Raw genomic sequence first — 55337 nt, forward strand, 5'->3', positions numbered from 1 at the left:
CTCGGGATAGGTTGGACGACGTGTCGATGAGTAAAGGCGCCAATGTTGCCGTGCCTCCTGCCGCTGTCCGGGTCGAATTGGGTTGGCAGGCTGGGCCCGGGGTGCCTGATGCTGATGCTTCCGCGTTGTTGCTAGCGGGGGCGAAGGTGCGGTCTGATGACGACTTCGTGTTCTACAACCAGGCCGTGCATCCTTCGGGGGCGGTTCGGTATGAAGGTAAGCAGCAGGGGCAGGTCGTTGTCGATGTGCTGTCGGTGAATCTCGGGCAGGTCGAGGCGCAGATCGAGACGATCGTGTTGGCGGCTTCTGCTGACGGTGGGACGTTCGGGCAGTTTCGTGGGCTCTATGTTCGGGTGATCGATGCGGCGAACGGTGCCGAGGTCGCGCGGTTCGACAGCAGTGGGGCGACGACCGAGACCGCGTTCGTGCTCGGCGAGCTGTACCGCCGCCAGGGAGCGTGGAAGTTCCGTGCGGTCGGGCAGGGGTATGACAGCGGATTGGCCGGGCTCGCTACCGATTTCGGTATTTCCGTCGACGATGCGGCCCCACAGCAGCCTGCGCCGCCGCCTCCGAGCCAGCCGGTTGCCCCGCCGAATCAGCAGCAGTCGTTTTCGACCCCGCCGACCCCGCCGTTCATCCCCGCGCCGCCGCCGAATCGTCCGCAGCAGCCCACACCTCAACCGCCCCAGCCGTTCAACCCCGCGGCCCAGCAGAGCGCACCGCCGGTCAACCTCGCCAAGGTGTCGCTCACCAAGGAAGCCCCGTCCGTCTCCCTGACGAAACACGGCGCCACCGGCGGCGTCATGCGGGTGAACCTCAACTGGACCTCGATGGCCGCCACCGGTCGCCTCTTCGGCAAACTCCGCGGCAAGAACATCGACCTCGACCTGTGCTGCTTCTTCGAATTGGTCAATGGCGCAATCGGTTCCGTGCGGGCCCTGGATCGCCGCTTCGGCGCCCTGTACGAACCGCCGTTCATCCATCTCGACCAGGATGACCGCACCGGCGCCAGCATCACCGGCGAGAACCTGTCGGTCAACCTCGACTGCACCCAGTTCATCCGCCGCATCCTCGTGTTCGCCTCGATCTACGACGGCGCCAGCGATTTCCGCAATGTGCACGCCACCGTCACCCTGCAAACGGCCAACTCCGCGCCGATCGAGATGACCCTGGACGGCTGCACCGACAACTCCCGCGACGCGGTGCTGTTCGCGTTGGAGAACGTCAACGGCGAGTTCGTGGTGCGCCGCGAGGGCACGTTCGTCCGTCCGCCCGCGGGTCAACCGGGTGGTGGCGTGGTGGAGATCGCCCGCCTCTACAACTGGGACTTCGGTTTCCAGGCGGGCCGCGGCAAGTGATCCGCCACCCCGCCACGCGCGTGCTCAACGCGCTGGTCTACCACCCCGACAAACACCTCGCGCAAAACCCGGCGGCGCTGGGCATGGACTACCGCGATCCGACGATGCGGTCGCGACTGTGCGCAAGAGCATTGGCTAAATTACCTTTGCGTCGGTAACCTTGGAGCCCTGCCAATAGTGTAACGAAATCATTACGCTATTGACGAGGCGGTATCGCCGTGACTGCCAGGTCCTTGCGTCCGAGTGATGCTGTTGGACGAACAGCCTCACTCGGGCGTCGTGCGAATTCGATGGTTGCTCGCCCATCGCTATCCTGCACTGGCCTACATTTTCTACTGATCGCGGTGTGTGCGGAAGATGTTGCTAGGTAAGAGATTTGGTAAGTCTTTGGCTGGTGCTGCGGTGCGGATCGCGTCTGCTACCAGACCGACGAGGTAAGTACAACAGCTCGAGTGGGGCAACCGAGGTTGGGCAAGCGTTCGGTCGGGGTCGGTTGAGGTGGGTGGGTTGACACCCGAGTCGGCGGTCTCCAGGATGGGACTGCGCCCGCAAGAGTGCGGGTGGTTACGGAGGGGGACCGGATGCTAGCTGTCGTGGACACAACGATGCCCGGGCCGACTTCTATGCGGCGTTTCGAGGTGTGCTGATGGCAAGCGGCGGGTGGTACAACCACTACGACGACCCTGACGAGTTCTGGGATGAAGAGCCGCTCGTGAAGCCGCAGTCCAACACACACACACACACCGCTGCTCCACAGCCCCCGAATAAACCTGACAGTGGCTCTGGCAATCTAAACCCTGGTCCGGCTGTACCGGACTGGCAGTCGGAGCTAGCCAAGCCGACCCCAAGCCTTCGGCCGGTGAGTCCTGTTGTGCCACAGCAGGGAACCGCGGGACATCAACGCGACACTTCTCAGCGTCGGCCTGATTCGGCGCCGATCTCAGCCCAATTAGGTCTTGACGGATTTCTCGACAGTATGGCACAGCTGCAGCGTGAGCTGGAAGCTGATGCTGCTGAGTGCATGTGGATCGATCAAGTCAGCCGGGGTTTGGAACGGCCTGGGCGTGATCTGACTGGTGCCGTACACACTATTCTTGACGAGAACAACCTTCCTCTTAGGATCACCGTTTCATCGGACTGGCAGTTGCGACTGTCTGTCGGGCGGCTTGATGCCGCGATCATGGAGGCGGCTGGTGTCGCATTCGCCGATGGGTGGCAAAGGGCAACCGAGGAGGTGCGCCGGGCCATGGAGCGCGGCGAGAAACCACCCACTCCAGCGTTGATTTCGACCGCCGAACCAGCAGACGAGCGTTCTTTGGACGAGGTCATAGAAGACGTCTTGGCGATGGTTTCGAAGAAGGATTCTTCTGCACCCACCGCAAGCATGGATGGTGGCGACCTGGGGGTCCCGCAGGCGTCCGGTCGCAATGAGAATATAAGCTTCGAATTTTCCGAATATGGCATCACTTCATGTCGAATTGATGAATCCTGGGCCAGGCGACGTGCGGCAAGCCGAGTCGCGACAGACATAAACTCTACACTTATCGAACAAAAGGATCTGTTCGCATTCCGCGCTCAGCAGGGAGATTCGCGAAGCTCTATTGTCGCTGCGGCTGAGCAGCTGGTCGGTCGACTGCAGCGCGGCGAATTGACATAGGAGGGGCAATGGCACCAACATCGGATCGGATCTCCGTCGCGCTGAGCGCGCTTCGTACTCAGGCAACCGGCTGGGCGGAGAGATCTACTACATTGGATGGTCTGTCTTCACGTATCACCGAGTATACCTACAATGATTATGAAGCCGGGGTCATTTTCTCGGGGTTCATAGACGAATACAACGAAATCATTGCAAAATTGGAGACCCGGCTTAAAGAAGGTGGGTTGGCGATGAAAGAGATCGCAAGGACGTTGAACACGGTCGCGAGCACCTATGAGCAAGAAGATCTCGCCCGGGAACACGAATTGCGCAACCTGTACTAACTTCAGAGGGGGATCAGATGGCGCCATCTACCGCACAAATGGAACAGATCGCTCAAGATCTTATAGATAAGGTTGAGGAGCTATCCGATCTTCCATCGACTATACGTTCAGCCTTCAATGACGCTGCCGAGAGTACGGTAGTTCGCCTCGTTCTGCGTAATGGCGACGATATTATCAGGTATGGAAACAATTTCGCGGACGCGGTCGGTAAGTTGTGGCAACAATTCGTTGATTCATTGAAGGGCCTTGCCGCGCCGGGATTCTTCCTGTCCACCTCATATGACTGGGTCGGCATTGCCAAGGAGGCAAACACGCTGGCCGGCGATCTCGAGGCTACGGCGGTGAAGGTTGACAGCTTTTGGCAAGGAACCGCGGCAACGGCGTATGGCACTGCAATCACACCTCAGCGAGCTGCTGCGACGCGGGTGGGAACGATTGCTAATGCTGCACGAACTGCAATGAATACAGTCGGCATTGCAGGTGTTACGTTCTATGCGTCTTTGCTCCTCGTCGCTGTCGGTGTCATCGTCGAGGCGCTAATCGAAGTTGGTGCTGCGGGGAGTGGTGTTGCCGCTCTTCCTGCCGCAATCGCCGGTCTCATTACGGCTGCAAAGTTCGCGGCCCTTGTTGTCGCAGCGATTTCCGGAGTCACAGCGGTCGTCAACTCGTCGATTTCGCAAGCTCAGGCATTGCAGGTAGAACTGGACAACCCCCAAGGTTTCCCTGAGGGGCACTGGCCGACAACGGGTGCCGAAAATTACAGTGACGCAACTGTGAAAGATGGGGATGCAGATTGGTCGGTGAAAGCGACATGATTGCGGTACCAGGCAGTAATAGTGAAATAGATGTTGTCCGTCGAGTATCGCGGATCAGGACTGTCGTCGCGGTACTGATCGTCGTTGGGGCTTTCGCGGTATCGGATATTCTTTTCCTTCTTGTGCGATACCCCGATCTAGCTCTTAGTGATATTTCTATCGCTGACACCATTTTCGTATCGATTTCGTTGATATCTATTGTAGTTTTCGTCTGCGTTGGACTGTTGCTGTATTGGGGTCGAACGGGAATGGCCGCATTGCGTGCATTGGAATCCATTATGTGGATCGACTTAGGTGCCACTCTTGTGGCAGCTGTCGGACTAATCGTAATTGGATCGATTCCGGCGACTGTATGGTTGATTTCGATCGCTGTCGGGTTTGAATATGTAAGGAAGTTGAGAGACTTTTGGCCATTCCGAGGGTGATGCGTTGGATTCCCGTCTTCGCGGTGGGACTATTGGTTAGTGGCTGCGGCTCCGACGGTGGGACCGGCGGGTCTGCAACGCCGGTTGCGACATTGACCCCCGATGGGCTGCAGCTCTCAGCGCCGACGAGCTATAACCCCTGTGTGGGCGTGAGCCAGCAGATTCTCGATCGGTTCCAGCTACGTAAGGCGACCGACCCGAACTCCGCGGATAGGGATGGGCCAGGCGGGGTGCGTTGGCGTGGGTGCGATTGGGTTCGGTCGAAGGGTTACGCGATCGGTGTCACGACCACGAATATAACGTTGGATTATGTGCGGGCGAACTGGAGCCGGGACCTTCGTGAATTCGACATCGATGGACGCAAAGCCGTTTCGGTACGCAAGAGCGACGATCACCCCGACGAAGTGTGCTCGATCAACGTTGAAATGCAGGGCGGCAGTCTGGAATTCCACCTCGTCAACCCGCCATCTGCTCGGGAGACCGGCCACATGGACACGTGTCAGCTAGGCCTCGAAGTGGCTGACGCTGTTGTGCCGACGCTACCGCCGAGAGCCTGAGTGTGAAAACTTCGCAGACGCAATGAATCTGAAACACGGGATGAGTGAATGACCGGAGATAGTGAGGTACCGCGCCCATTCGCGAACTTGATCACCGAGGCGCGTGAGGGCCGGATGACAGTGCGGATGGAACCCGAGGAGTTCGTCAATATCGACCGTGATTGCCAACGTTTCCTCGATCTCATCCGCGAGATGCAGCGCGGTGCCGAGGGCATTGCCAACACGCCGCCCAAAGATTGGGGTTTGGGAGCTGACAACCCCCTGCTGACCTCAGCGGCAACGATGGTGTCCTGGTTCCGTGACAAAGCCAAGTCCGCGGATGGTGGAAACAGCGTGTACGCCATCCTCGAGGAGCACTACCGGATCGTCGAAGACATCCAAACCGTGCACAAGGTGATCATGGAGCGCTACATCGCCGCTGACGCCGAATTCGCGGCGGAGGTGCGAAGTCTCGAAGCGAGCCTTGGCCCGCTGGCACCGATTGCTGGTGCTCCAGCCCAGGCGACTCCTGAGACGAACCCGAATTCCCGCCACGTCAGCCGCGGAGGCCGATTTTGACCGGTTACGAAATTCCCCGCATCACCGGCGGCGGAGAACGGCCGCGTAGCCTCATCCATGCGGACATCTATGCCGCGTTCCAAGCCACGCAGACCACCAACGCACACACGCTCGCCGCGAGCTATCTGCAGTTGGCCAACGATTGGCAGGCCGGTCTGCAGGTGTTCTCGACGAGCATCCAACGTTCGGTCGCGTCGTCGTGGGAGGGGCAGGCCGCGACCGCGTTCGTGAGCGCGGTCAACCGATACACCACCGCCGCAGCGGAACTCGAAACTGATCTGCGCGCGTTGCACGGCCGGATCGACCAGTCAGCTTCCTCGGTATCTTCCACGAAGTACGAGCTGCCCGAACCCGTCGAAGAGAAGCACCCGCTGCATCCGTCTTCGTGGCCTGTCGTCGGATCCAACCGTGATCCCGTGATCGAGCAGAAGCAGGAAGAAGCTCAGTCGATCATGGAGAACAAGTACGTGACGCCGTTCGTCACGAACTACGATCCTCAGATTCCGGTGCTGAGCTCACCCGTGAATCCGATCGTGCCATACGACATTGCCGAGCCGACAACCGGTGGGAAGGTCGGGCCGGACGGTCAGACGACCGATGACGGATCAGGGGGCGGCGGTGGTGGCGACAGCCCTGGCGAGAATCTGGATGGTCCCACCCCGGAGTCTGAAAACCCGGAAGGAGCAACAACTCCGGAGGACACCTCGGACACCGAAGATCCGGGCTCATCGAGCGAGCAGGACACGAGCGACGAGCCCGGCACGGAGCCGTCGACTTCGCCTCAGTCGACGGCTCCGGCATCGACGGCACCTGTCGGTACGGCAGGTAGTCCTGCGGCTCCGGGCGCGCCGGGTTCGGGCGCGCCGGGCTCTGGCAGTCCTTCGGGCGGGTCACCCGCGGCAGGCGTACCGGGTGTCGCCGGTCGCGCCGTTCCCGGCGTCCCTGGTGTCGTAGCACCAGCAGCTTCTGGCGCAGCCGGTGTATCAGGCGCGGGTGCGGGCCGAGGGATGCCGATGGGTGGTATGCCGATGGGTGGCGCACGCGGTGGGCAGCAGGACGAAGATGCCTCCCGAACCACCCCGGATTACCTGATAAACCAGGCCAATACCGACGAACTCATCGGTGACCAACCACCGACAGTCGCGAATGGCGGTGTCATCGGCGCCCACCTCGTGCCGAAGGATCGAACCTGATGGCGACATGGACTCTGGATCCGGAAACCTTTGCCGCGCACTGGTACAGCGACGCGAATGATAGGTTTCCGCGCCCCCTGAAGTACCTCAGTCGCTACCGAACCGAAGACGAGTTCACGCAGTTCCGCAGCCGCGTCCAGGCCGATCTACAACCAGACACTCGCGAGGAGATCGACCTCGCGATGCACACCTTGGCGACCTCGCCGACCCGGATCGAGATCCTCGGCTGCACGGTCCGGCATCGCGCCAGCACCGGCGCCGATGACAGCAAGGAGTACCGGATTATCGGTGCGCGCGACCACCACCGTGCCGTGCTGGCATTCCAGGGTGGTCGATCGGACGAGTACGGCGATATCAGATTGCGGTTGTTCGCACGGGACAGCCTGCCCGCTCAACTGGACAGCGCCATCCCTGCTCGCGGACCGGGAAGACAGGCACCAGCCACCTTCGATCCCGGGGATCTCGAACCGCGTGACGGTGGCTATTTCGATGACACAGCCCGGGATTCGCCTCGCGAGAAATACCAACGCCTGCTCGGTAATCGCGGCGATGGCTACGGCATCGCCCGCCTCTACGTCGGCACCGGTCAGCCTCCAGCGGACCACGCTGGAGTCCTTCGCTGGTTCGACGTCACCAACGACGGTCGCTACATCGAAACTCGCGGGCAGCATGTCAACGTCCGGCCCGCGACCGGAAATGACCTCACCACCCGTTTCGCTGCGTGGATCGACCGAGCGGACCGGCAATTGAACCAGAAGTCGACGCATTGGTAATCGTGCACTGTCGTCGGGCCGCTGGCGCGTCTGAGACGTGAGCTGTGGGTGCGATCGTCGCGGAGATGTTGCGTACGTGCGGCACAACCAAACACGTGACCTCGATGTCAGAGCGGCCCGCTCGAGCTGGCCACGCGGCATTCGCCCAAGGACGGGATCTACGAACGTAGTGCGCAGATCCGTCCTCCAGCACGGAGCTACCGCATCCGGACTGTGGCATGCTAGCCTGCTACTATGTCACGCAAGGGAGTGAAGCGGGCGTACAAGTACCGCTTCTACCCGACTCCCGCTCAGGCGCAGCAGCTTTCGCAAACGTTCGGTTGTGTCCGCTACGTATTCAATCGGGCGTTGGCCGAGCGCTCCCGCGCATGGACGCAGGAGCAGCGGCGCATCAATTACGCGGATACGTCCTTGATGCTGACGCAGTGGAAGCGCGACCCCGAGACCGTGTGGCTCGCCGAGCCATCAAAAGGTCCGCTCCAGCAAGCGTTGCGCAACCTTCAAGGTGCGTTCGACAAGTTCTGGCGCAAGCAAACGCGCTACCCGCAGTTCAAGAAGAAGGGGCGCTCGAAAGATTCGGCCACCTACTTTTCGAACTGCTTCACCTACCGCGACGGCCGGATCAAGCTGGCGAAGCACTCGGAGCCGCTGGATATCCGCTGGTCTCGTCCACTGCCTGAAGGAGTGCAGCCTTCGCAGGTGACAGTGTCGCGTGACAGGGCGGGCCGCTACCACATCTCGATCCTGGTCGAAGAAGCGATCAGCGAGCACGCACCGGTCGATGCCACGATCGGTGTGGATGCGGGTATCGCTTCGCTGTACACGCTCTCGACCGGCGAGAAGATCTGCAACCCTCGTCACGAGAAGCGGGATCGGGCGCGACTCGCGAAAGCGCAACGTGTGTTGTCCCACAAGCAGAAAGGGTCCGCAAACCAGGCCAAGGCTCGGTTGGCGCTCGCCCGCGTCCATGCCCGCATCGCAGACCGGCGGCGGGATCATCTGCACAAACTCTCCACTCGACTGGTGCGCGAAAACCAAGTGATCGCCATCGAGGACTTGAGTGTGCGGAATATGGTCCGGAATCATTCGCTGGCGCGGGCGATATCGGACGCGTCCTGGTCGCGGTTCCGATCTATGTTGGAGTACAAGGCAGACTGGTACGGGCGTACCGTTGTGGCGATCGACCGGTTCTATCCGTCGTCGAAGACATGCTCAGCATGTGGGCGTATCGCGGGTTCGCTGCCGCTGCATGTCCGAGAGTGGACTTGCGTGTGTGGCGCAGTCCATGACCGGGATGTGAACGCCGCCAAGAACATACAGGCCGTCGGGCTGGCGGTCTTGGCCTGTGGAGATGGTGTGAGACCTCCTCGCTCGTGAAGCGGGGAGGCAGTCGTCGATGAAGCAGGAAACCCGACCCGCGAGGGTCGGAATCCCGGTCCTTCAGGGTTGGGAGGATGTCAACCTCATGTCGACGTTCAGTGCGCGCGGTGCGCAATGGGCGAAGATCATCGCCGACTGGGCCTCCCGGTAGCGCGCGAATTCTGCGTAGCCTGGCGGTATGAGCGAAACGAGCGAACTCCTCGGCCGCATGGCTGCGCTGCCCGACGACGAGCTGGTTGCGCTGCTGCGCGCCGCGGTCGCCGCACGCCCCGGACTCGGCGCGGTCGCCGCCGCACTGGCCCAGGCCGAATTCGGTCATGCCGAGACGGGCGGCCCTGTGACTCTGGACACGAACATCATCGAGGCCGATGTGGTGCCCGTCGCATCCGGGCAGGTCGGAGGCTCGATCCCGGTACCGCCGGTACCGTCGGGGCTACCAGGGACCGGCGCACCCACTCCGACCGGCGGGTATTCCACATCTGGAGTGCCGACATTCGACGCGGTTCGGGATAAGGTCGAGCAGCGTTTCGGCACCGCGCGGGGTATGGACGAGCTAGACCGGCAGACTCCCGCGGGTCGCAACGTCGACGAACAATGGGAGGCGCGGGAAACGGCCGCGCGCGAGCGTCTGGATCGGATCCGGAAATCGATGCAGGGCAACGATTCCGGCGACTCCTAGCCACGCGTCCTCCCTTACGAGCAACGACCGTGATGGGTGGACACACAAATGACGCAGGCGCGCCAGATCGCCGACCGACTGCTCGACGCGCAGGTGGAATTCCTGCTCGCCGAGGTGACCGGTGAACGGTTCGCCGAGGTGATCGCCCGCGACGTGGCCGCCGTCCTTGCCGTCGGCGAAACGATCCGATTCGGTGATGTGGTGTCGCTCGAACAGGGCGAGCAGACGGTGGCGACGGTGCTCGACCGCATCGGCGGCAGCCCCGTGATCGCCGACACCGTCGGCGTCTTCTCCGACGCGATCTACGACCACATCGCGTCCAACACCGAATACACCCTCGGTGACGTCGTCGACCGTGAACCGGTGGAAGCGTTATTGGAGAAGATCTTCGGCATGCATCAGGCGCAGGAGCGAATCCTGGACCGGCTCACCGAGAGCCCGCTGGTCGCCACGGTCGCCTCGCGGTTCGTCGACAAGCTGATCGGTGACTTCGTGCAGGCCAATCGTGAACGCGCCGAGAAGATTCCGGGCGTGTCCTCGCTGATGTCGCTGGGGCAGTCGGCGGCCAACCGGGCCAAGAAGGTCGCGGCCGACAGCACCTTTGTCGGTGACCTCGCGGGCAAGGGTGCGCTGTTCGCGCTCAAGCGCACCAACAACGCGATCCGCGACATGCTGCGTGACGCCCCGGTGCACTCGGCGGCGATGGAATTCTGGGATCTGCACGCCGACGAACCCGTCGCGGGCCTGCGCGAATACCTCACCCAGAAGGACCTCAACGAACTGGTCCAGATCTGCTACGAGATCGCGGTGACGACCAGAGAGAAGGAGTACTTCGGCCTGCTCGTGCGCGAGTGCGTCGAGGTGTTCTACGCCCGATACAGCAACCACACGCTCTCGGCGATGCTGCCCGAACTCGGCCTCGACGCCGACGACATCAGCACCGAGATCCTGCGCTACGGACCGGCCGTGATCGAGTCGGCCAAGCGCAACGGTGTGCTGGCCGGGCTGATCCGGGAACGCCTCGAGCCGTTCTTCTACTCGGATCAGGTGCTGGAAATTCTGGGCGGCGAGGAAACGGACGCAGAACATTCGGTGGCGCGAATTGATTGACATGTTTTTGTTTCTCAATTTGCGCGACCTGATCCTCGCCGGTAGTGATGTCAACCATTCATGCTGATTGCTTGCGTTGAATGTGTTGCGCATCACTGTCTTCGACAGCCTGTATGTATCCGGCAGTGAGCCGCGTGCATAACTCGCGACCGGCGCGGCTGTGAGCATTCGGCTACACAAACCCCGCCGCATTTCCGGCATGTTTAGATCAGTGCACGAATTGCTGTTTTACACCGTTACGAATTGACCGCGCAGTGCGTGGAGTGCAAATTTGCACCTGACTTTCCGTGAGCCATCGCCGATGTTGTTGCGGTGGCATTGCAAAGGAGCAGGTGTGCGTGCACGTTCCCGGCCGAACCCGACCGGAACCCGATCGGACGAGGGCGCTCGAGGGCAGCTGGCCGGCGCCGGGCTGATCCGGCCGCGCACCATTTCCGGTCAGCTCGCTCGGATCTTGGCGGTCTCGCTGGTGCTGGTGCTCGCGCTGCTCGGGCTGACCATGTCGACGCAGGTCAGCGCCTACCGTCGCAGTGGTGAGACCGTGGACGCCGTAGCGGTCGCGCTCGCCGCGCAGGACCTCGTGCAGCAGGTGCAGCGTGAGCGCGGGCTGAGCAATGGGCTGCTCGGCGGTGATCAACGCCTGCGTCAACCTGTCACCGACCAGCGCGCGGGCACCGACTCGGCGTTGCGCGCCCTGGTCGACACGGTCGCGGGCGATCCGCCCGGGGCGGGGGAGGTGCGCTCGGCGCTCGGCCACCTGTCGGGGCTGCCCGCGATCCGCTCCCAGATCGACAACCGTAATGTCACCCGGCAGGCGGCGTTCCAGTTCTACACCGACGGCATCGACGCGCTGAACCGTCTCTCGCTCGGTCTCGACCAGGCGCGCGACCCGGCTGTCCGGCACGGCCTGCAGGCCCTCTACGCACTCGGTGACGCGAAGGAATTCGCCGCCCGCGAGCGCGGCTTCCTCAACGGCGTCTTCGCGGCCGGGGAGTTCGCGCCGGGGGAGTACGTGCAGTTCCTCGACATCCGCGCCGCCCGCAACGCCGCGCTCACCGCATTCGGCCACGACGCGACCCCGGCCCAGCAGGCGCGTCTCGACGCGGTGCTGGCGAGTGAGAACGCCACGCGGGCAACCGAATCGGAGAACATCGCGATCGCCTCGACGCTGGGACCGCTGGTGGAACCGGTCGACCCGGCCGTGTGGTGGGCACAGATGACCGCCGTGATCGACGAGCAGCGCATCGTCCAGCAGGTGATCGGCGATGACGTCGGTGCGCGTGCCGAGAAACTGCGTCGCGACGCCGCGCTGATCCTGGCCGGCTTCGCGCTGGCCGCGCTGCTGGCGATCGCCGCCGAGGTCGCCCTCGTCTTCGCCAGCATCAGGGCCATCGTCCGCCCGCTGGCCCGGCTGGCCACCGAGGCCGACGACGTCGCCTCCACGCGCCTGCCCGAGGTGATCGCCGCCTGGCACAGTGCCGCCGACGCCCAGCCCGACCCGCCAGCCCCGGTCCGCACGCCGCCCGGTGCGAGTGTCGAGATCGCCGCTGTCGCAGGCGCTTTGGACCGGGTGCAGACCACCGCGTTCGACCTCGCTTCCGAGCAGGCCCTGGTGCGACGCAACACCACGGAATCGATGGCGAACCTCGCGCGGCGCAATCAGAACCTGGTGCGTCGCCAGCTGGGCTTGATCAGCGAGTTCGAACGCGAGGAACTCGACCCGAAGGCGCTGTCGAATCTGTTCGAACTCGACCATCTGGCCACCCGCATGCGACGCAACGCCGAGAGCCTACTGGTGCTGGTCGGTGAGGCGAGTCCGCGCCGGTGGGCCGAACCGATCGCGCTCACCGATGTGATCCGGGCCGGGTTGTCCGAGGTCGACGACTACCGGCGGGTGGTGCTGCGCCGGGTCGACGACATCGCGGTGACCGGTGCCGTGGTGAGCGAACTGGCGCATATCCTGGCCGAACTCATCGAGAACGGGCTGGCTTTCTCGCCGCCGGATCTCGAAGTGGAGGTCTACGGGCGCAAGGTCGCGAGCGGGTATCTGCTCGCTGTTGTCGACCACGGGGTCGGGATGCCCACCGAACAGCTCGCCGAAGCCAATGCCCGGCTGCGCGGTGAGCAGGACTTCATCGTCGCTTCCACCCGGTACCTGGGGCATTACGTGGTCGGTCGGCTGGCTGGTCGTCTCGGGATCGACGTGGAGCTCAACACGTCGCCGGTCAGCGGGATCGTCGCTCGTCTGCTGCTTCCGCCTGCTCTGCTTGCCGATGAGAAGTCCGCGCAGACAGCTGATTCCAGGGGCGGTGGAGCTGTTCGATCCGGAAATGGCGCTAGTGCCGAGGTGGACGCGACGGTGTCGAACGTTGCCGACACCCACTCGGCAGAGCTCAGGCCGAACGGCAACGCGGTGCCCGGCAACAACGGCGCGGCGAATTCGGAGCGCGGTCGAGCTGCCCGGGTTGCGTCCCACTCCCACCCCGGCGCGGGACCGGCCTGGCCGACCGACACCAACGGTCGATCCCGGCACAGCCGACCCACGGAATCCGATGCGCGCAGGTTCGCCAACGCCAATGCCAATGGCCACGCGAACGGCAGCGCCAACGGCAATGCGAACGGCAGCGGCGGTGCCAATGGCCACGGGAACGCCAACGTGAACGGCAGCGGCGGCAGCGCCAATGGTTACGGCGGTGGCAGGGCCGACTCCAACGCCCACGCGCCGGAGAACCTTCGATCCGGCGATTCCGCCTATGCCCATTTCCTCAGCAGCACAGCAGATTCCGCGCAATTGCCGCCCGCGGAGTCCCGCAACGGCGCACCGACAGTCGATCACTACGTCATACCGACCCCCACGGAGCTGACCGGCGTCCACAACGGCTCATCAGCACCCCACCCCCGCGACCTACCCACCGTCGAATCCATCGGCATCCCCACCGTCGAACGCACCCGCAACGGCCTGGTCAAACGCAGCAAACGCGCCAAGATCACCGGCGCACCGGAACGCCCTCGCCGTGATCCCCACCAGGACCGCCCACCGGTCGTCGAACGCACCCCCGACCAGACCCGCAGCATGCTCTCCTCGTTCCGCACCGGCCACGAACGCGGGGGCGACAACGAATCCTGCTCCACCCCACTAGATCCCACCCGCTGACCGATCGGACCCGACCACAGGAGCCCCGGTGACCACCCACCTACCGACCGCCGATCCGCACACCTTCAACTGGCTGCTCGGCAACTTCGTCCGCAATACCGACGGCGTGCGCGACACTGTCGCCGTGTCCTCCGACGGCCTACTGATAGCCATGTCGGACGGCCTCGACCGCACCGGCGCCGACCGGCTCGCCGCGATGGTGTCGGGCCTGTCCAGCCTCGCCCGGAGTGCTTCGCGCAGTTACGATTTCGACGGTCTCAAGCTGATCATGATCGAGATGAAGCGCGGCTTCCTGCTGGTGTCGGCACTGGGTGACGGCAGCTGCCTGGGAGTGATCGCCGACGGCGGCTGCGATGTCGGCCTGGTCGGCTACGAGATGGCGATTCTCGCCGAACGCGCCGGTGCACTGCTCGACCCGCTGCTGATCAGCGAACTGCGAGAATCGTTGCGCAGATGAGAGATCCAGATCTCCCGCGGTTGCCCGACCCGCGCATGATCCCGATGAACCAGCCCGCGGGCTGGCGCGGGCCGGTCCCGTCGGTGCCGGTGGCTCCCACCGACCACCAGGACGTCGACGACCGTTTCGTTCGACCCTTCGTGATCACCGCGGGCCGCACCGTCCCGGTGCTGGACGGGCTGCGCATCGAAACCCTCGTCCAGGCGCCGCCCTCCGCGCTGTCGGCACCGCTGCGGTTCGAAGAGCGCACCGTGGTCCAGCTGTGTCTGACACCGCATTCCATCGCCGAAATCGGTGCCGCGCTGCGGGTTCCGGTCGGCATCGCCAAGGTGATCGTCAGCGATCTGGCGGCGGCGGGGCATGTGACCGTCCGTGACGCGCCGGAACTGTCGACCGCCGCCATCGAGAGGATCCGCGACCTTGTCCGCGCTCTTTAACGCACCAGCTATGCCGTCCTCGGTGAAGATCGTGGTCAGCGGCGGCTTCGGCGTCGGGAAGACCACCTTCATCGGGGCCATCTCCGAAATCGAACCGCTGGTCACCGAGGCCTCGATGACCGAGGTCTCCATCGGCATCGACGATCCCGGCCGCCGTGCCGAGAAGACCGCCACCACAGTGGCTTTGGACTTCGGCCGGATCACCCTCGACCAATCCCTGATCCTCTACCTCTTCGGCACCCCCGGCCAGGACCGCTTCGTTTTCCTCTGGGACGACCTGGTCGACGGGGCGCTGGGCGCGGTGATCGTCGTCGACACCGGCCGCGTCGAGGACTGCTACTCCGTCCTCGACTACTTCGAAGAGCACAACACCCCCTTCGTCGTCGTGGTCAACCGCTTCGACGACACCCAGCAATTCGACCTGAACGAAGTCCGCGAAGCCCTCGGCATCGACGACTGGATCCCCGTCCTCGACTGCGACGCCCGCTCCCGAGACTCCGTCCGCGACGTCCTCGTAGCCCTCCTCGAACAGGTCCTCCTACACCGCGTTCAACCCCGCCACCGGGAGGTGAGCTGACCCGCCCGCGCCGCAACGACTCGGAAAGGGTCGGCGGTGCTCAGCAGCGTCCGTTCGGGCACGCCGAGACGGCGGGCCAGGAGTCGACGTTCCCTGATCTGGGCCGCGGTGTGCGGCCTGAAGCCGGGGCCGCATCCCTGGCAGCAAGTGGGATGGAAACGTAGGCCCGATTCCAGGACGGCGGCCAATGCTGTCCACGCACTCTTGTTCCGCCGCGCGGGCACCTCGAGATAGCGACCGGCATTGATCATCGGTGCCCGGCAGAGTGGGCATGCTCGGCCGGATTCACTCGGTCGGAGTTTGAACGAAACCCGGCACGGCAGACACACGTGATGGCTGGAATAAGGCGCCCCCATGGGGGCAGCCTACGTCGGTCGCCACCTGTCCTCCAGTGGTTATCAGCGGCTGCCGAGGGGTGTGCCGAACAGGGAGGCGAACTTCGCGGCGAGGGTGTCGCCGAGGAAGTCGAGGGCGCCGGGGGTGGCGGCCATGGTGCCTGCGTCGGAGGTGATGCAGCCGGTGGGGGCGGGGATGCCGTCGAGGCGGTCGCGCAGCCAGATCAGGGCGGCCGGTCCGCCCACCAGTTCGGCGACGATGTGTTCGCTGGCGTGATCGCGGGTGTAGGTCAGGGATGTGCCGGGGTCGCGGCAGTAGGTGTCGACGAGGGTGTCGGTGGCGGCGAGGGGCAGGATCTCGTCCCAGGCGGAATGCCAGATGAACAGAGGCATGTCGGGGACGGATTTGCCCATACGGGTGTCGTCGAGCATCGCCGCGACCGGCGGGTCGTCGAGGGGGTTGCCGTCGGAGCCGATCATGCCGGTGAGATTCAGGAACGGCAGCAGCGCCGACTGATACTGCACGCACAGTGGCGATTTGATCGCGAACAGCCCCTTGCCGAGCGGGTCGAGCCGCTGGTCGAGGTAGGCGGCGAAGTCGGGGTATTCGCGGGTGAGGCCGAGAACGGCGGCGAAGACGAGGCCCGAGGTGGCCTGGTTGCTCGCCATGGTCAGCGCGGGACCGAGATCGGCGCCGACCCCGCCCTCGGCCGCGCCCACGATGTTCAGTTCGGGCGCGTAGGAACTGTGCAGTTCGGCAGCATGGCCGGTGGCGATGGAACCGCCGGAGTAGCCGTAGAGCCCCACCGGCGCGGTCGGTCCCGCCTCGAGCGGGGCGAAGCTGGTCGCCGCGCGAATGCCGTCGAGGGTGATCCGGCCGGCCAGCGGTCCGGCCGCGTAGGCCGAATTCGGACCCTGATGGTCCGGGACGACCACGGCCCAGCCCTGCGCCAGCGCCGCCTGCGCGAACAGGAACTCGGCGGGCACCACGATCTGCCCCGCCACCGCGGCGGCCGAAAGATGTTGCAGCGCATAGGACGGCGCGCAGTATCCCGCCGTCGAGTCCTCGGCCAACTGCACCGACAGCAGCTTGCGCGGCGACGGTGCCTGCCCACGTGGCTTGATCAGGGTGGCGACCGCGGGGATCGCCTCGTCGCGGCTGTCGTTGGAGCGATACGACACCTGCCACGCGTCGACATCGACCGGCAGCACGCCGAAATCGGCGATCCGCACCTGTCGGACCGCGATGATCGCGCCCGGCGCCGTCGCCGCCACCACATCGGCGGGCGGCAGGTAGAAGCCCGGATCCCATTCGGGCGGTAGCGGAATCACCGGCGGGGGCGCCGCCGACGGCTCGGCCGCTGCCGGCCCCGCCGCCAAAACTGTTGCGGCCGCGAACAAGCCGGTGGCAAGGGCGAGCCATCGCTGAACGAAGGGAGATCTCATCGCGCTCAGTCCTCACAGAAATTGAGACGCCTTCGTCTCAATAGTGGCAACTATGACACGGGTGTGGCGCGGATCGCAATCAATTGCCGGGAGACGCCGAGATGAGGCTGTTCAGGATGGTGGTGAAGACCTCGACCAGCTCGTCGACGGGCGGTCGCGGGTCGTCCAGGCTCCACTGGTGCACCGCGCCGTTCACCGCCCCGATGAACGCCGCCATCGGCACCCGCCAGCCACCGGCCGGCATCCGCGCCCCATCGCGCCCGGCTGCGATCGCGGTGACGACTTCCCCCCACCGATCCCTGACCTGCGCCCGATACTCCTCGATCTCCGGGCTCACCCCGACGATGTCGACGAAAGCGACTTTGGCGCAACGGATGTCGTCGGTGATCGCCGTCGTATAAGCCCGTATCGCCGCTTCGATGAGCGCACGCAGATCGTCGGATTCCACCGCCGCCAGCGCCGCGGCCACCGCCGCCCCGGCCTTGTCCTGCACGAAGTCGTACACCGCGACGAGCAGCTCCTCGCGCCCGGCGAACTGTTCATAGAACTGCCGACGCGACAACCCCGCGACCGCGCACACATCGGTCAGCGAACTGTTGGCGTACGACTTCTCCGCGAAAACGGTCAGCCCCGCGTCGATGAACAGCGCCCGCCGCTCGACCTGCCGCTCGGCGACCGAGGTGCCGGTGTAGTTGTGTCGGGTCCGCCCAGCGCTCACCCCATGACCCTACGAGGTCGTGGCGTCGACGGGTCCGATCGGGACCACCAGCGGGGTCGCGGTGACCGGGTCCTCGATCACCAACGCGTGCAGCCCGAACACCTGCGCCACAGTCTCCTCGGTGAGGACTTCGGCGGGCGTTCCGGCGGCGACCACGCGGCCCGCCCGCATCGCGACCAGCCGGTGGGCGTAGCGCGCGGCGAGATTCAGATCGTGCAGCACCATCACGACCGTGCGGCCGGCTTCGGTGTGCAGGCGCCGGACCAGGTCGAGGACCTCGATCTGGTGGGCGAGGTCGAGGAAGGTGGTGGGTTCGTCGAGCAGGAGCAGGTCGGTGTTCTGAGCCAGCGCCATCGAGATCCAGGCGCGCTGGCGTTGTCCGCCGGACAGTTCGTCGAGCGAGCGGTCGGCGAATTCGACCATGTCGGTCCAGGTCAGGGCCTCGGTGATGGCGGACTCGTCGTCCGGGGACCACTGGCGGTACCAGCGCTGGTGCGGGTGTCTGCCGCGGGCGACCAGGTCGGCGACAGTGAGACCCTCTGGGGCGAGCGGTGATTGGGGCAGGATGCCGAGTACCCGCGCCACGTCCTTGGTGGACATGCGGTCGATGCGTTTGCCGTCCAGGTGCACGTGGCCACCGGTGGGGCGCAGCAGCCGAGCCATCGCACGCAGGAGCGTGGATTTGCCGCACCCGTTGGGTCCGATCACCGCGGTGATGGTGCCGCCGGTGATCTCCAGGCTCAGGTTGTCGACCACGGTGGTCGCCCCGTAGCCGAGGGTCAGTTCGCTGGCACGCAACCGAACGGTCATGACACGCCCGCTTTCCCGGCGCGATTGCGCCGCATCAACAGATAGATCAGATAGGGCGCGCCGAGTACCGCGGTGATCACTCCGACGGGGAGTTCACCGGCGGGCAGCAGGGTGCGGGCGACGAGATCGGCGGTGACGGTGAACGCCGCGCCGAGCAGTGCCGAGGTCAGCAGCGGCGGTTGCGCCGAGCCGGTGAGCCGCAGCGCTACCTGCGGCACCGCGAGCGCGATGAAGATGATGGCGCCCGCCGACGCCGTGGCGACTCCGGCGAGCAGCACGGCCAGGACCAGCAGGAACAGGCGGGCGGCGTTGAGGCGCACGCCGAGTGAGCGGGCGGTGTCGTCGCCGAAGTGCAGTGCGCCGAGCAGGTGGGTGCTCGCCAGAACCACCGGCACCAGGACCACCAGGGCGATCGCGACCGGGGTCACCTGAGTCCAGCTGCTGCCGTTGAGGCTGCCGGTCAGCCAGGTCACCGCCCGCGTCGCGACATCGACCTCGCCGACGCTGAGCAGCCAGAACGTCACGCTGGACAGCAGCGAACCGGCGCCGAGACCGACGAGCACGAGTCGATACCCTTCGATGCCGCCACGCCAGGCCAGCAGGAAAACACCGAAAGCGGCGAGCAATCCGCCGAGCATGGACGCGACGGGCACCCCGATCTCGGCAGCGACACCGCTGAGCTGACCGCGGCTGCCGGTCAGCGCGATCACCGCGACAGCGGCGACGCTCGAACCCGCGGTGACGCCGAGAATATCGGGGCTGGACAACGGGTTTCGCGCGATCCCCTGGGTGATCGCACCCGACAACGCCAACGCCGCGCCGACCAGCGCACCGGTGAGAATCCGGGGCAGTCGCAGATCCCACACCACATAAGCGAGGCCGTCGTCACCACCACCGGTGAGCACCGCCACCACGTCCCACGGGGTGACCGGACCGCCATCGGGCATCGTGTAGGTGCCGAGCGCGAGGGCGACGCAGCTCGCGGCGACGAGGATCGCGAGGCCGACCAGTAGAACAGCGGTCGTGCGCAGTCGTAGTTGCCAGGACACCGGCCCCAGCCGGACCGCCCGGACGGTACTCATATGGTCACCAGCTTGCGGCGGCGGACCAGCACGATGAAGAACGGGGCGCCGACGAAGGCGAGCATGATGCCTGCCGGAAGTTCGCCCTTGTCCAGCACCAGCCGTCCCGCGATGTCGGCGGCCAGCACCATGACCACGCCGAGCAGTCCGGCCACGGGGACGAGCCAGCGGTAGTCGGGCCCGGTGATGCCACGGGCGAGGTGCGGAACGACGAGACCGACGAAACCGAGTGGTCCGGCGATCGCCACGACCGCACCGGTGAGCAGCACGATCGAGCCGATGCCGACGGTGCGGGCGAGGAAAACGCGATGGCCCAGTGCTTTTGCGGTGTCCTCGCCGAGGCCGAGCGCGTTGAGTGCGGAGGTGTTGGCCAGGGCGAGCACGATCCCGACGATGACGAAAGGTGTTGCCTTGCCCAACAAATCGAGGTTGGACCCGACGAGCGAGCCGGCCTTCCAGAAGCGGTAGATGTCGGTGACATCGGTGTCGAACAGCACCACCGCCGAGATCAAGCCCTGCAGCAGGTAGCTGACGGCGGCGCCCGCCAGGGCGAGCGTCACCGGGGTGGGTCCGCCGCGGCCCGTTGCGCCGATGACGAACACGGTGACGGTGGCGATCAGCGCCCCGGCGAAACCGAACCACACGTAACCGAACAGGCTCGTGATGCCGCCGACCATCACCGCCAGCACGATCCCGAGCGCCGCACCCTGGGTGATGCCGAGCAGCGCGGGGTCGGCCAGTGGGTTCCTGGTGTGGCCCTGGATCACGGCGCCCGCGACGCCGAGCGCGAGGCCGGCCAGGATCCCCAGCAGCGTGCGCGGCAGGCGGAGGCCGTTGACGATCGCGCCGGTCTCGGTATCGGTCGTGCCACCGAGGGCCTGCAGAACATCAAGGGGAGCAATGAATTTGGAGCCGATGGCCAGGCTCAGTAAGACGGCGGCGAGTACCGCGACCGCCAGTCCGGCGACGAGTAGCAACCGGCGAGCACGTGTGTTGGCGAACACGACTCCGGGCGGTGATGCAGGCACTGTTCCTACTTCATAGTTGGTAATTAGGTAAGGCTTCGCTACGTTAGCAACCCTGAGATCATCCGAACCACCCGGGAGCATTCGATGAACACCCCACCGATTCGCCGACTCGCCGCCGCCGCGGTAGTCGCCGCAGCCGTCTTGAGTCTGTCCGCGTGTGGCCAGGATCGGTCCGCCACCGATGCCGCAGGCAGCGATTGCGACACCGCGAGCAATCTCGACGGTGGCGCCTACCCGCGCACCATCGAGAAGGGCGCGGTCAGGGACAAGGCTGGCGTCGATGTCGGCACCACCGTCGACCCGGCCACCATCAGCACCCGGCCGGTCCGGGTCGCGGCCCTCGATCAGACGTTCGTCGACGCCGCCCTCGTGCTGAACACCGAACTGGTGGCGTACACGACCTACCAGTCCATGGGTGAGAAATTGCCCGCCTTCCTCGGCGCGGCCGCGCAGACCTGCGGCGGGCGCGCGGTCAACATCGGCAACCTGCAGACCCCCGATATCGAGAAGCTGGCCGGCGCCCGACCCGACCTGATCGTCTCGGCCAAGGTGCGCCACGAGAAGCAGTACGAGCAGTTCAAGGGCATCAAACTCGGTTCGGGCACCGTCCCGGTCGTGTTCAGCCAGACCACCGGCGCCACCTGGAAGGAAAACCTCCTGCTGCTCGCCAAGGCGGTCGACAAGGAGAACCTCGCCCAAGCCAAGCTCGCGGCCTACCAGGACCGCGCCGCCAAGATCGGCGCGGCGATCAAGGAGAAGAACGGCGGCACCGCCCCGACCGTGTCACTGCTGCGCTTCATGCCCAAGGAGGACCGGCTGATGCAGCGGGTCAGCTTCGTCGGCGACATCTTCGCCGACACCGGCCTGAACCAGCCCGACAAGTCCACCGACCCGAAAAACGACTTCTCGATCACCCTGAGCCCCGAGCGCCTCCTCGACGCCGACGCCGACTACATCTTCCTCACCAGCAACGGCGAGGACGCCGCCACCCAACGCAAGGCAGCCGCCGAAGCCAACCCACTGTGGAACCAGCTGCACGGCAAGGTAACCCCGGTCGACGACCTGGTCTGGCTCACCTCGGTAGGCCTCACCGGTGCACACTCCGTCCTCGACGACATCGCCGAGACCTTCCAGGTCGACCCGGCGAAGTAGCCGCCGACGGACACTGCGCCCGGATTCGCCTGCGCGAGAAGCGAGAACGCTGTTTGCTTCGAGCGCAGCGGGCGTCGATCATGACTGAATGAGCAAGCAGGTGGGGCCGCGCGGATGTCTGGTCGGACTGGGTTCGGTGGTTCTCATCTTCGTGGTCTTCGGTGTGGGCTTGCATCTCTTGGAGCGGTGGGAGAGGTCGGAACCGGCGGCCGCGGTCCCGCCGGACCTGTGCGCGGTGATCGGGCCGGAACTCTTCGAACGTGCGGTCCCGTTCGGGGAGCGGATGCCCGCAGCGAGCTATTCGGGTGACAGCGACGCGGCGTGTGAATTTCACACCGCGGACAACCATCCGATCGGCGTCGACGAATACGGGAACCTGAAGGTGCGGCTGTTGCGCTACGGACGGATCTGGTGGATCTCGGGAGCGGACCAAGCATCGAAGGCACTCGCCTCATGGTGCGACGGTTCGGCGATGATGGGCAGTTTCGTTCCCGGTGCCGGCTTGGGAGACGAGTCCTGTAACGCCGACGGTGACGACGGCGAGACCGCCGCGAGCTCCGTCGTGGTGCGCCGAGGCGCTGACCTGATCTGGGTCGACCACTATCGGCACCCCGCGTCGGCCTCGGACACCCGGCGCACAGTGCGCGAAGTGGTCGCGGCGACGCTCGCGGCCACTCGGTAGGCGAACGCCCTACACTCGGCGGGGTGGGTGAGCAGAAGCAGCGGATGCTGGCGGGGGAACTGTACAAAGACAACGATTCCGAACTGGTGGCCGAACGGCAACGGGCGCAACGGTTGTGCGACGAGTTCAATCGGACCGGGCCCGATGAAACCGGGCGGCGGACCGATTTGCTGGGTGATCTCCTTGGCAAGCTGGGGGAGGGGTCGTGGATCATGCCGCGGTTCCAGTGCGACTACGGGTATCTGATCGAGATCGGGGCGAACAGCTTCCTGAATTACGACGCGATCCTGCTGGATTGCGCGCCGATCACCATCGGCGACGACTGTTCGATCGGGCCCCGCGTGCAGTTGCTCACCGCGCTGCATCCGATGGAAGATCACGAAAAGCGCAGGCAGCGTTGGGAATCCGCGGCGCCGATCCGGATCGGGAACAACGCCTGGTTCGGTGGTGGGGTGATTGTGTGCCCCGGCGTGACGATCGGTGACGATGTGGTGGTCGGGGCGGGCAGTGTGGTGACGCGTGATCTGCCCGACCGGGTGTTCGCGGCGGGCAACCCGGCGCGGGTGATCAGGCAACTCTAGGTTTGCTGGTTACGCTGGTCGGCAGGCGCCGACCGGCGCACCACGACCAGAGGAGACCGCATGCGCCACGGCGAAGATCTGTCCCTCACCCACGTCATGCTGCTCGTGGGCGACCAGGACGAGGCTCTGACCTTCTATCGCGACCTGATCGGTTTGCAAGTCCGCACCGATATCCCGTTCGAAGGCAATCTGCGCTGGCTCACCGTCGGCCCGGTCGACCAGAAGCACCTGGAATTCGTGCTGGAAACCCCGGAAATGTCCCCCGACCCCGCGTACCGGGCAGCGGCGCAGGCCCGCATCGACAGCGGCGCCCAGTCCACGATCATCTTCGCGACCGACGACCTGGACGGCACCTTCACCCGCATCCGCGACGCGGGCGCCACCGTCGCCCAAGAGATCGTCAATCAGCAATACGGCCGCGACTGCGCGTTCCGCGACCCCTGGGGCAATCAGATCCGCTTCAACGCCCGCCAGAAGGGCTGACCCGGCGCAACACCGCGATCGGCAGGCGGCGCTCGGTCAGCTCACGGTAGGTGGCGAAGTCGGGATAGCCCGCGACGAGCACCGCCCACAGCCGCTCGTATTCGGCGTCGTCGGTGATCTCGCGCACGGCCACCGGCCAGGTGTCGCGCCCGAATTGCACCTCACCGGATTCGGCGGCGACCAGGTTCCGCCACCAGTTCGGCGCGCTCGGATTGCCGCCGTTGGATCCGCACACCACCAGGTCATCGCCGTCGCGGACAAGCATCAGGACAACCGATCGTGGCTGTCCTGATGTGCGCCCGACGACCGTGAGCCGGAAAATCGGCCTGCCCAGCCATTTTCCCGCGGGACCGCCGCCGAAACGCCGGTACATCCGTTCGTGCAGTCGTCCGGCACCGCGTGCCATGGCCGGTAATCGGGCGCTGATCAGGTTGGCGGCGCATCCGGTCGTGCTGAGCGCTGGTCGGGCACCTGACATCGGTAATCCCCCTTCATCGATGGTGAATCGACCGTATCGGTGTGCGCCGACAACCACATCCGCCCACGGTAGGAGCGCGTCGCCGGGTCGCGGCGGGGCGATTACCGCAATACTGTATTTCCATGGGTGAACCGATGGAGCAGGAAGCAACCCGGCCGCTGCGCGAGGACATCCGTTTCCTCGGCGGCATCCTGGGCGACACCATCCGCGACCACGAAGGTCCCGAGGTGTTCGACCTGATCGAGCGCGTACGCACCGAGGCATTCCGGGTGCGCCGCGAGGAGGTCGAGCGCAGTGCTGTCGCCGATATGCTCGACGGCACCCCCACCGAGGTCGCGATCCCGCTGATCCGCGCGTTCAGCTATTTCGTGCTGCTGGCCAACCTGGCCGAGGACATCCAGCGCGACCGTCGCCGCGCCGTGCACGTGGCCGCGGGGGAGCCGCCGCAGGATTCCTCCCTGGCCGCGACCTACGACAAGCTCGACGCGGCCGGACTCGATGGCACGACGGTGGCCGACCTGCTCACCGACGCGCTCGTCTCCCCGGTGATCACCGCGCATCCGACCGAAACCCGCAGGCGCACAGTCTTCGACGTGCAGTCCAAGATCACCGAACTCATGCGACTGCGTCGTCGGCTCGAACCCGGCGATCCCGGGCTGGCGGACTCGGAACTGCGGATCCGTCGCGAAGTACTCACCCTGTGGCGCACGGCGCTGATCCGGCTGGCGCGCTTGCGGATTCAGGACGAGATCTCGGTCGGCCTGCGCTACTACGACCTGACGCTCTACGACGTGATCCCCGCGATCAACGCCCAGGTGCGATCCGCGTTGCGTGAACGCTGGCCGACGGAAGACTTGCTTCCGCGCCCGATCCTGCGCCCCGGCTCCTGGATCGGCGGCGACCGTGACGGAAACCCGTTCGTCACAGCCGAAGTCGTGCACACCGCCGCCGAACAGGCCGCCGCCTACGCCTTCGGCCGCTACCTCGACGAGCTGGTCGAACTCGAGAAGACCCTGTCGCAATCGGCCCGGCTGGTGCAGGTGACGCCCCCGGTCGCCGAGCTCGCGGCCGCGGGCTATCCCGACCCCGGCCTGTTCGCCGACGAACCGTATCGCCGGGCGCTGCACGCGATTCGGGCCCGCCTCAGCGCCACCGCGGAGCTGGCACTCGGCGAACTGCCCGAACACGGATTCGCTTCCGATGTCGCCCCGTACCCGACCCCGCAGGCCGTCCTCGACGACCTCGACGCGATCGACGAATCCATGCGCGCCAGCGGCGACGGCCTGCTCGCCGACGACCGCCTCGCCGCCCTGCGCCACGCCATCGAAACCTTCGGCTTCCACCTGCAGGGCCTGGACATGCGCCAGAACTCCGAGGTGCACGAACAGGTCGTCACCGAACTGCTGGAGTGGTCGGGCGTGCACGCCGATTACCCGAGCCTGTCCGAAGACGAGCGTGTCGAGCTGCTGGCTACCGAATTGCGCACGCGCCGACCACTGCTGGGCCCCACCGCGCAGTTGAGCGAGCTCGCCACTAAAGAGCTCGGCGTGCTCGGCGCTGCCAAGGAGGTCATCGATACCTTCGGCGCGGCCGCGATCCCGAACTACATCATCAGCATGTGCACCTCGGTCAGCGACATGCTCGAAGCGGCCCTGCTGCTGAAGGAAGCGGGCATCCTCGATCCCGGCACCGCCGACGTCGCGCCGAGCTGCCCCGTCGGTATCGTCCCGCTGTTCGAAACCATCGAGGACCTGAGCGCCGGTGCGTCGACTCTCGCTGCGGTACTGGATGTTCCGGTGTATCGCGAGCTGGTCGAGGCCGCCGGCATGCGCCAGGAAGTGATGCTCGGCTACTCCGATTCGAACAAGGACGGCGGCTACCTCGCCGCGAACTGGGCGCTCTATCGCGCCGAACTCGACCTGGTGGAGGTCGCCAGGAAGTCGGGCATCCGGTTGCGGCTGTTCCACGGTCGCGGCGGCACCGTCGGTCGCGGTGGTGGTCGCAGCTACGACGCCATCCTGGCCCAGCCCGCCGGTGCGGTGCAGGGCTCGCTGCGCCTCACCGAACAGGGCGAGGTGATCGCCGCGAAGTACTCCGAATCCGGTGCGGCACACCGTAATCTGGAATCACTGATCGCAGGCACCCTGGAGTCGACACTCTTGGATGTGGAGGGTCTCGGCGATGACGCCGAACCCGCTTATGAACTCCTCGACGACCTCGCCGCCCGCGCCCGCGCCGCCTACGCGAACCTCGTGCACGACACCCCCGGCTTCGTCGAATACTTCCGCGAGTCCACCCCGGTCGCCGAGGTCGGCGACCTCAATATCGGCAGCCGCCCCGCCTCCCGCAAACCCACCAACTCGGTATCCGACCTACGCGCCATCCCCTGGGTGATGGCGTGGAGCCAGGCCAGGGTCATGCTGCCCGGCTGGTACGGCACCGGCACCGCCCTCGAGGACTGGGTCGGCGACGATCCAGCTCGCCTCGCCCGCCTCACCGACCTCTACCAGCGCTGGCCGTTCTTCAACACCGTGCTCTCGAACCTGGCCCAGGTGATGGCCAAGAGCGACCTCGACATCGCCGCCCGCTACGCCGAACTCGTCACCGACGAAACCCTACGGGCGAAGATCTTCGCGATGATCACCGACGAACACGCCCGCACCATCCGCATGTACAAGGCGGTCACCGGCCACACCGAACTCCTCAGCGACAACCCGTCACTGGCCGAATCGATCCACAACCGCTTCCCCTACCTGGAGCCACTGAACCAACTCCAGGTCGACCTGCTCGCCCGGCTGCGCGGCGGCGACGATTCCGAACTGGTGAAGCGAGGCATCCTGCTCACCATGAACGGCCTCGCCACCGCGCTGCGCAACTCGGGTTAGTCGCCTAGAGGCAGACGCTGATGGTGATCGGTCCGACCGGGATACCGGTGCAGATCGACACCGAGCCGACGACCGGCTGCGCGGGGGCGGCCGACGCGGTTCCCGCACCGATCGCGGTGACGGACAGCGCCAGGGCGGCGACGGCGAGCGGGCGGGCGAACTTGGCGAACATAGGCGCAATCCTCGGGTAGAGCGGGGCGAACACCCCCGTGCGGGGGCGTCCCCATCTCAACACGCACGCGCCGACGACGTCCACGACATCGCGGGAATCGCGGTGGCTCAGTCGGTTACGACGGCGATCGCATCGATCTCGACCAGCATCTCCGCACGCGGCAGACCGGTGAAAACCGTCGTGCGCGAGGGGAGCACGCCGTTGCTGGTGTGCTTTGTGACGAACTCGCCGTACGCCTCGTTCATGATCGCGAAGTCCTCGCGCTTGGTGAGGTAGACGCGCAGCATCATCACATCGTCGAAGGTGGCACCGGAGGCGTCGATGATCGCCTTGACGTTCATCAGGGTGCGGGTGGTCTGGGCGGCGACATCGCCGGGGTGTAGGTACTCGTTGGTCTCGGGATCCACCGGGCCCTGACCGGACACCTGCACGAACGGGCCTTTGCGCACGCCCTGGGAGAAGGTGTGGGCGGGTGCCGGGGCGTCGGAGGTGCGCACGGCGGTCTTGTCGGACATGTGGTTCAGCCTTTCCTCGCGGTGACGTCTCGGCGGGGGTCCCAGCCGAGCTCGGTGGAGATGGCGTCGGCAGTCGCCCTGACCTGCGGCAACAATGCCAGCACCTGATCATGGTCGAGCAGCACGTCGGGCACCGAGACCGACACGGCGGCGACCACGGAACCGATCCCGTCGCGCACGCCGACACCGATGCAGTTGACGAAGCTCTCGTGTTCCTCGTGATCCTCGGCGAACCCCTGCGCGGCGACGAGATCCAGTTCGGCCAGATACTGCTCGGGGGTGCGCAGGGTGCGGGTGGTGAAGGGGTGGTAGTCCAATCGTGCTGCCACAGCGGGCCATTCGCTGTGCGGCAGCGCGGCGACGAGCACCTTGCCGACCGCGGTGCAGTGCAGGGGCGCCGGCCTGCCGATGCGCGAATACATCCGCACCGCCTGTTCGGCGTCGACCTTGTCGATGTAGACGGCGTCGCCGGATTCGTAGGCGGCCAGGTGCACGGTTTGCCCGGTAGCCGCGCCCAGTTTCCTCAGATACGGGCGGGCGACGGTGCGCACATCACGGTTCTCCAGTGCGCGACTTGCCAATTCGAACATCCTGGTGCCGAGCGAATAGCGGTGGGCGTTGTCGTGTACGACGAACCGATCGGCCTGCATGGTCTGGAGCAATCGCAGGACTGTCGACTTGTGCACGCCGAGCCGGACCGCCAACTCGTCGAGCGACTGCGAATTCTCGCCGAGAGCAATGAGAATGGACAGGGCTCGCGACACGCTTTGACTCATGTGCTGATCGTTTCATTGAGCGCGGCGGGATAGTGCAGCCCGGCCCAGCTGTCGTCCGAGAGCCCGGCTAGACGTCGAAGATCTTGTGACGGTGGCAGTTTCGCCGAATCACCGGCGGCGGTGAGCGCGGCCGCGGCACACAGGTGGCCATATCGCAGGCGGGTACGCAGGTCGGCGCCGTGTAGCAGTGCGGCGAGGTAGCCACCGGCGAAAGCGTCACCGGCGCCGATGCGTTCGGTGATCTCGAGGGTCAGCGCGGGTACCTCGATCGAGGACGCGCCGTCGAAGCCGGTGACACTGTGCTTGTCGTTCTTGACGATCAGCTGGGCGGGTTCGGGGAACAGGGCGCGCAGAGCGGTCGGGTCGCCGGTGCCGAAGATCTCCTCGGCCTCGTCGGCGCCGAGGAACACCACGTCGGCGCCGCGAATGTGCGCGTCGAGTTCGTCGGCGGCCTCATCGATGCGTGAACCCCACACTGCCGGACGGTAATTCAGGTCGAAGCTGACGAGGCCTTGTCGGGGTCGCGCCAGCAGCGCGCGGGTGAGTTCGGTCGCCGACTCCGAGAGCGCCGGGGTGATGCCGGTGAAGTGCACGAGATCGGCGCCGTCGAGCAGGGCGGCTCGCTCCGTGAGGTCGGCGGGGGACAGCGCACTGGCCGCCGAACCCGTGCGGTAGTAGTGCATCCGGCTGGCATCGGCGCCGAGATCGTTGGCGGCACCGGAACCCGCGCCCCGCTCCTTGACGTAGAGGCCCGTAGGCCGCGTCGGATCGACCGCGACCGCCGAGACGTCGACCCCCTGCGCACCGAGCTCGGCCGTCAGATACCGACCGAATCCGTCGTCGCCGACCCGCGACAGCCACGCCGCCGACACGTCGAGCTGGGCCAGCACCACGGCCACATTGGCCTCCGCGCCGCCCGCCCCGCGATCGAACTGCGCGGACTGTTCCAGGGGCCCCGCACCCGCGATCAGCACGGCCAGACCCTCGCCGACAGTGACCGCCCTGGGCTGGTCGTTTGTTGCGTAGATCACCTTATTTGCCCTTTCGTGCTTGCGGTCACTGCCCTCTGCATGCACAATAACGAGCAGAAACATTCAGTGCAACCACCGTTGCATACTGTGCAATGTTTATCGGATATGGCTGATCGGACCGTCACCCCGGGTTCGGTCGAGGAGGAAGGGATGGCTGTGATCATCGACAACGACGTCGTGGATGCCCTCGCCGACGAGTTGCTCGGACCCCACGACAAGAGCGCGCCGCCCGCGGAGTGGGGGCACACCGTGCGCGAATATCTGGCCGGCGCACCGGGTCTGGATCAGTGGCAGACGCCGTTGCTCACCCTCGATCGCGGCAGGCTCGATGCGAACCGCGACCTCATGGCCGAGTGGACCGCGACGGCGGGCGTCTCGCTCGCCCCGCACGGCAAGACGACGATGGCGCCGCAGCTGTGGCGCGAACAGCTCGTGGCCGGGTCGTGGGGGATCACCCTGGCCACCGCCTGGCAGGCGCAACTCGCGCGGTCGTTCGGTGTCGGCCGGATCATGCTCGCCAATACGCTGATCGACCCGGTCGGATTGGCCTGGGCCGCAGCGGAATCGGCGCGTCACCCCGACTTCGAGTTGTACTGCTGGGCTGACGGTGTCGCCACCGTCGAACTGATGGACAAGATCCTGCGCGAGACCGTCGCGGGCCCACGTGTGCGAGTGCTGGTCGAACTGGGTGGGCCGCACGGTCGCACCGGTGCGCGGACCCGTGCCGAAGCGCATGCGGTGGCCGCCGCCATCGGCGCGAGTGAGCGTTTGAGTCTGGCCGGTGTCGCGGGGTACGAAGGGGCGTTGGCTCACGATCGCAGCACCGAGGGTGTCGCGGCGGTGCGCGGCTATCTGCGCGAGCTGGCCGCATTGCACACCGAACTCGTTGCGGCGGGCGCTTATTCGGGTCCTGCGGTCGTCACCGCAGGCGGCAGTGCCTATCCCGAACTCGTCGTCGACGAACTCGCCGGGCTCGCCGGCGTGTCCACCACCGTGGTCCTGCGCAGCGGTGCCTACCTCGTCCACGATGACGGCTTCTACGCGGGAATCTCCCCGCTCGCCGCGCCCGCGACCGAACCCGGCCTTCGGTCGGCCATGCACGGCTGGGCCCGCGTGGTCTCCCGGCCCGAACCGGAACTGGCCCTGCTCGACGGCGGCAAACGCGACTTCCCCTTCGACGAGGGTCTACCGGTGCCCCAACTCGTCCTCGGCGGCACCCTCCCGCCGAATGCTGTGGTGACCGCGCTCAACGATCAGCACACTTTCCTGCGCATGCCCGGTGCCGATCTGGGTGATCTTCCGGTCGGTTCCGTTGTGCGCCTGGGCCTCTCGCACCCCTGCACCGCGTTCGACAAGTGGCGCCGCATCCCGGTGATCGACGATGCCGACACGACCGACCCGCGCGTGGTCGACCTGATCCGCACCTACTTCTGACGGATGACCATGACGCACCTGCTCTTTCGTGACATCGAGATCATCGACGGCACCGGCGCCCCGCGCACCCGTGGCGACGTGATGGTCCGCGACGGCCGCATCGCCGAGGTCGCGCCACCCGGCACCATCGACTCCGACGCGAGAGTCGTTCCGGTACAGCCGGGTTCGGTTCTCGCGCCCGGATTCATCGACATGCACGCGCATTCCGACCTGTACCTGCTGACCCACCCCGACCACTTCCCGAAGATCACCCAGGGCGTCACCACCGAGGTGATCGGCCAGGACGGGCTGTCCTACGCGCCGATCGACGAGGCCGCACTCGCGGTGGTGCGCAGGCAGATCGCGGGCTGGAACGGCAATCCGGCCGACTTCGACTTCTCCTGGCGCACCGTCGCGCAGTACCTTGACCGACTCGACGAAGGCATCACGCCCAATGCCGCCTACCTCGTTCCGCAGGGCACGCTGCGCATGCTCGTCGTCGGCAACGACCAGCGCGCGGCCACCCCCGCCGAGATCGACCGGATGTGCGCGCTGCTGGCCGAGGGCTTCGAACAGGGCGCGGTCGGCATGTCCAGCGGGCTCACGTATACGCCCGGAATGTATGCCGACACAAGCGAACTCGCCGCACTGTGCGCGGTGGTCGCTTCCTACGGTGGCTTCTACGCACCGCACACACGCTCTTACGGCGCGGGCGCGCTCGAGGCCTACGCGGAGATGATCGGCCTGGCCAAGGCCACCGGCTGCGCGCTGCACCTGACCCACGCCACGATGAACTTCGGGGTGAACCGTGGCCGCGCACCGGAATTCCTCGCGATGATCGCGCAAGCCCGCACGGACGGTTGCGACATCACCCTCGACACGTATCCCTACCTGCCCGGATCGACCACCCTGTCCGCGCTGCTGCCCAGCTGGGCGATGTCGGGTGGTCCCGACGCCGCGCTCGCCCGCCTGGACGATCCGGCCGAGCGCGCCAGGATCACCGAGGATGTCGATGTCAACGGCTCCGACGGCTGCCACGGCGTCACCGTCGAATGGGAAACCATCCAGATCAGCGGGGTCGGCGACGACGCGCTGTCGGATGTGGTGGGCCGCACTGTCGCGGAGATCGCGGCCGAGCGCGGTGTCGCCCCGGTCGAGGTGTTCTTCGACCTGCTGTGCCGCGACCAGCTCGCCACCACGATCCTGCAGCACGTCGGCCACGAGGAGAACGTGCGCGCCATCATGGTCGACCCCGGCCACATGGGCGGCAGCGACGGCCTGCTCGTCGGCGCCCGCCCGCACCCGCGCGCCTGGGGCACCTTCCCGCGCTACCTGTCGCGCTACGTCCGTGAACTGGGCGTGCTCGGTCTCGAGGACTGCGTGCACCACCTCACCGGGCGCCCGGCGGCACGGCTGCGGCTGGCCGAACGCGGTCTGATCCGGCCCGGTTACGCCGCCGACCTCGTCGTGTTCGATCCGGCAACGATCCACGACACGGCAACATTCGAGCACCCGCAACAGCAGGCCCGTGGTATCCAGCACGTGCTGGTCAACGGCGAGTTCGCGCTGGAGAACGGCACCGCGACCGGAGTTCGCGCCGGTCGCGCCCTGCGCCTGGACACCACGAAGGAGGAAACCCGATGAACCCGTTGCTCAGTTCGTCGTCGGAGGCCATGGAGGTGATCCGCGCCGATCGCGCACTCACCGTGGTCCGCGCGCCCGCCATCCCCGACCCGGCCGCGCTCGCCACGGCGCTCGCGGGCGCGGGGCTGCGGGCGGTGGAGCTGACCTTCACCACTCTCGGTGTGCTCGACGCGATCGGCAAGGCCAGTGCGGTCACCGACGCCGTGATCGGGGTCGGCACCGTCACCACCCGTGAGCAGGCCGAAGCCGCCATCGAGGTCGGCGCCAGATTCCTGGTCACGCCCGCGCTGCGTCCCGAGGTCGCCGAAGTGGCTGCCGCACACTCGATTCCGGTCATCATGGGAGCGTTCACGCCCTCGGAGGTCCTCGCGGCGGCGGAGATGGGGGCGGCGGCGGTCAAGATCTTCCCGGCGCGCGCGCTCGGACCGCAGTACTTCAAAGACCTGCTCGGGCCGTTCCCGCACATGTTCCTGATCCCGTCCGGCGGCGTGAATTCCCACAACGCCCGCGATTTCCTGCGTGCGGGCGCGATCGCCGTCACCGCGGGCACCGAAGTGGTCGCCCCGCTCGACGTCGAGACCGCGCGCTGGTCGCACATCGGCTCCAAGGCCGCACATTTCGTCCATTCGCTTGATTGAGAGGTTTTCCATGGGCGCCACCGTCGACTGGTTGCGCACCACCACCCCCGGGTTGCTGGTGCTGTGCGGTCTCGCGATCGCTGTACTACTCATCGCCATCATCAAGGTCAAACTGGAGCCGTTCGTCGCGCTGCTGTTGACCGGACTGCTGCTGGCGCTGGCCGCCGGGCTGCCGATCTCCCAGATCGTCGGCACCCCGCTCAAAGCCGGTGAGTCACTGCTGGAAACAGGCTTCGGTGGCATCCTCGGCCATATCGCGGTGATCATCGGACTGGGCACCGTGCTCGGCGCGATCCTCGAAAGATCCGGTGGTGCCGACGTTCTCACCGACAAACTGCTGCGGGTGTTCGGCGAGAAGGGCGCGCCCATCGCGATGGGTCTGCTCGGGCTCATCTTCGGCATCCCGGTGTTCTTCGACATCGGCATCTTCGTTCTCGCGCCGCTGATCTACGTCGCCGCCAAGCGCGGTGGGCGTTCGCTGGTGCTCTACGCGATGCCGATGCTGGCAGGTCTGTCGATGACGCATGCGTTCCTGCCCCCGCACCCCGGACCCGTCGCGCTCGGCGGTCTGCTCGGGGTGAGCCTCGGCTGGTTGATCGTGATGGGATTCGTCTGCGGCATCCCGGGTTTCATCGCCGCGGGCATCGTCTGGGGCAGCTACATCGGCAAGCGCGTGATGGTCACGGTGCCCGAGGAATTCGTGCCACTGGAACCGGAACCCGCCGACGATCCCGACGGCTCCGGTGCGACCGCCGTGATCACCAAATCGCCACCCTCGGTGGCTTTGATCGGCGGCATCATCGCAATCCCGCTGGTGCTGATCCTCGGCGCCACCTTCGGTTACCAACTGCTGGACAAGGATTCGGCCCTGCTGCAGGTGCTCACCTTCTTCGGCACCCCGGCGGTCGCGCTGCTCATCACCGTGCTGGTGGCGTTCTACCTGCTCGGGATCCGGCGCGGATCGACCGTGCAGGAACTGAGCACCATCACCGCCGAATCGCTCAAGCCGGTCGGCATGGTGCTGCTGGTGGTCGGCGCGGGCGCCTTCTTCGGCAAGGTCATCTCGGCCACCGGCATCGGCACCGCACTGGCCGACACCATGTCGGCGGCGGGTCTGCCGATCATCGTGCTCGCCTACCTGATCAGCTGCGGCCTGCGCATCGCCCAGGGTTCGGCGACGGTCGCCATCGTCACCACCGGCGGCATCGTCGCACCGTTGGTCGCCGAGCAGGACTACTCGCAGATGGCCATCGCGTTGATCGCCATGTCGATCGCGGCGGGCTCGATCATCCTCAGCCACGTCAACGACGGCGGGTTCTGGATCATCGCGAAGTACTTCAACATGACGGTGAAGCAGACGCTGCAGACCTGGACGGTGCTCGAAACCATCCTGTCCGTGGTGAGTTTCGCGGTCGCCGCGTTGCTGTTCTCGATCGTCTGAGCTAACCGCTCTACCGAGCCGGGCTGTCCCCACGGGTCAGCCCGGCTTCGTATGCGCAGATCGCCGCCTGCACCCGGTTGTCCACCTCGAGGCGGCGCAGGATCGCGCTGACGTGGAATTTCACGGTCGCCTCCGCGAGGAACAGATTGCGGCCGATGTCGGCGTTGGACAGTCCACGTCCGAGCAGCGCGAGCACGTCTCGCTCGCGGTCGGTCAGCGCCTCGACGCGACGACGTGCCGCGATGGGTGCCGGATTGCCGGAGCGGGCGATGACCTTCCGCGCAATTCGCGGGGAGAGGTAGGCAGCGCCGTCCGCCACGGCCCGGACACCGAGCAGGAGTTCGCGAGGGTCGGCGGCCTTGAGCAGGAACCCGTCGACGCCGTGGGCCATGGCGGCGTCTACGTAGTCGTCCTCGTCGAAAGTGGTGAGCAGGATCACCGCCACCGACGGCAGGGACGCGCGGAGTTCGGCGGCGGCGCCGAGACCGTCGAGTCGGGGCATCCGGATATCGAGCAGCGCGATGTCGGGGCGGTGGTGGCGGGCGAGTTCGACGGCTTCGCACCCGTCGCCCGCCTCGGCGATCACCTCGATCTCCGGATCTGTCGCCAGGATCGCCTTCACACCGGCGCGGATCAGCGGTTCGTCGTCGGCGAGCAGGACCCGGATCGTCATGGAGTTCCCCTGTTCGGGTCGAGCGGGATCTGTGCGCGGACGATGAAGCGGCGTTGCTCGGCGTTCGCGTGAAATGTGCCGTCCAGCAGATGAACCCGGTCACGAAGGCCCGCGAGTCCGACACCGGACCCCGGAGCGGATTCCATCGCCGCAGCCAGCGGAAGGCTATCGGTCCGTGGGTTGTCGATTGTCACGTCGACCAGCGTCGGTGTGCGTTCCATGCGGATCACCACTTCGGCGCCGGGGGCGTGCCGCGCCGCGTTCGTCAGCGATTCGCGCACGACGTAGGACACTGTCCGCTCGACGAGTGGCGGCATCGGCGGACCATCGAAACCGTGTGTGGTGACGGTCATTCCGGCGCTGCGAGCACTGTCGACGACCGTGTTGGCATCTTCTGTGTGCGAGTCGATCGGGCCTGTCTGACGCAGTACCCCGATCGTGCTACGGAGCCGATCGGTGGCCGTCGCCGCGGCGGCCCGCAGCTCGGCGGCCGACCGGCGGTTCGGTTCGGACAGATCGCCTGCCAGCTCCAGCGCACCGGCGCGCAGCGCGATCAGCGCCAGATCGTGGCCGAGGCTGTCGTGGATGTCCGCGGCGATCCGGGTGCGTTCGCGCAACTCGGCGCGCTCGGCGACCAGGCGCTGTTCCTGTTCGAGATGCGTGACGCGCTCGGCGCTCGCGACCAGCAGTTCGGCCTGCTGACGCCGGAACCGCCCCGCCGACCACGGCAGCGCGCACGCGAGAACGAACGACCCGAGCACTCCACTGCCGACCGAGAAATCGACCAGCGTGAACACGACTCCCGGCACCGCCAGCGCGGCGAGCACGGTCCATTCGCGTGGGAACGGCAGGTGTCGGCCATGGAGGTAGGACAGTACGGCGAGCACGAGATACAGCGCCTGCCGCCACAGCGGAAGCTCGTCGAGGAACAGCCCGTTGATCTGGACTGCTCCCGCGAGCACCACCAGCGCGGCACCGTTCCTCATTCGCCCGACCTTACCGATCGCAGCCGATAGACCCGTGTCGCTGTGGTGGCCAGGCCGGCCGCCGCAGCGACGACGACGGTGATCAGGAGCGGCGCGTAGTAGGTGAGCTGCGTCCAGGTGACGGCCCGCCCGCCCATGATGATCGAGATGACGGCAGGGAATCCGGCGAACAGCAGCACGGGCACCAGTGCTGGGAGCAGTCGTGCACCTGTCCACCAGGTTCGGCGCCTTGCGCTCGCCCATCGCCGCGCCCTGAACACGCCGAGCCCGCCGAGACCCAGTGCCGCCACAACGATCGCCGCGAGCGCGACCTCGGACCATTTCCTGGTGGCACCTGGAACTTCCGGTGTTTCGCCACGGCTCATCGCGGCCAGACCGAGCATGATCGGGTAGGTGTCGTCGGCGAGTCCGGTGCTGTTGGTCATGACCGCGAAGCCGTATCCGGTCTTCGGGTCGATCGCTTGGGCGGCGTTGTAGGTGAACAGGTTTCCGGAATGGACGAGCAGGTCACCGTCTTCCTCTGTGCCCCAACCCATTCCGTAGCGGTGCAGGACCGGCGTCTGCATTGTCGTCAGGCCTTGCGCGGAGATGAGGTGTGACCCGTTGCTGGTGTTGGCGATCAACCACCGGCCCATGTCCGTGGCCGTCGTGATGACCGAACCTGCTCCGCCCCCGGGGAATCCGACGAGCTCCGGCCGCGCTACCCACTGCCCGAACACCGAGGTGAAGCCGTTCGGTGGTGCGGGCAGGTCGGCATCGGTGCCGCTGGCGGTCATACCGAGTGGGCCGAACACCCGCTCTCGCAGATAGTCGCCGAAGCTGCGGCCACTGGCCACCTCCACCAGGCGTGCCGCGATGTCGTAGTTGACATTGCAGTAGGTCCATTGTGTTCCGGGGTCGGCCGCCAGCGAGCCGGTGCGCAAGGTGGCGATGTAGTCGGTCAGTGTCCGCGCCTTGTCGGTGGCTCCGATGTCGACCGTCCGGTCCGACAGTCCCGAGGTTTGATTCAGCAAGTGCCGCACGGTGATTCGATTCGCACGAGCATCGTCCATCCGGAACTCGGGCAACTGCTCGGCCACCGGCCTGTCCAATGCCAGACGACCGTCCTCGACCAGCGTCATCACGGCGGTCGCGGTCATGGATTTACTCAACGACGCGACCCGCATCGGTGAATCCGCCGCCATCGGCTCCCCGCGCGAATCCCGGCCCGCGCCGGTGGCGTGGACGACGGTGTCCCCATGGGTGACAACGAGTGAGACACCCGGCAGGCCGGTCGATTCCATCGCCTCGTCCAGGTAGGCGTCGATGGCAGCGGGAGTCAGGGCTGGCTCCGGTGCGGCGTTCGCACTTGATGGTGCGATGAGGCTGAAAACGATAGCGGCCGTGATCAATACGCGATGCATGAATCAACCGTAGGAATGGCTGGAGCGGCTCGGATCCGACGAACGGCGACGAATGACTAGACGAAAGTCGCAAGTCTGGCGTCCGACGGGTCCTCGGTGACACGAAGTCGCCGGTCCGGTGCACACGCGAATCGTTCAGTCGAGCAGCGCATGCGTCAGCCTCGCCAGTGCCGTACGTGGATCCTTGTCAGCCTCCGCGCCGGTCAGCCGGTGCACGACGGCACCGTCGAGATAGTCGACGAGGATGCCGGTATCGGCGGCCGTCACACCGACCGAGGCTGCCATCTCGATCGCCCAGGCACGCAGCCGCTGGTGCCCGCGTTGGACCGATTCGTGCAACGCGGGCATCGTCTGCGATTCGCCGAACAGGGCGAGACGGGCCTGGGTGCGGACGCGGTCGGTGGTCGTCGCGTGCGTGACGAACAGGGCGAGACCGTCGATGAGGGCCTCGACCGTGGCAGGGCCGAGTGCGCGGTTCAGCGTCTCCCAGTCGGCGTGATCGCGCTGCTCGAGGCGTTCCGCGATGCCACACAGCAGCGCTTCTCGGGTGCGGAAGTAGTTGGATGTCGAACCCGGCGGCACGTCGGCGGCCTGGTCCACCGCGCGGTGGGTCAGCGCACGCGAGCCGCCAGTGCCCAGCACCTCGATGGCGGCATCGAGGACCTGGTCGCGTTTGGTAGCCACGCACCGATACTACGCCCGTAGTGACTCGCACTACATTCATAGTGCCTGTCACTACAGCCGTAGTACGGTCACATCGATACCTGCAACGAGGGAGTGTGTGATGCCTACAGCGATAGTGGTCGGTGGTGGGATCGGGGGATTGGCTGCTGCGCTCGCGCTGGTCGGCCGGGGTTGGGACGTCCAGGTGCTGGAGCGAGCGCCGGAGGTCGCCGAAGTCGGTTCCGGAATATCCTTGTGGTCCAACGCTTTACGTGCACTGGACGCTCTCGGCGTCGGTGACACTGTTCGCGCACAGGGTATGGCGGAGGTGTCGGCTGGAATTCGCGACGACCGTGGGCGCTGGCTCTCGCGCACCGACGTGGCAACGCTGCGCGAACGGTTCGGCGCGCCGGTCGTGATCCACCGCGCCCGCCTGCTCGACATCCTGCGCACGGCGCTGCCCGAAAGTGTTGTGCACACCGGTATCTCGGCTCGCGAGGCTACCGCCGACGGAACGGTGGGGCACTCCGCGGGAACCTCATCCGCCGATCTGATCGTCGGAGCAGATGGGATTCGCAGTGTCGTCCGACGCGCGGTCTGCGGCGAAGTCGCCCCGCGCTACGCCGGCTACACCGCCTGGCGCACAGTGGTCGACACCGAGGAGCAGCTCACCGAGTTCGGCGAAACCTGGGGCCGCGGCGCACGTTTCGGCATGGCCCCGCTCGCCGACGGCCGCATCTACTGCTTCGCCGTCTACAACGCCCCCGAGAAGATGACCGGCAGCCTCACCGAAGTCCGCGACCGGTTCGCGAACTGGCACCACCCGATCCCCACCCTGCTCGCCGCCGCCGACCCGAACACGGTGCTACACAACGACATCTACGACCTTCCCGCCCTGCCGACCTTCATCGCAGGACGCATCGCCCTCGTCGGCGACGCCGCCCACGCGATGACACCCAACCTCGGCCAGGGCGGCTGTCAAGCTCTCGAAGACGCGGTGGTCCTCGGCCGGCTGGCGGGCGAACCCGACGGCCTCGCCCGCTACGACCGCGAACGCCGCCCCCGCACCCAGATGATCACCCACCGCTCGGCCCGGATCGGTGCCGTCGCCCAACTGTCTGCCCGCCCCTTGGTCGCGATCCGCAACACTGCATTGCGCCTGACTCCCACCTCGGTCCAGCTCCGTTCCATGGCAGAGGTCCTCGACTGGACATGCTGAGACGAGGTCCGGTGTCCAGCTGCCGAGTCGGGGCGGTCGCGAAGTCCAGCCGGCGATTCGGGATGGTCTCGAAGTCCAGCCGACGTCGCCTGTCGCGGTGGTGTGCACTGAAGTGAGCTGGGTCAGGCCTGACTCGCTCGCGCCGCGTGTGGGTCGTTGGTCCACGCGCACGCCGCGTGATGATCGTGGGTGGGAATGATGCGGACAGCACCGCGAATCGCGTGCAGGCGGTGGACAGTTCGCCAGGTCTCGGTGCGGTCGTTGTCGGCCAGCGCGCCCGGATACCCTGATTTCTGCCGCAGTTCCTCGACCTGCAGGTTGTGCCAGATCGCGTCACCCGCGAGCAGGACCGGGCCGCGTTCGGTGCGTAGGAGCACACCGATGCTGCCCGGAGTGTGGCCGGACAGGTCGACGAGCAGCACCGCGCCGTCGCCGAACAGGTCGTGGCTACGGGCGAAGGCGAGGACCGGCGGACCGTCGAGGTCGTAGCAGTCGAGAGGTCGCTCCCGAACGGCTCGTCGCACCCCGCCGATCGGCGCCACCGGGCCGGTCATGGCCCAGTCGTGCTCGGGCCGGTGCAGCCGCAGCGCCAACCCGGGCAGATCGAGAAGCCCGGCGACATGGTCCCAGTGCAGGTGCGTCGGCAGGGCGAAATCGATGGTCGCCGCATCAATGCCGCTGCGGTGCAGGGATTCCCGAATATCGATGATGTCTTTCGGGGGCGTCACCGCGAGGCGCAGCACCTGCGGGAGTTCGGCCACCGCCCGGTCCTCGACGTCGACACAGATGCCGGGGTCGACGAGAAAAGTCGCCTTCGGATGCCGGACGACAAATGCCGTCATCGCGGACTCGATCCGGCGCGGCGCGAATATGCCTTCGACGACGGCCGCCGTCGGCACGCTCTTGGCATTCTGCGCCAGCACCGTCAACTCGACCGTCGTGGTGCCGCTTGGCAGGCCGTGGTCGGGGAGCGAGGCCAGGAACCTGTGGTCGGGTCGTCGCGGACGGAGTGCGCCCGTCACCGCCGACCCCACCGACCGGCAACACCGCCACACATCCGGTGTCGCAACGGCGTCGATCAGCTGTGTTCGATTGTCGTTGTGTTCCATGCGAACTACGCTAAAACTTCAGGTCGACCTGAAGTAAAGGGGAGAAGATGCCGAAAACTGCTGGGTCACGCCGCATCGGCGACGCCGCCGCCGAACTCGGCGTCGCCACGCACGTCCTGCGGCACTGGGAGGACGTCGGTGTCCTCGTGCCACCGCGCGCGCCCGGCGGACAACGGATCTACGACGGTGAACTGATCGTCCGGGGCCGCCTCATCCAGCTCCTTCAACGATCGGGGCTGTCCCTGGCCGAGATGAAAGATCTCTTCGCCACCAGGTCGCACACCCGCCGCGTGGCACTGTTCGCGGACAAGCAGGCCGAGCTACGAGCTCGCGTCGACGACCTCACCCGAACCATCGACTTTCTCGCCCATGTACTGCGCTGCACCCACCCGATCGTGGACGAATGCCCGGACTGCGTCGAGTTCAGCCAGGCCTCGCAGCGGTGAGGTGCGATGCCCGTGCCGTCTATGTGCTCGTCGATAGTTGGTAGCGCGCGAGCATGGCGGCGGCAGTGGTCGTCATGGTTGCGCGGAGCTCGGGAGGCCTGAGGACTTCGATGTGCTGGCCCAAGGGGAGCAGGGCGTGGGCGAGGACTTCGTAGGACTCGGCGGGGATGGTGATGTCGGCCCAATCGTCTTTGTCGGGAGGGCCGAGGGAGGCGAGGGCTTCGCGAACAGCAGCGGGGTCGTTCATGAGACGCAGCAGGCTCAGGTGGGCGATGGAGATCCGGCAGTCGGCGCTGACTCGCAGCATTGATCGCGCGAATTCCTCGGCTGCGGATTGCCAGTGGTCGGCCAGGTCGAAAGGTGTTGGGCGGGTGAAGGAATCGCCGGTCGGTGTGGCGGTGGCTATGCGACTTGCCCGGTAGGAGCGGATGTCGGTGTCGTCGCGGGCGACCAGATACCAGGTGCCTGCCTTCATGACCAGACCGAGTGGGTCGAGGGTGCGTTCGACCGTGCGGTCGCGGCGGCGATAGGTGATCGCCAGGCGGCGGTCGCGCCAGAGTGCGTCGGCAACCGTTGCGAGGGTGGGGGTTTCGTCGGGGCGCTGGAACCAGCCGGGCATGTCGATATGGACCCGTTCGGCGATTCGGGTTGCGCGGCCGCGTAATTCGGTCGGGAGCGCGGCGAGCATCTTCAGCTGGGCGGTGGCCAGGACGGTGCCGAGACCCAGGTCGGCGGCGGCGCCGGGGAGACCGGCGAGCAGGACGGCGTCGGCTTCGTCGGAGGTGAGTCCGGTGAGGCGGGTGCGGTAGCCGTCGATCAACCGCACCCCGCCACCGCGCCCCGGCTCGCTGTACACCGGAACGCCCGCCTCCGACAGCGCCTCCACATCCCGGTACACCGTGCGCACCGACACCTCCAGCTCCCGTGCCAGCTCGCTCGCGGTCGTACCACCGCTCGCCTAACAGGAGCAGCAGCTGCACCAGCCTGCTCGCTCTCATATCGTCGAGACTAGCCGCGAACCCTGACAGGAGATGTCAAGTTTGGGTCGTACCGTACGAGATATGACCACGTGGAGCCAGTTCACCGAAGAAGCACCGAGCATCGCGGCCCTGTTCCTGCGCCGCCACCAGGCCACCGGCAACCTGTGCATGCTGGGCACCCTGCGCGCCGACGGATCACCGCGCATCAGCCCGATCGAACCGATGATCTTCGAAGGCATGCTCGTGCTGGCCGGCATGCCGAACACCCGAAAGTTCGACGACCTCGCCCGCGACCCACGCTTCTGCCTGCACACCGCCACCGTCGACACCATGGTCTCCGACGGCGACGCGAAACTCTTCGGCGCCGTCACGGACCTGAAAGACGAAGCCGTGCACGTCCGCTTCGCCCAAAAGCTGTTCGACGACAGCGGTTTCGACATCCGCGGCGAGAAGTTCGACCATTTCTACGTCGCCGACCTCACCGGCGCCTCCACGGTCGAATCGGGCGATGATCGTCTCGACATCACCGTCTGGAAGCCCGGCGCGGGCGAAAAGGTCGTCCACAAAGCCTGAGGCGCTGGACAATTGATCACCATGCAACGATGGTGGCATCGGCCGCTGAGGGCCTGGTGATCAATTGTCCAGTGGTCCATCCCGACGGTTCGGTGATGGTCTAGCGCGTTGCGTGGTCGTCGGCGGAGGTCAGAACTGCGGTCGCGAGTGTGAGCGCATGGTCGCTTGCGGGGCAGCGGTGCGGTCCGGCGCCGAAACCGAGCCCTGGATGACGCAGGTCGAGTTCGGTGACCACGCCGTCGACCATCCGACGGGTCGATCGCAGCGGTGGTGTCGTCGCCATGATCACCCCGGGCGCCTGGCCCGAGGCGCGGGCGGCCGCGATCAGTTCGCCGGTTGCCGCGCAGGCCTGCACGAGAACGCAGATCCGGGCCGCGGTCGGCTCGTTCGCCTGCCCGCCGCACGCGGCGACGAGTTCCCGCACAGCGGCGTCGGCGGTCGACGTGACGGGGACGTGCGGCTGATATGCCGCGGCGACTTCGGCGACGGCCTCGGCGAGCTGTGACGGAAGTTCCATCGCGCCCAGCAGGATTCGGACGTGGGCGAGTGGTTCGCCGGTATTCCCGGACAGGTCTGCGACCTCGATCCGATCCAACTCCGCGCACACGGCGGCACGCCTGCGCGCGTGGTCGTCACCGTCGCAGAACCGCGGCACGGAGGTGCGAAGCCAGGCGACGGAGGCCTCCGATGCCGCGGGCACGGGCGGCATCGGCGCGGTGGACAGCAGTTCACGGACGAGCACGGGATCGGTGATCACTCCACGACCGTAAGCCCGCCGGGTTCCTATGGCAGCTCGACGAGGCAAGACGACGACGGTAAGCCCGCCGGTTCCTAAGGCAGCTCGACGAGGCAAGACGACGACGGTAAGCCCGCCGGATTCCCGAGGCGGCTCGATGCGACAAGACGGCGACCGTAAGTCCCAGGATTCCCGAGGCGGATCGACGAGAAGGCGGCGAGGACTACTGGATTCCTGAAGCGGCTCGTTGAGTTTGAATGACCGGTCAGTCATAATAGGGGCATGCCGAAGAGGGTGGATGTGAATGCCCGGCGCGCCGACATTCTGGACGCGGCCGTGCGGGTGTTCGCGAGAAAAGGTTTCGCCGCGTCCAGGATCGAGGATGTCGCGGCTGAGGCGGGTGTCGCGAAAGGCAGTGTCTACCTTGCGGTCAGCAGTCGGGAGGAGTTGTTGACCGCGGCGTTCGATCAGTACCGCGCACGCGCGCAGGAACAGCTTGCGATGTCTGCCGCCGGGTCAGCGCTCGATCGGCTGGCCGAGCTGATCCGGGCCACTGTCGCGATGCTGGCGGCTCATCCCGATTACGCGCGCGTGCTGCTGGATGTGTGGGCTGCCCGCACTCCGATAGATATGGCCGCCGTGTATGCGGAATACCGGGCGGCGGTCGCGGAGCTGTTGCGTGAGGCGGGTGCCGACGGACAACTGCGGGCGGGGATCGGGGAAGGGCATGCGGCGGTGATCGTGGGCGCGATCGAAGGGTGCCTGGTGCAGTGGCTCGCCGACGAGCAGGTCCGGCTGATCGACCTGACCGAACCGCTTGTGCAGGTGTGCGTGGAAGGAATCCGCCAATGACGATCACCGACCGCCTGATCGCCCCGAACGCGACGAGAAGTGAAGCCGCTCTGTGCTATTCGGCGGCAGCAGTCGGCGCGGTGACGGCCGGTCTACTCGCGAAAAACTCATCCGTGCTGGTCATCGTCGTGGTCACCCTGGTCGGCTTCGACCTGTTCGGTGGCGCGGTGGTGAACGCGACGGCGTCGGCCAAACGCTGGTTCCATCGGCCCGGCCGCGACGCCCGCCATCACCTCGCGTTCGTGGCGATCCACGTCCAGCCGTTCCTGCTCGCCCTGGTGGTGCCCGGGTTCGGTTGGTGGACGGCGGCCGCGATCTACGGGTTCGTGCTCGCGGCTGCGGTGGTGGTGACCTCGGCGCCGGATGCCCTGCGCACGCCGATCGCCTTCGCCGCCACCGTCTTCGGCGTCGCGATCACCACCCATGCTCGCGGTGCCCTCGTTCCTGCTCTGGTTCGGACCCGTCCTGCTGATCAAACTGCTCCTCGCCCACCTGCTGCCGGAACCGGCCGTGCGCATGACGCCCGGGTGACAGATCGAGCTCGGTTTCCGGGTTCGGTCAGGTCGCTGTGCCACGATGACCTGCATGGATCTGCTCGCGTCCGCTGATGTCGGCGAGGCAACGCCGATCGTCTCGCTGTTCTGGATCGCGCTCGTCGCGGTCCTCGCTCCGCTGCTGTCGCGGCTGGTTCGCGGGTATCTGCCCGATGTGGTGATCCTGCTGGTGGCCGGGGCCGTGGTCGGGCCACACGTGCTCGGGTGGGCGAGCAGTGCGGGCGGTGTCGACCTGGTGAGCGAGTTGGGGCTGGGGATGCTGTTCCTGCTGGCGGGCTACGAGCTCGATCCGCGCCTGCTCGGTGGTCGGACGGGGCGCACGGCGTGGCTGGTGTGGATCGTGTGTCTGCTGTTCGCGTTCGCGATCGTCGTGGCGGCGACGGACACCTCGAACGGCACGCGCATCGCGGTCGCCATCGCGTTGACCTCCACCGCGCTGGGCACGCTGCTGCCGATCCTGAAGCAGCAGGGGATCGTCGACACACGGCTGGGCCGGGCGGTGATGACGCACGGCGCGGTGGGCGAGCTCGGCCCGATCGTGGCGATGTCGGTGCTGCTCACCAGCCGGGATCCGGGCAGCGCGCTGGTGATCGTCGTGATGTTCGTGGTGGCCGCCGCGGTGGTCGGCTTCGTGCCGCTGCGGATGTTCGACCGCATCCCCGATCTGGGTGCGGGGCTGGCCAAGCTGGGCGGTGGCACCTCGCAGCTGCCGGTGCGCGGGGTGGTGTTGCTGCTGTTGGTGTTGATGGTGGTCGCCGAGGTCTTCGATCTGGACGTGGTGCTCGGCGCGTTCGCGGCGGGCATGATCCTGCGGCGGCTCATCGCGGCGGGGCACCCGGATGTGGACTCGGCGCTGGAGGCTATCGGGTACGGGCTGTTGATCCCGGTGTTCTTCGTGGTGTCGGGGATGGGGATCGACGTCGCGGCGGTGGGCCGCAATCCGGCGCTGTGGTTGTGGTTCGTGGTCACCATTGCTGTCGCGCGTGGGCTTCCTGTCTGGCTCAGCGAGCGTTTCGTGCCGCGTGGCGACAATCTGCCGACCGGTCGTGAACGCGTGGAGTTGGCCCTCTACGCGGCGACGGGGCTACCGATTATCGTCGCGGTGACCCAGGTCGCCACCCAAACCGGGCTGTTGAGCGCCGATGTCGCCTCGATTCTGGTGGCGGCGGGCGCGACGACGGTATTGGTGTTCCCGCTGGTAGCGCGTCTGATCGGGGCGCGCGACGCGAAGGCGATCACACCCGCGCATGAATGAGCTTGCATAGTCGTGCATAATCATCACATGGTCGATACGTCGGGAGGACCCGTGTTGCGGGTGGCGGTTGCCGGTGCGAGTGGATACGCCGGTGGCGAAGTGTTGCGTCTACTGCTGGCCCATCCCGAATATCGAGCGGGGCGCCTCGAGATCGGGGCGCTGACCGCCGGATCCAACGCGGGCACCGCCCTCGGCGCGCTGCAGCCGCATCTGCTGCCCCTGGCCGACCGCATCCTCGAGGAGACCACCCCCGAGATCTTGGCGGGCCACGACATCGTGTTCCTCGGCCTGCCGCACGGCCAGTCCGGTGCGATCGCGGCGGCCCTGCCCGACGAGACGGTCATCATCGATTGCGGCGCCGACTACCGGCTCACCGACGCCGCCGCCTGGGAGAAGTATTACGGCAGCCCGCACGCGGGTAGCTGGCCCTACGGTCTGCCCGAACTGCCCGGTGGGCGGGCGAAGCTGACCGGTGCCCGGCGGATCGCGGTGCCCGGCTGCTATCCGACCGTGTCGAGCGTGGCGCTGGCACCGGCGATCGCCGCCGGGATCATCGAACCCGCAGTGAATGTTGTTGCGGTGAGCGGTACTTCGGGCGCGGGGCGCAAGCTCGATGTCGGCCTGCTCGGCTCCGAGGTGATGGGCAGTGTGCGGGCATACGGCATCGCGGGCGCGCACCGGCACACACCCGAGATCGCGCAGAACCTGAAAGCCGCGGGCGGCGTCGATGTCTCGGTGTCGTTCACCCCGGTGCTCGCGCCGATGCCGCGTGGCATCCTCGCCACTTGCACCGCCCCGACGAAGGTCGACGCCGCGCAGGCACGCGCCGTCTACGAGAAGGCCTACGCCGACGAACCTTTCGTCCACCTGCTGCCTGAAGGCGTACTGCCGCAGACCGGTTCGGTGATCGGCTCCAACGCCATCACCCTCCAGGTCACCGTCGACGAGGACGCCGGTCTACTCGTGGTGATCGGCGCGATCGACAACTTGACCAAGGGCACCGCGGGCGCCGCGGTGCAATCGATGAATCTGGCCGTCGGATTCGACGAGACCGCAGGACTTTCCACCGTAGGAGTGGCACCGTGACGACCCCTGATCCGCAGACCCCGGACCACGGCAAACTGATCCACACCCAGGGCGTCACCGCGCCGCTGGGGTTCCGCGCGGCGGGCATCGCGGCCGGTATCAAGGCCAGCGGCAAGCCGGACTTGGCTCTGGTGCTCAACGAGGGCCCCGAGTACTCGGCAGCAGGTGTGTTCACCAGTAACCAGGTCAAGGCCGCGCCGGTGCTGTGGTCGCAGCAGGTACTGAAGACCGGTCACCTGCGCGCGGTGATCCTCAACTCCGGCGGCGCGAACGCCTGCACCGGCCACGGCGGTTTCCAGGACACCCACAAGACCGCCGAGGAACTCGCTGCGGCACTGAGCAATTGGGGCACCGAGACCGGGGCGGGCGAGATCGCGGTCTGCTCCACCGGTCTCATCGGTGACCGCCTGCCGATGGACAAGCTCATCCCCGCGATCACCGAGATCGTGCACGAGATGGGCGGCGGCATCTCCGGCGGCACCGAGGCCGCCCACGCCATCATGACCACCGACACCGTGCCCAAGGAGTCGGCGTTCCACAGCGAGGACAAGTGGAATGTCGGCGGCATGGCCAAGGGTGCGGGCATGCTCGCGCCGTCGCTGGCCACGATGCTCGTGGTGCTCACCACCGACGCCGTCGCCACGCCCGAGCAGCTCGATTCCGCCCTGCGTAAGGCCACGAAGTACACCTTCGACCGGCTCGATGTGGACGGTTCCTGCTCCACCAACGACACCGTGCTGCTCCTGGCCAACGGTGCCAGTGGCGTCGCGCCCTCGCAGGAGGATCTCGACGCCGCGGTGTTCACCGTGTGTGACGATCTGGCCGCGCAGTTGATGGCCGATGCCGAGGGTGTCACCAAGCGGGTGCAGGTCACGGTCGCCGGTGCGGCCTCCGAGGACGAGGCGCTCACTGTTGCCCGCGCGGTCGCCCGCGACAGTCTGGTCAAGACCGCGCTGTTCGGTTCCGATCCGAACTGGGGTCGCGTGCTCGCCGCCGTCGGCATCGCGCCGGTGACCCTCGACCCGAATCGAATTGCTGTGTCGTTCAACGGCAATCCCGTCTGTGTCGACAGTGTCGGTGCGCCCGGCGCCCGCGACGTGGACCTCTCCGGCGAAGACATCGACGTGCTGATCGAGCTCAATGTCGGCGAGGGCACCGCGATGGTGCGCACCACCGACCTCTCGCACGCCTACGTCGAAGAGAACTCGGCGTACAGCTCATGAGTGTCGTGCACAGTCTTTCGGCGCTGGACAAAGCGCACGTGCTCGCCGACGCACTGCCGTGGCTGCAGAAGTTCCGCGACAAGATCGTGGTCGTGAAGTACGGCGGCAACGCCATGATCGACGACGAACTCAAGTCGGCCTTCGCCGCCGACATGGCGTTCCTGCGCACCGTCGGCGTGCACCCCGTGGTCGTGCACGGCGGTGGCCCGCAGATCAACGCCATGCTGAAAAAGCTTGGTATGGAAGGCGAATTCCGCGGCGGCTTCCGCGTCACCACCCCCGAGGTGATGGATGTGGTGCGGATGGTGCTGTTCGGCCAGGTGGGCCGTGAACTCGTCGGGCTGATCAACGCGCACGGCCCGTACGCGGTCGGCATCTCCGGCGAGGACGCGCACCTGTTCACCGCCACCCGGCGCACCGTCGCGGTCGAGGGCGTCGCCACCGACATCGGCTTGGTCGGCGATGTCACCGAGGTCAACCCCGGCGCCGTGCTCGACCTGATCGACGCGGGCCGCATCCCGGTGGTCTCGACCATCGCCCCCGACGCCGACGGCGTGGTGCACAACATCAACGCCGACACCGCCGCCGCCGCACTGGCCGAGGGTATCGGCGCCGAGAAACTCGTCGTGCTCACCGACGTCGAGGGCCTCTACACCGACTGGCCGGACCGCTCCTCGCTGACCAGCCGGATCGACGCCGACGCGCTGGCGAAGTTGCTGCCGCGTCTGGACGCGGGCATGGTGCCGAAGATGGAAGCGTGCCTGCGCGCCGTGCTCGGCGGGGTCCCCAGTGCCCACGTGATCGACGGGCGCGTCCCGCATTCGGTACTACTGGAGCTGTTCACCGGAGAAGGAATCGGAACCATGGTGACCCCCGCCGGGGCGCCGGATGGAACGCAATCATGAGTGAGACAGACAAGCTGCAGCAGCGGTGGTCGGCCGCGATGATGGACAACTACGGCACCCCGAAGGTCGCGCTCGTGCGCGGCGCGGGTGCGGTGCTCTACGACGCCGACGGCAAGCGCTACCTCGACTTCCTCGGTGGCATCGCGGTCAACAGCCTCGGCCACGCCCACCCCGCCATCCTCGAGGCGGTCACCAACCAGCTCGGCACCCTGGGCCATGTGTCCAACCTGTATGCCAGCGAACCGGTGATCGAGCTGGCCGAGAAGCTCCTGGCCCACTTCGGTGACGGCGAGGGCAAGGCGTTCTTCTGCAACTCCGGCACCGAAGCCAACGAGGCCGCGTTCAAGATCGCGCGGCTCACCGGACGCTCCAAAATCGTTGCCGCGGAAGAGGCTTTCCACGGCCGCACGATGGGCGCGCTCGCCCTCACTGGTCAGCCCGCCAAGCGGACGCCGTTCGAGCCGATGCCCGCCGGTGTCGTGCACGTACCCTACGGTGACGCCGCCGCGCTCGAAGCGGTCGTCGATTCCGACACCGCCGCAGTGTTTCTCGAACCGATGATGGGGGAGAGCGGTGTGGTCGTCCCGCCGTTCGACTACCTCGCCAAGGCCCGTGAGATCACCTCGCGCGCAGGGGCATTGCTGATCCTCGACGAGGTACAGACCGGAATCGGCCGCACCGGAACATTTTTCGCGCACCAGGCGGCGGGGATCGTGCCCGACGCGATCACCCTGGCCAAGGGCCTCGGTGGTGGTCTGCCGATCGGCGCCGTGCTCGCGCAGGGCCGGGCCGCCGAACTGCTCACGCCGGGCCTGCACGGCACCACCTTCGGCGGCAATCCCGTCTGTGCCGCAGCGGCTTTGGCGGTGCTGCGCACCATCGATAGCGAGGACTTGCTGACCCACGTGGAACGGGTCGGCAAGAAGCTCAGCGACGGCATCGCTGTGCTCGAGCATCCCGAAATCGACCATGTGCGTGGCGCGGGCCTGCTCATCGGCATCGTGCTGAAAAATGACATCTCCGCCTACGTGGACGAACGCGCACGTGAAGCCGGTTACCTGCTGAACCCCGCCAAGCCCAACGTGATCCGGTTGGCACCGCCCCTGGTGCTCACCGAAACCCAGGCCGACAATTTCGTCGCCGACCTGCCCGAGATCCTCGACAAGGCCGCCGCCGATGCTAAGGGAGCGACCAAGTGACCCTGCGTCATTTCTTGCGCGACGACGATGTGACCCAGGCCGAACAGGCCGAAATCCTCGCCATCGCCGCCGATCTGAAGAAGAACCCCTTCCTGCACCGGCCCCTCGACGGGCCGCGCGGGGTCGGCGTGATCTTCGAGAAGAACTCCACCCGCACCCGCTTCTCCTTCGAACTCGGCATCGCCCAGCTCGGCGGGCACGCGGTGGTCGTCGACGGACGCGACACCCAGCTCGGCCGTGAGGAAACCCTCGGCGACACCGGCAGCGTGCTCTCGCGCTACGTCGACGCCATCGTGTGGCGGACCTTCGAACAGTCGCGCCTCGACGAGATGGCCGTCACCGCAACAGTTCCCGTGGTGAACGCGCTGTCCAACGAGTTCCACCCCTGCCAGGTACTCGCCGATCTGCAGACGATCAATGAACGCAAAGGCTCCCTGGCCGGGCTGAACCTCACCTACTTCGGTGACGGTGCCAACAACATGGCGCACTCGCTGCTGCTCGGCGGGGTGACGGCAGGCATGAACGTGACCGTCGCCGCGCCCGCGGGCTTCGAACCGCTGCCCTGGATTCTCGACGCCGCCGCCAAGCGTGCCGCGGAAACCGGTGCGACCGTGTCGGTCACGGGTGACCCCGTCGTCGGCGCGACCGGCGCCGACGTGCTCGTCACCGACACCTGGACCTCCATGGGCCAGGAGAACGACGGCCTCGACCGCGTCGGCCCGTTCCGCCCGTTCCAGCTCAACACCGAGCTCCTCGCCCACGCCGCGCCGGAAGCGATTGTGCTGCACTGCCTTCCGGCCCACCGCGGCGAGGAGATCACCGACGAGGTCCTCGACGGTGATCACAGCGTGGTCTGGGACGAAGCCGAGAACCGCCTGCACGCGCAGAAGGCGCTGCTGGTGTGGCTGCTCGCGAAAGCCGCCGCGTGAGACCGCGAACCGGGGCAGGCGTGGAGGCGAAGCGATGAGCGCGCCCGAGAAGGGCTCGCCCGCCATCGCCCGCACCCGCGCCGGCCGCCAGTCGCGCATCATCGAACTGCTGACCTCACATTCGGTCCGCAGCCAGACCGAACTCGCCGCCCTGCTGTCGGCCGAGGGCATCGAGACCACCCAGGCCACCCTGTCACGTGACCTCGACGAACTCGGCGCGGTGAAACTCCGCGCGGCCGACGGCGGCGCGGGCGTCTACATCGTCCCCGAGGACGGCAGCCCCGTCCGCGGCGTCACCGGCGGCACCGGACGGCTGTCCAAACTCCTCGGCGACCTCCTCGTCTCCACCGACGCCAGCGGCAACCTCGCCGTCCTACGCACCCCACCCGGCGCCGCCCACTTCCTGGCCAGCGCCCTCGACCGCGCCGCCCTCCCCTTCATCGTCGGCACCATCGCCGGCGACGACACCATCGCCGTCATAGCCCGCGAACCCCTCACCGGCGCCCAACTCGCAGCGAAAATCGAAGACCTGGCCTGAGCGCCACACCGGTCCTCTGTCGTGCCTTTTACCTAACGTTACCTACATAAGGTTAGGTAAAAGGAATTCTTACCTAACCTTATGTAGGTAACGTTAGGTATTATGGGCTCATGGCTAACCCTTCTACGGGCAGCTGGCCCGCCGTCGAGTACGAGGCGCACGCCTGGGTGATCGGTGATCCTTACGCGTCGCGCACGCAACTTCGTCGGCACACAGGGCCCTATTCCGCCGCGGTGCTCGTTGATATCGCCGAGCTGCCAGTGGATTTGCCGGTCGCATTGCTCACCGAAGCGGAAGAGGCGGCACAGGAACTCGCCCGATTCGATGCGCACTTGTCGGCCGAACTGGGCGCCGACTGCGAACTCGGCCCGATGAGTTCGGTCCTGCTGCGGACCGAGAGCTCGGCCTCGTCGCAGATCGAGAACCTCACGGTCGGAGCCAGGCAACTCGCTCTTGCCGAACTCGGTGAGCACACCAACCAGAACGCACGCATCGTCACTGCCAATGTGCGCGCGATGGAGGCCGCGCTCGACCTCGGCCGCGCAGTTGACGGCGACTCGATTCTCGCCATGCACAACGCATTGCTCGGCGAATCCGATCCCACCCATGCCGGTCGATGGCGCGATGAGCAGGTGTGGATCGGTGGTAGCAACATCGGCCCACACGCCGCGGACTTCGTCCCCCCGCATCATGATCGGGTGCCGGAGGCGATGTCCGATCTCATCCGCTTCGTACGACGTGACGATGTTCCCGCGCTGGTACATCTGGCGCTGGCACACGCGCAGTTCGAGACGATCCATCCGTTCACCGATGGCAATGGGCGAACCGGTCGTGCGTTGGTGCATGCGATGTTGAGTGTCCGGCAGTTGACCGGACACATCACCGTGCCGATTTCAGCGGGGTTGTTGGTGAACACGGGCAGCTACTTCGACGCGCTGACCCGGTACCGCCTCGGAGATCCCGAGCCGATCGTTCGGCAGTTCGTCGACGCGACCTTCTACGCCGTGGGTACCGGACGCCGACTTGTCGACGAACTCCGTGCGGTGCGTGCCGGGTATCGCGAACAGACCGTCGCCCGCGCCGACTCCGTCGTCTGGAAGCTGATCGACAGTCTCATCGCTCAGTCGGTGGTCAACAGCACCTACGTGGTCGAATCCTTCGGCATCAGCGGAGTCGCGGCGCAACGGGCGATCGATCGACTCGTCGAATCCGGTGTGCTGCGGGAGGTATCGCAACGGACCAGGAACCGGATTTGGCAGGCTGATGGAATCCTCACGGCCCTGGATGATTTCGCGGCGGGGATCCGAAGAGTTCGCGGCTGACAACTCTCGGGAGCACCAGCTGACACCAGCCGCGAATCACCAGTCTGGCATGTGAGTTTCTAGGACCGGGTCCGTAGACCCGCCAGTGCCACGTCGGTGAGGAGTGGGGCTGAGGCGGGGGCGGCCTGGCAGCCCGCGCCGATGCCGTGGCCGAGGCGCAGGATGTCGCGGGGGCTCACTTCGGGGCGGATGATGCCTGCTTCCTGGACCGGGGTCAGGACGCTGCTCGCGGCCTCGGCCAGCAGAGTGGAGCAGGCGGTGAAGGTGTCCGAGGTGCGGTCGATGGCGGCCTTGAGAGTGGTTGCCAGGCCGTGCTTTTCGAGAATGTACGTGACCAGTTCGCCGAACCAGGCATCGAAAGCGTCGATGGGGGTGTGGGTTTCGCGCAGGGCGGCCGCTCGCGCGGCGAGGGTTTCGATATTGGCGCGGTAGACCGCCTCCATCAGCGCGGTGCGGCTGGGGAAGTGGCGGTACAGCGTGCCGGGGCCGACGCCGGCGCGGCGCGCGATGTCGTCGAGGGGCGCGTCGGTGCCGTGTTCGGCGAACGCGTCGCGGGCGCAGTCGACGATGCGCTCGTAATTGCGGCGTGCGTCGGCGCGCATCGGCCGCGACGGTGCGTCCACGAGATCCTCCACTGGAAACGGATGAAGTCTCCGTTTAGTCTTGCGGAACCGGAGACTTTCTCCCTATGCTAACTCTGTCATAAACGGAGACTCTCTCCGTTTGAGTTCCTTGTTGATGGAGCGTTCTTGACTACCACCACACTCTCGGAAAAAGACCAGGTAGACCGGGTTCGGCCACGGATCGTCCTGGTCACCTTGCTGACCTGTCAGCTCATGATCATTCTCGATATCACCGTGATGAATGTGGCGCTGCCGCACATCAGGACCGACCTGGAGTTCAGCGCGACCGGTCTGTCGTGGGTGATGAACTCCTACACACTCGTCTTCGGCGGGCTGCTGCTGCTCGGCGGGCGCGCGGGTGATCTGTTCGGCAGGCGCCGGATGTTCATCGCGGGCGTGGTGCTGTTCACCCTCGCCTCGCTGGCCGGTGGGCTGGCACCGTCGGCGGGGTGGTTGCTCGCGGCGCGCGTGCTGCAGGGCATCGGCGGCGCCATGGCGGGGCCCAATACCCTTGCGCTGCTGACGACCACGTTCACCGAACCCAAGGCGCGGATTCGGGTGCTCGCCTTGTTCTCCGGGATGTCGAGCGCCGGTTTCGCGATCGGTTTGATCGTCGGTGGGCTGTTGACCGAGTGGTTCGGCTGGCGCTCGGTGCTGTTCATCAATGTGCCGTTCGGCCTGGTCATCGTGGTCTTCGCGCTGCGGTACCTGCCCGATCTGCCGCGCCGCGCCGCCCGGCTCGACCTGCCCGGTGCGGTGACGGCGACCGCGGGTGTGGCCGCGCTGGTCTACGGATTCATCAGTGCCGCCTCGCACGGGTGGGCGTCGGCGGGCACCGATATCTGGCTCGCGGTCGGGGTGGCATTGCTCGTCGCGTTCATCGCGATCGAACTGCGTGCGCCGCAACCACTTCTGCCGCTGCACCTGTTCGCCGACCGTAATCGCGCCGCCGCCTATCTGAACATGTTCCTCGGCCCGATGGCGGGCTTCTCGATGTTCTTCTTCCTCACCCAGTATCTGCAGGATGTGCTGGGAATGAGCTCGCTGGCAACGGGTTTCGCGTTCCTGCCGACGGCGGTGCTGATGTTCACGACGATCCGGCTGGTCCCGAGGCTGCTCGCCCGCTTCGGCCCGAAGCCGGTAACGCTCACCGGCGCCGTCTTCATGGTCACCGGACTCGTTCTGCTGACCCAGCTTTCGGAGGATTCGGCGTACTTCCCGCTGCTGTTCGTGGCCATGGTCACGATGGGTTGCGGCATCGGGTTCGCGTTCTCCCCGTTGAACGTGGTCATCATGTCCA

The 55337-nt window shown here is 66.5% G+C and carries 56 protein-coding genes (1 of these 56 running past the window's edge); 38 read left to right on the forward strand and 18 right to left on the reverse strand.

The features are described 5' to 3' along the window. Positions 1-26 precede the first annotated feature (26 nt). The 15 genes from ACFW6D_RS18620 to ACFW6D_RS18690 all read left to right on the forward strand — a co-directional run bounded on the left by ACFW6D_RS18620 (position 27) and on the right by ACFW6D_RS18690 (position 15453). The gene (locus ACFW6D_RS18620) at positions 27-1358 is read left to right on the forward strand and encodes a TerD family protein (RefSeq protein ID WP_379329821.1); all 1332 of its coding nucleotides are present in this window, start codon (positions 27-29) and stop codon (positions 1356-1358) included. Between the two features lie 976 nt (positions 1359-2334). Further along, on the forward strand, positions 2335-3015 hold the full coding sequence (locus ACFW6D_RS18625; protein ID WP_379329677.1) for a hypothetical protein: 681 nt from the start codon (positions 2335-2337) through the stop codon (positions 3013-3015). Between the two features lie 8 nt (positions 3016-3023). Next, a complete protein-coding gene (locus ACFW6D_RS18630) occupies positions 3024-3338 on the forward strand; it encodes a type VII secretion target (protein ID WP_379329679.1) in 315 nt (104 codons plus the stop codon). A 17-nt stretch (positions 3339-3355) separates the two neighbouring features. Then, positions 3356-4153, forward strand: a complete 798-nt coding sequence (locus ACFW6D_RS18635) for a hypothetical protein (RefSeq protein ID WP_379329681.1) — start codon at positions 3356-3358, stop codon at positions 4151-4153. Between the two features lie 424 nt (positions 4154-4577). Beyond that, on the forward strand, positions 4578-5135 hold the full coding sequence (locus ACFW6D_RS18640) for a DUF3558 domain-containing protein (protein ID WP_379329683.1): 558 nt from the start codon (positions 4578-4580) through the stop codon (positions 5133-5135). A gap of 126 nt (positions 5136-5261) precedes the next feature. Next, positions 5262-5693 (forward strand): hypothetical protein, encoded by a 432-nt coding sequence (locus tag ACFW6D_RS18645; RefSeq protein WP_379329684.1) that lies wholly within the window; start codon positions 5262-5264, stop codon positions 5691-5693. Then, positions 5690-6886 (forward strand): WXG100 family type VII secretion target, encoded by a 1197-nt coding sequence (locus ACFW6D_RS18650; protein WP_379329686.1) that lies wholly within the window; start codon positions 5690-5692, stop codon positions 6884-6886. The genes ACFW6D_RS18645 and ACFW6D_RS18650 overlap by 4 nt, the downstream gene beginning before the upstream one ends. Next, on the forward strand, positions 6886-7659 hold the full coding sequence (locus tag ACFW6D_RS18655) for an ESX secretion-associated protein EspG (RefSeq protein WP_379329688.1): 774 nt from the start codon (positions 6886-6888) through the stop codon (positions 7657-7659). The genes ACFW6D_RS18650 and ACFW6D_RS18655 overlap by 1 nt, the downstream gene beginning before the upstream one ends. A 234-nt stretch (positions 7660-7893) precedes the next feature. Then, entirely contained in the window at positions 7894-9036 is a 1143-nt protein-coding gene (locus tag ACFW6D_RS18660) for an RNA-guided endonuclease InsQ/TnpB family protein (RefSeq protein WP_379329690.1), read from the forward strand. A gap of 181 nt (positions 9037-9217) precedes the next feature. After that, positions 9218-9718: a PspA/IM30 family protein gene (locus ACFW6D_RS18665; RefSeq protein WP_379329692.1), complete on the forward strand. Its 501-nt coding sequence runs from the start codon at positions 9218-9220 to the stop codon at positions 9716-9718. Positions 9719-9766: 48 nt separating this feature from the next. Then, entirely contained in the window at positions 9767-10828 is a 1062-nt protein-coding gene (locus tag ACFW6D_RS18670; protein ID WP_379329694.1) for a hypothetical protein, read from the forward strand. Between the two features lie 334 nt (positions 10829-11162). Continuing rightward, positions 11163-13982, forward strand: a complete 2820-nt coding sequence (locus ACFW6D_RS18675; RefSeq protein ID WP_379329696.1) for a nitrate- and nitrite sensing domain-containing protein — start codon at positions 11163-11165, stop codon at positions 13980-13982. 28 nt (positions 13983-14010) lie between these two features. Continuing rightward, the gene (locus tag ACFW6D_RS18680; RefSeq protein WP_379299790.1) at positions 14011-14439 is read left to right on the forward strand and encodes a roadblock/LC7 domain-containing protein; all 429 of its coding nucleotides are present in this window, start codon (positions 14011-14013) and stop codon (positions 14437-14439) included. Then, positions 14436-14876: a DUF742 domain-containing protein gene (locus tag ACFW6D_RS18685; protein ID WP_379329698.1), complete on the forward strand. Its 441-nt coding sequence runs from the start codon at positions 14436-14438 to the stop codon at positions 14874-14876. The genes ACFW6D_RS18680 and ACFW6D_RS18685 overlap by 4 nt, the downstream gene beginning before the upstream one ends. Before the next feature lie 31 nt (positions 14877-14907). Further along, positions 14908-15453 (forward strand): ATP/GTP-binding protein, encoded by a 546-nt coding sequence (locus ACFW6D_RS18690; protein WP_379329823.1) that lies wholly within the window; start codon positions 14908-14910, stop codon positions 15451-15453. A 398-nt stretch (positions 15454-15851) separates the two neighbouring features. Here the strand turns inward: ACFW6D_RS18690 and ACFW6D_RS18695 are convergent, their stop codons facing one another. The 5 genes from ACFW6D_RS18695 to ACFW6D_RS18715 form a co-directional block, all read right to left on the reverse strand. Further along, the gene (locus ACFW6D_RS18695; protein WP_379329700.1) at positions 15852-17234 is read right to left on the reverse strand and encodes a lipase family protein; all 1383 of its coding nucleotides are present in this window, start codon (positions 17232-17234) and stop codon (positions 15852-15854) included. A gap of 79 nt (positions 17235-17313) precedes the next feature. Continuing rightward, positions 17314-17952, reverse strand: a complete 639-nt coding sequence (locus ACFW6D_RS18700) for a TetR/AcrR family transcriptional regulator (protein WP_379329702.1) — start codon at positions 17950-17952, stop codon at positions 17314-17316. Positions 17953-17961: 9 nt separating this feature from the next. Continuing rightward, positions 17962-18762, reverse strand: a complete 801-nt coding sequence (locus ACFW6D_RS18705) for an ABC transporter ATP-binding protein (protein ID WP_379329704.1) — start codon at positions 18760-18762, stop codon at positions 17962-17964. Continuing rightward, positions 18759-19844 (reverse strand): FecCD family ABC transporter permease, encoded by a 1086-nt coding sequence (locus tag ACFW6D_RS18710; protein WP_379329706.1) that lies wholly within the window; start codon positions 19842-19844, stop codon positions 18759-18761. Before ACFW6D_RS18710 ends, ACFW6D_RS18705 begins: the two co-directional genes overlap by 4 nt. After that, complete coding sequence (locus ACFW6D_RS18715) at positions 19841-20848, reverse strand: FecCD family ABC transporter permease (RefSeq protein WP_379329708.1); 1008 nt, start codon at positions 20846-20848, stop codon at positions 19841-19843. Before ACFW6D_RS18715 ends, ACFW6D_RS18710 begins: the two co-directional genes overlap by 4 nt. Positions 20849-20956: 108 nt before the next feature. On the opposite strand from ACFW6D_RS18715, the gene ACFW6D_RS18720 reads away from it, so the two are divergent. The 4 genes from ACFW6D_RS18720 (at position 20957) to ACFW6D_RS18735 (ending at position 23770) form a co-directional block, all read left to right on the forward strand. After that, entirely contained in the window at positions 20957-22024 is a 1068-nt protein-coding gene (locus ACFW6D_RS18720; protein WP_379329710.1) for an ABC transporter substrate-binding protein, read from the forward strand. A gap of 88 nt (positions 22025-22112) precedes the next feature. After that, a complete protein-coding gene (locus ACFW6D_RS18725) occupies positions 22113-22706 on the forward strand; it encodes a hypothetical protein (RefSeq protein WP_379329712.1) in 594 nt (197 codons plus the stop codon). 44 nt (positions 22707-22750) lie between these two features. Next, complete coding sequence (locus ACFW6D_RS18730; RefSeq protein WP_379329825.1) at positions 22751-23287, forward strand: sugar O-acetyltransferase; 537 nt, start codon at positions 22751-22753, stop codon at positions 23285-23287. A gap of 60 nt (positions 23288-23347) precedes the next feature. Further along, positions 23348-23770 carry a VOC family protein gene (locus tag ACFW6D_RS18735; protein WP_379235296.1) on the forward strand — a complete coding sequence of 141 codons (423 nt, stop codon included), beginning with the start codon at positions 23348-23350 and terminating at the stop codon, positions 23768-23770. On the opposite strand, the gene ACFW6D_RS18740 is transcribed toward ACFW6D_RS18735, so the two are convergent. Then, positions 23748-24248 (reverse strand): nitroreductase/quinone reductase family protein, encoded by a 501-nt coding sequence (locus ACFW6D_RS18740; RefSeq protein WP_379329714.1) that lies wholly within the window; start codon positions 24246-24248, stop codon positions 23748-23750. The genes ACFW6D_RS18735 and ACFW6D_RS18740 overlap by 23 nt on opposite strands. Positions 24249-24370: 122 nt before the next feature. On the opposite strand from ACFW6D_RS18740, the gene ppc reads away from it, so the two are divergent. Continuing rightward, positions 24371-27133 (forward strand): phosphoenolpyruvate carboxylase, encoded by a 2763-nt coding sequence (gene ppc, locus ACFW6D_RS18745; RefSeq protein WP_379329716.1) that lies wholly within the window; start codon positions 24371-24373, stop codon positions 27131-27133. A gap of 4 nt (positions 27134-27137) precedes the next feature. On the opposite strand, the gene ACFW6D_RS18750 is transcribed toward ppc, so the two are convergent. From ACFW6D_RS18750 to ACFW6D_RS18765, 4 genes are all read right to left on the reverse strand, one after another. Beyond that, complete coding sequence (locus ACFW6D_RS18750) at positions 27138-27305, reverse strand: hypothetical protein (protein WP_379235302.1); 168 nt, start codon at positions 27303-27305, stop codon at positions 27138-27140. Positions 27306-27412: 107 nt separating this feature from the next. Then, the gene (locus ACFW6D_RS18755; protein WP_379329718.1) at positions 27413-27820 is read right to left on the reverse strand and encodes a RidA family protein; all 408 of its coding nucleotides are present in this window, start codon (positions 27818-27820) and stop codon (positions 27413-27415) included. 5 nt (positions 27821-27825) lie between these two features. Next, a complete protein-coding gene (locus ACFW6D_RS18760) occupies positions 27826-28596 on the reverse strand; it encodes an IclR family transcriptional regulator (protein WP_379329720.1) in 771 nt (256 codons plus the stop codon). Beyond that, positions 28593-29627, reverse strand: coding sequence for a sugar kinase (locus ACFW6D_RS18765; RefSeq protein WP_379329722.1), 1035 nt, complete (start codon positions 29625-29627; stop codon positions 28593-28595). Before ACFW6D_RS18765 ends, ACFW6D_RS18760 begins: the two co-directional genes overlap by 4 nt. A 150-nt stretch (positions 29628-29777) precedes the next feature. On the opposite strand from ACFW6D_RS18765, the gene ACFW6D_RS18770 reads away from it, so the two are divergent. From ACFW6D_RS18770 to ACFW6D_RS18785, 4 genes are read left to right on the forward strand one after another with little or no spacing between them, the layout of a single operon-like run. Next, the gene (locus ACFW6D_RS18770) at positions 29778-31061 is read left to right on the forward strand and encodes an amino acid deaminase (protein WP_379329724.1); all 1284 of its coding nucleotides are present in this window, start codon (positions 29778-29780) and stop codon (positions 31059-31061) included. Between the two features lie 9 nt (positions 31062-31070). Beyond that, on the forward strand, positions 31071-32684 hold the full coding sequence (locus ACFW6D_RS18775) for an amidohydrolase family protein (protein WP_379329726.1): 1614 nt from the start codon (positions 31071-31073) through the stop codon (positions 32682-32684). Then, positions 32681-33322 (forward strand): bifunctional 4-hydroxy-2-oxoglutarate aldolase/2-dehydro-3-deoxy-phosphogluconate aldolase, encoded by a 642-nt coding sequence (locus ACFW6D_RS18780; RefSeq protein ID WP_379329728.1) that lies wholly within the window; start codon positions 32681-32683, stop codon positions 33320-33322. Before ACFW6D_RS18775 ends, ACFW6D_RS18780 begins: the two co-directional genes overlap by 4 nt. 10 nt (positions 33323-33332) lie before the next feature. After that, positions 33333-34763, forward strand: coding sequence for a GntP family permease (locus ACFW6D_RS18785; protein ID WP_379329730.1), 1431 nt, complete (start codon positions 33333-33335; stop codon positions 34761-34763). A gap of 10 nt (positions 34764-34773) precedes the next feature. Here ACFW6D_RS18785 and ACFW6D_RS18790 read toward each other — a convergent pair whose 3' ends face one another. The 4 genes from ACFW6D_RS18790 to ACFW6D_RS18805 form a co-directional block, all read right to left on the reverse strand. Beyond that, positions 34774-35436, reverse strand: coding sequence for a response regulator (locus tag ACFW6D_RS18790; protein ID WP_379329732.1), 663 nt, complete (start codon positions 35434-35436; stop codon positions 34774-34776). Next, a complete protein-coding gene (locus ACFW6D_RS18795; RefSeq protein ID WP_379329734.1) occupies positions 35433-36422 on the reverse strand; it encodes a sensor histidine kinase in 990 nt (329 codons plus the stop codon). The genes ACFW6D_RS18790 and ACFW6D_RS18795 overlap by 4 nt, the downstream gene beginning before the upstream one ends. Then, entirely contained in the window at positions 36419-37825 is a 1407-nt protein-coding gene (locus ACFW6D_RS18800; RefSeq protein WP_379329736.1) for a serine hydrolase domain-containing protein, read from the reverse strand. Before ACFW6D_RS18800 ends, ACFW6D_RS18795 begins: the two co-directional genes overlap by 4 nt. Positions 37826-37960: 135 nt before the next feature. Next, on the reverse strand, positions 37961-38509 hold the full coding sequence (locus ACFW6D_RS18805; RefSeq protein ID WP_379329738.1) for a TetR/AcrR family transcriptional regulator: 549 nt from the start codon (positions 38507-38509) through the stop codon (positions 37961-37963). A gap of 100 nt (positions 38510-38609) precedes the next feature. Here ACFW6D_RS18805 and ACFW6D_RS18810 point away from each other — a divergent pair, with 100 nt between their 5' ends. Beyond that, a complete protein-coding gene (locus ACFW6D_RS18810) occupies positions 38610-39707 on the forward strand; it encodes an FAD-dependent monooxygenase (RefSeq protein WP_379329740.1) in 1098 nt (365 codons plus the stop codon). A gap of 122 nt (positions 39708-39829) precedes the next feature. Here the strand turns inward: ACFW6D_RS18810 and ACFW6D_RS18815 are convergent, their stop codons facing one another. Then, positions 39830-40816, reverse strand: coding sequence for an MBL fold metallo-hydrolase (locus ACFW6D_RS18815; RefSeq protein WP_379329742.1), 987 nt, complete (start codon positions 40814-40816; stop codon positions 39830-39832). 47 nt (positions 40817-40863) lie between these two features. Between ACFW6D_RS18815 and ACFW6D_RS18820 the strand changes: the two genes are divergently transcribed. Beyond that, a complete protein-coding gene (locus tag ACFW6D_RS18820; protein WP_379329744.1) occupies positions 40864-41262 on the forward strand; it encodes a MerR family transcriptional regulator in 399 nt (132 codons plus the stop codon). Between the two features lie 19 nt (positions 41263-41281). Here ACFW6D_RS18820 and ACFW6D_RS18825 read toward each other — a convergent pair whose 3' ends face one another. Beyond that, positions 41282-42175: a helix-turn-helix transcriptional regulator gene (locus tag ACFW6D_RS18825; protein WP_379329746.1), complete on the reverse strand. Its 894-nt coding sequence runs from the start codon at positions 42173-42175 to the stop codon at positions 41282-41284. 148 nt (positions 42176-42323) lie between these two features. Here ACFW6D_RS18825 and ACFW6D_RS18830 point away from each other — a divergent pair, with 148 nt between their 5' ends. After that, positions 42324-42815, forward strand: coding sequence for a pyridoxamine 5'-phosphate oxidase family protein (locus tag ACFW6D_RS18830; protein WP_379329748.1), 492 nt, complete (start codon positions 42324-42326; stop codon positions 42813-42815). A 100-nt stretch (positions 42816-42915) separates the two neighbouring features. Here ACFW6D_RS18830 and ACFW6D_RS18835 read toward each other — a convergent pair whose 3' ends face one another. Beyond that, on the reverse strand, positions 42916-43572 hold the full coding sequence (locus tag ACFW6D_RS18835; protein ID WP_379329750.1) for a hypothetical protein: 657 nt from the start codon (positions 43570-43572) through the stop codon (positions 42916-42918). A 261-nt stretch (positions 43573-43833) separates the two neighbouring features. Between ACFW6D_RS18835 and ACFW6D_RS18840 the strand changes: the two genes are divergently transcribed. The 10 genes from ACFW6D_RS18840 to ACFW6D_RS18885 all read left to right on the forward strand — a co-directional run bounded on the left by ACFW6D_RS18840 (position 43834) and on the right by ACFW6D_RS18885 (position 53414). After that, positions 43834-44403, forward strand: a complete 570-nt coding sequence (locus ACFW6D_RS18840) for a TetR/AcrR family transcriptional regulator (RefSeq protein ID WP_379329752.1) — start codon at positions 43834-43836, stop codon at positions 44401-44403. Next, entirely contained in the window at positions 44400-45011 is a 612-nt protein-coding gene (locus tag ACFW6D_RS18845) for a hypothetical protein (RefSeq protein ID WP_379329754.1), read from the forward strand. Before ACFW6D_RS18840 ends, ACFW6D_RS18845 begins: the two co-directional genes overlap by 4 nt. Beyond that, positions 44989-46212 (forward strand): cation:proton antiporter, encoded by a 1224-nt coding sequence (locus ACFW6D_RS18850; protein WP_379329756.1) that lies wholly within the window; start codon positions 44989-44991, stop codon positions 46210-46212. The genes ACFW6D_RS18845 and ACFW6D_RS18850 overlap by 23 nt, the downstream gene beginning before the upstream one ends. A gap of 27 nt (positions 46213-46239) precedes the next feature. After that, positions 46240-47298 (forward strand): N-acetyl-gamma-glutamyl-phosphate reductase, encoded by a 1059-nt coding sequence (gene argC, locus ACFW6D_RS18855; RefSeq protein ID WP_379329757.1) that lies wholly within the window; start codon positions 46240-46242, stop codon positions 47296-47298. Further along, on the forward strand, positions 47295-48521 hold the full coding sequence (gene argJ, locus ACFW6D_RS18860; RefSeq protein WP_379267113.1) for a bifunctional glutamate N-acetyltransferase/amino-acid acetyltransferase ArgJ: 1227 nt from the start codon (positions 47295-47297) through the stop codon (positions 48519-48521). The genes argC and argJ overlap by 4 nt, the downstream gene beginning before the upstream one ends. Continuing rightward, positions 48518-49426, forward strand: a complete 909-nt coding sequence (gene argB / locus ACFW6D_RS18865) for an acetylglutamate kinase (RefSeq protein ID WP_379329759.1) — start codon at positions 48518-48520, stop codon at positions 49424-49426. The genes argJ and argB overlap by 4 nt, the downstream gene beginning before the upstream one ends. Next, the gene (locus tag ACFW6D_RS18870) at positions 49423-50625 is read left to right on the forward strand and encodes an acetylornithine transaminase (RefSeq protein WP_379329761.1); all 1203 of its coding nucleotides are present in this window, start codon (positions 49423-49425) and stop codon (positions 50623-50625) included. The genes argB and ACFW6D_RS18870 overlap by 4 nt, the downstream gene beginning before the upstream one ends. Then, complete coding sequence (gene argF / locus ACFW6D_RS18875) at positions 50622-51554, forward strand: ornithine carbamoyltransferase (protein ID WP_379329763.1); 933 nt, start codon at positions 50622-50624, stop codon at positions 51552-51554. The genes ACFW6D_RS18870 and argF overlap by 4 nt, the downstream gene beginning before the upstream one ends. 34 nt (positions 51555-51588) lie before the next feature. Further along, positions 51589-52092 (forward strand): arginine repressor, encoded by a 504-nt coding sequence (locus ACFW6D_RS18880; protein ID WP_379329765.1) that lies wholly within the window; start codon positions 51589-51591, stop codon positions 52090-52092. 110 nt (positions 52093-52202) lie between these two features. Continuing rightward, positions 52203-53414 carry a Fic family protein gene (locus ACFW6D_RS18885; protein WP_379329767.1) on the forward strand — a complete coding sequence of 404 codons (1212 nt, stop codon included), beginning with the start codon at positions 52203-52205 and terminating at the stop codon, positions 53412-53414. Positions 53415-53473: 59 nt separating this feature from the next. Here ACFW6D_RS18885 and ACFW6D_RS18890 read toward each other — a convergent pair whose 3' ends face one another. After that, positions 53474-54037, reverse strand: coding sequence for a TetR/AcrR family transcriptional regulator (locus ACFW6D_RS18890; RefSeq protein ID WP_379329769.1), 564 nt, complete (start codon positions 54035-54037; stop codon positions 53474-53476). A gap of 126 nt (positions 54038-54163) precedes the next feature. Between ACFW6D_RS18890 and ACFW6D_RS18895 the strand changes: the two genes are divergently transcribed. Continuing rightward, positions 54164-55337, forward strand: the 5' portion of a protein-coding gene (locus tag ACFW6D_RS18895; protein ID WP_379329770.1) for an MFS transporter. 242 nt of this gene lie beyond the right edge of the window; 1174 of the gene's 1416 nt are visible here — the first part of the coding sequence; it begins with the start codon at positions 54164-54166; its stop codon lies beyond the right edge, outside the window.

Origin of the sequence: Nocardia sp. NPDC058705 (assembly GCF_042749305.1) — a bacterium.
Taxonomy (GTDB): Bacteria; Actinomycetota; Actinomycetes; order Mycobacteriales; family Mycobacteriaceae; genus Nocardia.

What these genes read in the sequence shown, in the direction of transcription:
- ACFW6D_RS18750 (WP_379235302.1), bottom strand. Translation starts at nt 27,305, where the DNA reads ATGTTCGCCAAGTTCGCCCGCCCGCTCGCCGTCGCCGCCCTGGCGCTG.
- ACFW6D_RS18735 (WP_379235296.1), top strand. Translation starts at nt 23,348, where the DNA reads ATGCGCCACGGCGAAGATCTGTCCCTCACCCACGTCATGCTGCTCGTG.
- ACFW6D_RS18885 (WP_379329767.1), top strand. Translation starts at nt 52,203, where the DNA reads ATGGCTAACCCTTCTACGGGCAGCTGGCCCGCCGTCGAGTACGAGGCG.
- ACFW6D_RS18760 (WP_379329720.1), bottom strand. Translation starts at nt 28,596, where the DNA reads ATGAGTCAAAGCGTGTCGCGAGCCCTGTCCATTCTCATTGCTCTCGGC.
- argB (WP_379329759.1), top strand. Translation starts at nt 48,518, where the DNA reads ATGAGTGTCGTGCACAGTCTTTCGGCGCTGGACAAAGCGCACGTGCTC.
- ACFW6D_RS18635 (WP_379329681.1), top strand. Translation starts at nt 3,356, where the DNA reads ATGGCGCCATCTACCGCACAAATGGAACAGATCGCTCAAGATCTTATA.
- ACFW6D_RS18725 (WP_379329712.1), top strand. Translation starts at nt 22,113, where the DNA reads ATGAGCAAGCAGGTGGGGCCGCGCGGATGTCTGGTCGGACTGGGTTCG.
- ACFW6D_RS18810 (WP_379329740.1), top strand. Translation starts at nt 38,610, where the DNA reads ATGCCTACAGCGATAGTGGTCGGTGGTGGGATCGGGGGATTGGCTGCT.
- ACFW6D_RS18630 (WP_379329679.1), top strand. Translation starts at nt 3,024, where the DNA reads ATGGCACCAACATCGGATCGGATCTCCGTCGCGCTGAGCGCGCTTCGT.
- ACFW6D_RS18685 (WP_379329698.1), top strand. Translation starts at nt 14,436, where the DNA reads ATGAGAGATCCAGATCTCCCGCGGTTGCCCGACCCGCGCATGATCCCG.
- ACFW6D_RS18645 (WP_379329684.1), top strand. Translation starts at nt 5,262, where the DNA reads ATGGAACCCGAGGAGTTCGTCAATATCGACCGTGATTGCCAACGTTTC.
- ACFW6D_RS18740 (WP_379329714.1), bottom strand. Translation starts at nt 24,248, where the DNA reads ATGTCAGGTGCCCGACCAGCGCTCAGCACGACCGGATGCGCCGCCAAC.
- ACFW6D_RS18840 (WP_379329752.1), top strand. Translation starts at nt 43,834, where the DNA reads ATGCCGAAGAGGGTGGATGTGAATGCCCGGCGCGCCGACATTCTGGAC.
- ACFW6D_RS18720 (WP_379329710.1), top strand. Translation starts at nt 20,957, where the DNA reads ATGAACACCCCACCGATTCGCCGACTCGCCGCCGCCGCGGTAGTCGCC.
- ACFW6D_RS18665 (WP_379329692.1), top strand. Translation starts at nt 9,218, where the DNA reads ATGAGCGAAACGAGCGAACTCCTCGGCCGCATGGCTGCGCTGCCCGAC.
- ACFW6D_RS18755 (WP_379329718.1), bottom strand. Translation starts at nt 27,820, where the DNA reads ATGTCCGACAAGACCGCCGTGCGCACCTCCGACGCCCCGGCACCCGCC.
- ACFW6D_RS18625 (WP_379329677.1), top strand. Translation starts at nt 2,335, where the DNA reads ATGGCACAGCTGCAGCGTGAGCTGGAAGCTGATGCTGCTGAGTGCATG.
- ACFW6D_RS18795 (WP_379329734.1), bottom strand. Translation starts at nt 36,422, where the DNA reads ATGAGGAACGGTGCCGCGCTGGTGGTGCTCGCGGGAGCAGTCCAGATC.
- ACFW6D_RS18655 (WP_379329688.1), top strand. Translation starts at nt 6,886, where the DNA reads ATGGCGACATGGACTCTGGATCCGGAAACCTTTGCCGCGCACTGGTAC.
- ACFW6D_RS18820 (WP_379329744.1), top strand. Translation starts at nt 40,864, where the DNA reads ATGCCGAAAACTGCTGGGTCACGCCGCATCGGCGACGCCGCCGCCGAA.
- ppc (WP_379329716.1), top strand. Translation starts at nt 24,371, where the DNA reads ATGGGTGAACCGATGGAGCAGGAAGCAACCCGGCCGCTGCGCGAGGAC.
- ACFW6D_RS18870 (WP_379329761.1), top strand. Translation starts at nt 49,423, where the DNA reads ATGAGTGAGACAGACAAGCTGCAGCAGCGGTGGTCGGCCGCGATGATG.
- ACFW6D_RS18850 (WP_379329756.1), top strand. Translation starts at nt 44,989, where the DNA reads ATGGATCTGCTCGCGTCCGCTGATGTCGGCGAGGCAACGCCGATCGTC.
- ACFW6D_RS18730 (WP_379329825.1), top strand. Translation starts at nt 22,751, where the DNA reads ATGCTGGCGGGGGAACTGTACAAAGACAACGATTCCGAACTGGTGGCC.
- ACFW6D_RS18845 (WP_379329754.1), top strand. Translation starts at nt 44,400, where the DNA reads ATGACGATCACCGACCGCCTGATCGCCCCGAACGCGACGAGAAGTGAA.
- ACFW6D_RS18775 (WP_379329726.1), top strand. Translation starts at nt 31,071, where the DNA reads ATGACGCACCTGCTCTTTCGTGACATCGAGATCATCGACGGCACCGGC.
- ACFW6D_RS18830 (WP_379329748.1), top strand. Translation starts at nt 42,324, where the DNA reads ATGACCACGTGGAGCCAGTTCACCGAAGAAGCACCGAGCATCGCGGCC.
- ACFW6D_RS18790 (WP_379329732.1), bottom strand. Translation starts at nt 35,436, where the DNA reads ATGACGATCCGGGTCCTGCTCGCCGACGACGAACCGCTGATCCGCGCC.
- ACFW6D_RS18640 (WP_379329683.1), top strand. Translation starts at nt 4,578, where the DNA reads ATGCGTTGGATTCCCGTCTTCGCGGTGGGACTATTGGTTAGTGGCTGC.
- ACFW6D_RS18670 (WP_379329694.1), top strand. Translation starts at nt 9,767, where the DNA reads ATGACGCAGGCGCGCCAGATCGCCGACCGACTGCTCGACGCGCAGGTG.
- ACFW6D_RS18695 (WP_379329700.1), bottom strand. Translation starts at nt 17,234, where the DNA reads ATGAGATCTCCCTTCGTTCAGCGATGGCTCGCCCTTGCCACCGGCTTG.
- ACFW6D_RS18800 (WP_379329736.1), bottom strand. Translation starts at nt 37,825, where the DNA reads ATGCATCGCGTATTGATCACGGCCGCTATCGTTTTCAGCCTCATCGCA.
- ACFW6D_RS18780 (WP_379329728.1), top strand. Translation starts at nt 32,681, where the DNA reads ATGAACCCGTTGCTCAGTTCGTCGTCGGAGGCCATGGAGGTGATCCGC.
- ACFW6D_RS18815 (WP_379329742.1), bottom strand. Translation starts at nt 40,816, where the DNA reads ATGGAACACAACGACAATCGAACACAGCTGATCGACGCCGTTGCGACA.
- ACFW6D_RS18710 (WP_379329706.1), bottom strand. Translation starts at nt 19,844, where the DNA reads ATGAGTACCGTCCGGGCGGTCCGGCTGGGGCCGGTGTCCTGGCAACTA.
- ACFW6D_RS18770 (WP_379329724.1), top strand. Translation starts at nt 29,778, where the DNA reads ATGGCTGTGATCATCGACAACGACGTCGTGGATGCCCTCGCCGACGAG.
- ACFW6D_RS18785 (WP_379329730.1), top strand. Translation starts at nt 33,333, where the DNA reads ATGGGCGCCACCGTCGACTGGTTGCGCACCACCACCCCCGGGTTGCTG.
- ACFW6D_RS18620 (WP_379329821.1), top strand. Translation starts at nt 27, where the DNA reads ATGAGTAAAGGCGCCAATGTTGCCGTGCCTCCTGCCGCTGTCCGGGTC.
- ACFW6D_RS18660 (WP_379329690.1), top strand. Translation starts at nt 7,894, where the DNA reads ATGTCACGCAAGGGAGTGAAGCGGGCGTACAAGTACCGCTTCTACCCG.
- argC (WP_379329757.1), top strand. Translation starts at nt 46,240, where the DNA reads ATGGTCGATACGTCGGGAGGACCCGTGTTGCGGGTGGCGGTTGCCGGT.
- ACFW6D_RS18880 (WP_379329765.1), top strand. Translation starts at nt 51,589, where the DNA reads ATGAGCGCGCCCGAGAAGGGCTCGCCCGCCATCGCCCGCACCCGCGCC.
- ACFW6D_RS18705 (WP_379329704.1), bottom strand. Translation starts at nt 18,762, where the DNA reads ATGACCGTTCGGTTGCGTGCCAGCGAACTGACCCTCGGCTACGGGGCG.